Annotated in this window: 42 protein-coding genes (2 of these 42 only partly in view); 18 read left to right on the top strand and 24 right to left on the bottom strand. The window is 73.8% G+C overall.

Annotation, left to right across the window (positions count from 1 at the left end; genetic code table 11):
• Together ACZ6X9_RS29215 and ACZ6X9_RS29210 are read right to left on the bottom strand one after the other, a co-directional pair.
• Positions 1–6,868, bottom strand: the 5' portion of a protein-coding gene (locus tag ACZ6X9_RS29215) for an amino acid adenylation domain-containing protein (protein WP_469781011.1). 2,204 nt of this gene lie to the left of the window's left edge; the window shows 6,868 of its 9,072 coding nt (coding positions 1–6,868); it begins with the start codon at positions 6,866–6,868; its stop codon lies beyond the left edge, outside the window.
• Complete coding sequence (locus tag ACZ6X9_RS29210; RefSeq protein WP_469781010.1) at positions 6,865–10,950, bottom strand: non-ribosomal peptide synthetase; 4,086 nt, start codon at positions 10,948–10,950, stop codon at positions 6,865–6,867. The genes ACZ6X9_RS29215 and ACZ6X9_RS29210 overlap by 4 nt, the downstream gene beginning before the upstream one ends.
• Positions 10,951–11,824: 874 nt before the next feature.
• Between ACZ6X9_RS29210 and ACZ6X9_RS29205 the strand changes: the two genes are divergently transcribed.
• Together ACZ6X9_RS29205 and ACZ6X9_RS29200 are read left to right on the top strand one after the other, a co-directional pair.
• Positions 11,825–12,940 (top strand): WD40/YVTN/BNR-like repeat-containing protein, encoded by a 1,116-nt coding sequence (locus tag ACZ6X9_RS29205; RefSeq protein WP_469781029.1) that lies wholly within the window; start codon positions 11,825–11,827, stop codon positions 12,938–12,940.
• A gap of 118 nt (positions 12,941–13,058) precedes the next feature.
• Positions 13,059–14,117 carry a phosphotransferase family protein gene (locus tag ACZ6X9_RS29200; protein ID WP_469781009.1) on the top strand — a complete coding sequence of 353 codons (1,059 nt, stop codon included), beginning with the start codon at positions 13,059–13,061 and terminating at the stop codon, positions 14,115–14,117.
• A gap of 64 nt (positions 14,118–14,181) precedes the next feature.
• On the opposite strand, the gene ACZ6X9_RS29195 is transcribed toward ACZ6X9_RS29200, so the two are convergent.
• The 5 genes from ACZ6X9_RS29195 to ACZ6X9_RS29175 all read right to left on the bottom strand — a co-directional run bounded on the left by ACZ6X9_RS29195 (position 14,182) and on the right by ACZ6X9_RS29175 (position 18,298).
• Positions 14,182–14,874, bottom strand: a complete 693-nt coding sequence (locus ACZ6X9_RS29195) for a polysaccharide deacetylase family protein (RefSeq protein WP_469781008.1) — start codon at positions 14,872–14,874, stop codon at positions 14,182–14,184.
• Positions 14,875–14,973: 99 nt separating this feature from the next.
• A complete protein-coding gene (locus tag ACZ6X9_RS29190; RefSeq protein ID WP_469781007.1) occupies positions 14,974–15,534 on the bottom strand; it encodes a DUF4190 domain-containing protein in 561 nt (186 codons plus the stop codon).
• A gap of 12 nt (positions 15,535–15,546) precedes the next feature.
• Positions 15,547–15,705 (bottom strand): hypothetical protein, encoded by a 159-nt coding sequence (locus tag ACZ6X9_RS29185; RefSeq protein WP_469781006.1) that lies wholly within the window; start codon positions 15,703–15,705, stop codon positions 15,547–15,549.
• 273 nt (positions 15,706–15,978) lie between these two features.
• A complete protein-coding gene (locus ACZ6X9_RS29180) occupies positions 15,979–16,458 on the bottom strand; it encodes a hypothetical protein (protein ID WP_469781005.1) in 480 nt (159 codons plus the stop codon).
• 397 nt (positions 16,459–16,855) lie between these two features.
• On the bottom strand, positions 16,856–18,298 hold the full coding sequence (locus ACZ6X9_RS29175) for an amino acid permease (protein ID WP_469781028.1): 1,443 nt from the start codon (positions 18,296–18,298) through the stop codon (positions 16,856–16,858).
• 224 nt (positions 18,299–18,522) lie between these two features.
• Here ACZ6X9_RS29175 and ACZ6X9_RS29170 point away from each other — a divergent pair, with 224 nt between their 5' ends.
• Together ACZ6X9_RS29170 and ACZ6X9_RS29165 are read left to right on the top strand one after the other, a co-directional pair.
• On the top strand, positions 18,523–19,623 hold the full coding sequence (locus ACZ6X9_RS29170; RefSeq protein WP_469781004.1) for a calcium:cation antiporter: 1,101 nt from the start codon (positions 18,523–18,525) through the stop codon (positions 19,621–19,623).
• 230 nt (positions 19,624–19,853) lie between these two features.
• Positions 19,854–20,762, top strand: coding sequence for a universal stress protein (locus ACZ6X9_RS29165; RefSeq protein WP_469781003.1), 909 nt, complete (start codon positions 19,854–19,856; stop codon positions 20,760–20,762).
• A 122-nt stretch (positions 20,763–20,884) separates the two neighbouring features.
• On the opposite strand, the gene ACZ6X9_RS29160 is transcribed toward ACZ6X9_RS29165, so the two are convergent.
• The 7 genes from ACZ6X9_RS29160 to ACZ6X9_RS29130 form a co-directional block, all read right to left on the bottom strand.
• Positions 20,885–22,147, bottom strand: a complete 1,263-nt coding sequence (locus ACZ6X9_RS29160; protein WP_469781002.1) for a serine hydrolase domain-containing protein — start codon at positions 22,145–22,147, stop codon at positions 20,885–20,887.
• Between the two features lie 425 nt (positions 22,148–22,572).
• Positions 22,573–23,763 (bottom strand): Cmx/CmrA family chloramphenicol efflux MFS transporter, encoded by a 1,191-nt coding sequence (locus ACZ6X9_RS29155; protein ID WP_469781001.1) that lies wholly within the window; start codon positions 23,761–23,763, stop codon positions 22,573–22,575.
• A gap of 325 nt (positions 23,764–24,088) precedes the next feature.
• On the bottom strand, positions 24,089–24,664 hold the full coding sequence (locus ACZ6X9_RS29150) for a TetR/AcrR family transcriptional regulator (protein WP_469781000.1): 576 nt from the start codon (positions 24,662–24,664) through the stop codon (positions 24,089–24,091).
• A 73-nt stretch (positions 24,665–24,737) separates the two neighbouring features.
• Positions 24,738–25,199 (bottom strand): GNAT family N-acetyltransferase, encoded by a 462-nt coding sequence (locus ACZ6X9_RS29145; RefSeq protein ID WP_469780999.1) that lies wholly within the window; start codon positions 25,197–25,199, stop codon positions 24,738–24,740.
• A gap of 119 nt (positions 25,200–25,318) precedes the next feature.
• Positions 25,319–25,876: a cysteine hydrolase family protein gene (locus ACZ6X9_RS29140; protein ID WP_469780998.1), complete on the bottom strand. Its 558-nt coding sequence runs from the start codon at positions 25,874–25,876 to the stop codon at positions 25,319–25,321.
• A 278-nt stretch (positions 25,877–26,154) separates the two neighbouring features.
• Positions 26,155–26,730, bottom strand: a complete 576-nt coding sequence (locus ACZ6X9_RS29135; RefSeq protein WP_469780997.1) for a TerD family protein — start codon at positions 26,728–26,730, stop codon at positions 26,155–26,157.
• Positions 26,731–26,882: 152 nt separating this feature from the next.
• Entirely contained in the window at positions 26,883–27,470 is a 588-nt protein-coding gene (locus tag ACZ6X9_RS29130) for a hypothetical protein (protein WP_469780996.1), read from the bottom strand.
• A 301-nt stretch (positions 27,471–27,771) separates the two neighbouring features.
• Between ACZ6X9_RS29130 and ACZ6X9_RS29125 the strand changes: the two genes are divergently transcribed.
• From ACZ6X9_RS29125 to ACZ6X9_RS29110, 4 genes are all read left to right on the top strand, one after another.
• A complete protein-coding gene (locus ACZ6X9_RS29125) occupies positions 27,772–29,307 on the top strand; it encodes an LCP family protein (protein WP_469780995.1) in 1,536 nt (511 codons plus the stop codon).
• Positions 29,308–29,782: 475 nt separating this feature from the next.
• A complete protein-coding gene (locus tag ACZ6X9_RS29120) occupies positions 29,783–30,403 on the top strand; it encodes a class I SAM-dependent methyltransferase (RefSeq protein WP_469780994.1) in 621 nt (206 codons plus the stop codon).
• A 417-nt stretch (positions 30,404–30,820) separates the two neighbouring features.
• On the top strand, positions 30,821–31,042 hold the full coding sequence (locus ACZ6X9_RS29115) for a hypothetical protein (RefSeq protein ID WP_185943109.1): 222 nt from the start codon (positions 30,821–30,823) through the stop codon (positions 31,040–31,042).
• A 195-nt stretch (positions 31,043–31,237) separates the two neighbouring features.
• Positions 31,238–31,777 (top strand): hypothetical protein, encoded by a 540-nt coding sequence (locus ACZ6X9_RS29110; protein WP_469780993.1) that lies wholly within the window; start codon positions 31,238–31,240, stop codon positions 31,775–31,777.
• A gap of 29 nt (positions 31,778–31,806) precedes the next feature.
• On the opposite strand, the gene ACZ6X9_RS29105 is transcribed toward ACZ6X9_RS29110, so the two are convergent.
• Positions 31,807–32,157, bottom strand: coding sequence for a hypothetical protein (locus tag ACZ6X9_RS29105; RefSeq protein ID WP_469780992.1), 351 nt, complete (start codon positions 32,155–32,157; stop codon positions 31,807–31,809).
• 262 nt (positions 32,158–32,419) lie between these two features.
• Between ACZ6X9_RS29105 and ACZ6X9_RS29100 the strand changes: the two genes are divergently transcribed.
• Positions 32,420–32,800 carry a DUF5133 domain-containing protein gene (locus ACZ6X9_RS29100; RefSeq protein ID WP_469780991.1) on the top strand — a complete coding sequence of 127 codons (381 nt, stop codon included), beginning with the start codon at positions 32,420–32,422 and terminating at the stop codon, positions 32,798–32,800.
• Here the strand turns inward: ACZ6X9_RS29100 and ACZ6X9_RS29095 are convergent.
• Entirely contained in the window at positions 32,773–33,198 is a 426-nt protein-coding gene (locus tag ACZ6X9_RS29095; RefSeq protein WP_469780990.1) for a PRC-barrel domain-containing protein, read from the bottom strand. The genes ACZ6X9_RS29100 and ACZ6X9_RS29095 overlap by 28 nt on opposite strands.
• A complete protein-coding gene (locus tag ACZ6X9_RS29090) occupies positions 33,198–33,809 on the bottom strand; it encodes a PRC-barrel domain-containing protein (protein ID WP_469780989.1) in 612 nt (203 codons plus the stop codon). The genes ACZ6X9_RS29095 and ACZ6X9_RS29090 overlap by 1 nt, the downstream gene beginning before the upstream one ends.
• A 719-nt stretch (positions 33,810–34,528) precedes the next feature.
• Between ACZ6X9_RS29090 and ACZ6X9_RS29085 the strand changes: the two genes are divergently transcribed.
• Both ACZ6X9_RS29085 and ACZ6X9_RS29080 read left to right on the top strand, forming a co-directional pair.
• A complete protein-coding gene (locus tag ACZ6X9_RS29085; RefSeq protein ID WP_469780988.1) occupies positions 34,529–35,227 on the top strand; it encodes a transglycosylase SLT domain-containing protein in 699 nt (232 codons plus the stop codon).
• Between the two features lie 105 nt (positions 35,228–35,332).
• Complete coding sequence (locus ACZ6X9_RS29080; protein WP_469780987.1) at positions 35,333–36,826, top strand: phosphatase PAP2 family protein; 1,494 nt, start codon at positions 35,333–35,335, stop codon at positions 36,824–36,826.
• A gap of 38 nt (positions 36,827–36,864) precedes the next feature.
• Here ACZ6X9_RS29080 and ACZ6X9_RS29075 read toward each other — a convergent pair whose 3' ends face one another.
• A complete protein-coding gene (locus tag ACZ6X9_RS29075) occupies positions 36,865–37,212 on the bottom strand; it encodes an STAS domain-containing protein (protein WP_469780986.1) in 348 nt (115 codons plus the stop codon).
• Positions 37,213–37,410: 198 nt separating this feature from the next.
• Between ACZ6X9_RS29075 and ACZ6X9_RS29070 the strand changes: the two genes are divergently transcribed.
• Positions 37,411–37,806, top strand: coding sequence for a hypothetical protein (locus ACZ6X9_RS29070; protein ID WP_469780985.1), 396 nt, complete (start codon positions 37,411–37,413; stop codon positions 37,804–37,806).
• A gap of 72 nt (positions 37,807–37,878) precedes the next feature.
• Here the strand turns inward: ACZ6X9_RS29070 and ACZ6X9_RS29065 are convergent, their stop codons facing one another.
• Positions 37,879–39,093 carry an FAD-dependent monooxygenase gene (locus tag ACZ6X9_RS29065; RefSeq protein WP_469780984.1) on the bottom strand — a complete coding sequence of 405 codons (1,215 nt, stop codon included), beginning with the start codon at positions 39,091–39,093 and terminating at the stop codon, positions 37,879–37,881.
• A 207-nt stretch (positions 39,094–39,300) separates the two neighbouring features.
• Here ACZ6X9_RS29065 and ACZ6X9_RS29060 point away from each other — a divergent pair, with 207 nt between their 5' ends.
• Positions 39,301–40,263 carry a TetR/AcrR family transcriptional regulator C-terminal domain-containing protein gene (locus ACZ6X9_RS29060; protein ID WP_469780983.1) on the top strand — a complete coding sequence of 321 codons (963 nt, stop codon included), beginning with the start codon at positions 39,301–39,303 and terminating at the stop codon, positions 40,261–40,263.
• Positions 40,264–40,430: 167 nt separating this feature from the next.
• Positions 40,431–41,888, top strand: a complete 1,458-nt coding sequence (locus tag ACZ6X9_RS29055) for an FAD-dependent oxidoreductase (RefSeq protein WP_469780982.1) — start codon at positions 40,431–40,433, stop codon at positions 41,886–41,888.
• On the opposite strand, the gene ACZ6X9_RS29050 is transcribed toward ACZ6X9_RS29055, so the two are convergent.
• Positions 41,858–44,182: a collagenase gene (locus ACZ6X9_RS29050; RefSeq protein WP_469780981.1), complete on the bottom strand. Its 2,325-nt coding sequence runs from the start codon at positions 44,180–44,182 to the stop codon at positions 41,858–41,860. The genes ACZ6X9_RS29055 and ACZ6X9_RS29050 overlap by 31 nt on opposite strands.
• Before the next feature lie 222 nt (positions 44,183–44,404).
• Between ACZ6X9_RS29050 and ACZ6X9_RS29045 the strand changes: the two genes are divergently transcribed.
• The 3 genes from ACZ6X9_RS29045 to uriT all read left to right on the top strand — a co-directional run bounded on the left by ACZ6X9_RS29045 (position 44,405) and on the right by uriT (position 47,672).
• Positions 44,405–45,106 (top strand): molybdopterin-dependent oxidoreductase, encoded by a 702-nt coding sequence (locus ACZ6X9_RS29045; RefSeq protein WP_469780980.1) that lies wholly within the window; start codon positions 44,405–44,407, stop codon positions 45,104–45,106.
• A 267-nt stretch (positions 45,107–45,373) separates the two neighbouring features.
• Complete coding sequence (locus ACZ6X9_RS29040) at positions 45,374–45,898, top strand: TerD family protein (RefSeq protein WP_469780979.1); 525 nt, start codon at positions 45,374–45,376, stop codon at positions 45,896–45,898.
• A gap of 322 nt (positions 45,899–46,220) precedes the next feature.
• The gene (uriT, locus tag ACZ6X9_RS29035; protein ID WP_469780978.1) at positions 46,221–47,672 is read left to right on the top strand and encodes a uridine transporter UriT; all 1,452 of its coding nucleotides are present in this window, start codon (positions 46,221–46,223) and stop codon (positions 47,670–47,672) included.
• A 213-nt stretch (positions 47,673–47,885) separates the two neighbouring features.
• On the opposite strand, the gene ACZ6X9_RS29030 is transcribed toward uriT, so the two are convergent.
• Positions 47,886–48,551, bottom strand: a complete 666-nt coding sequence (locus tag ACZ6X9_RS29030; RefSeq protein ID WP_469780977.1) for a DUF4360 domain-containing protein — start codon at positions 48,549–48,551, stop codon at positions 47,886–47,888.
• Positions 48,552–48,618: 67 nt separating this feature from the next.
• Positions 48,619–49,263 (bottom strand): DUF4360 domain-containing protein, encoded by a 645-nt coding sequence (locus tag ACZ6X9_RS29025; protein ID WP_469780976.1) that lies wholly within the window; start codon positions 49,261–49,263, stop codon positions 48,619–48,621.
• Positions 49,264–49,589: 326 nt separating this feature from the next.
• Here ACZ6X9_RS29025 and ACZ6X9_RS29020 point away from each other — a divergent pair, with 326 nt between their 5' ends.
• Positions 49,590–49,886: a hypothetical protein gene (locus ACZ6X9_RS29020; RefSeq protein WP_469780975.1), complete on the top strand. Its 297-nt coding sequence runs from the start codon at positions 49,590–49,592 to the stop codon at positions 49,884–49,886.
• A gap of 258 nt (positions 49,887–50,144) precedes the next feature.
• Here the strand turns inward: ACZ6X9_RS29020 and ACZ6X9_RS29015 are convergent, their stop codons facing one another.
• Positions 50,145–57,566, bottom strand: coding sequence for an SDR family NAD(P)-dependent oxidoreductase (locus ACZ6X9_RS29015; RefSeq protein WP_469780974.1), 7,422 nt, complete (start codon positions 57,564–57,566; stop codon positions 50,145–50,147).
• A gap of 97 nt (positions 57,567–57,663) precedes the next feature.
• Positions 57,664–57,671: the 3' portion of a hypothetical protein gene (locus ACZ6X9_RS29010; protein WP_469780973.1), read on the bottom strand. 397 nt of this gene lie beyond the right edge of the window; only the last 8 of its 405 coding nucleotides appear in the window; the start codon falls outside the window, past its right edge; it ends in the stop codon at positions 57,664–57,666.

Genomic DNA, 57,671 nt, shown 5'->3' with positions numbered 1-57,671 from the left:
CCGTGCCCGTCCCGCCGTCGGCGAGCGCGTCGAACACCCGCCGCAGCGACGCCGGATCGGCCGGATCGGCCTCGTAGCGGTCCACTCCGACGCGGGCGAAGCCCGCCGCCGCCCGGACGTGCGCCACCCGCTCGTACGCCGCCTCGAACGCGCTCCGCGCGGCGGGCGGCAGAGGGCCGTCCGACAGGACGATCAGCGTGCCGGCGACGCGGGACGCCGGTTCCGCGGCCGCGTGGTGCCGCCGCACCCAGTGCGGCTGGCGCAGCCACTGGTCCTCCGGCAGCCGCTCGGGCCAGGAGGGCGCCGACTTCCGTGCGGGGACGGCCCGTTCGAAGTCGTAGCGGGCCAGGTCGAAGGCGGGCGGCGGGAAGTCCCACGGCGCCTGCGCCGGTCCTTCCGGCCGGGAGGCGTCCGTGCCGGCCGGCCAGGCGGCCACCGGCTCCCCGGCCCGGTCCCGGGCGTCGACGTCCGTGCCGTCCGCCGTCGCGGCCGTGCCGCCGGCCACCGTCCGCAGCCAGGCCACCGCCTCCGCCGCGTCGGCGCACACCGCCGCGGCCCGCCGCCTACCCGCCGGGCGCCCGGCCTGGAGGTGCCGCAGCACCTGTCCGTACGCCTCCGGACGCGCCTCCAGGTAGTCCGCGATCCGGGCCGCGTCGGCGCGCAGACCGGCCTCGCTGCCACTGGACAGCGGCAGGACGGGCGCGGGCGGCGGGACGGGCGCTGCCGGCTCGCCGGCCTCCAGCACCACGTGCGTGTTGGTGCCGCCGATGCCGAAACTGCTCACCGCGGCGACCCGGGGCCGGCCCGCGGGCCACGGCTCAGCCGCCGTCGGGATCCGGAACGGCAGTCGCTCGTCGGCGATCCGCGGGTTGAGCCGCCGGAAGTCGACGGTGGGCGGAATCACCCCGTGGTACACGGCCAGCGCCGCGCGTACCAGCCCCACGACGCCCGCGGCGGCTCCCAGATGCCCGAGCTGGCTCTTCACCGAGGACAGCGCGCACCGGCCCGGCTCCTCCAGGCCGTACGCCTGCCGCAGTGCGCCCACCTCGACGGGGTCGCCGAGCCGGGTGCCGGTGCCGTGCGCCTCGACGTAGCCGAGGTCGGCGGCGGTCCGGCCGCTGCGCCGCAGCGCGGCGCGGATCACCTCGCGCTGCCCGGCGACCGAGGGGGCGCTGTAACTCATCTTGTCCGAGCCGTCGTTGTTGACGGCCGAGCCGGTCAGCACGGCGTACACGGTGTCGCCGTCCCGCCGGGCCAGCCGCAGCGGCTTCAGGACCACCACGCCGACGCCGCTGGCGCCGACCGTCCCGGCGGCGTCGTCGCTGAACGGGCGGCAGTGCCCGTCGGGGGAGAAGATGTGCTGCGGCTGGTAGCGGTAGCCGTCGGTGAGCGTCGGATCGACGAGGACGCCGCCGGCCAGCATCACCTCCGCGTCGCCCTGGCGCAGCAGCCCGGCCGCGACGTGCACCGCGAGCAGCGAACTGGAGCACGCCGCCTGCACGGTGAACGCCGGTCCCGTCAGCCCCAGGTGGTAGGCGACCTTCGTGGTCAGGAAGTCCTTGTCGTGGTGCTGGGCCAGCCGGAACGCGTCCGGCAGTGCCGCCGGGTCGGCGTCGCGCAGCAGCGACTGGAAGTAGGTGTTCTCCCCGCAGCCGGCGACGATGCCGGTGCGCCGCGCCGCCGTGTCACCGGTGATCCCGGCGTGCGCCAGCGCCTGCACCGACGCCATCAGCAGGTGGCGCTGCTGCGGGTCCATCAGCCGCGCTTCCTGCCGGCTGATGCCGAAGTGCTCCGGGTCGAAGTCCAGCGGCCCGGAGAGCTGGCTGCGCGCGCCCACCAGGCCGTCGGCCGCCTCGAAGCGCTCGACGCCGCGCCGGCCCTCGCACACCAGGTCCCAGAAGGCGGCCAGGTCGTCAGCGCCGGGCAGCCGGACGGCCATGCCGACGACGGCGACCGGCTCGTCCGCGGCGGGGCGGTCCTCCATGACGGCCGGGGCGTCCGGGGACGTGCCGGCCGAAAGGAAGCGGGCCAGCCGCCGCACGGTGACGTGCTCGAACAGGTCGGGTATGGAGAACCGCAGGTCCGGCTCGCCCGTGCAGCGCAGATGGAACCGCATCAGGTCGAGGCTGGACGCCCCGGCGTCGAAGAAGCGCTCGTCGGGGCCGACGGGACGGCCCAGTACCTCCTCCAGCAGCGCCGCGAGCCGTGCCTCCAGCGGTGACAGCGCCGCCCCGGAAGCGTCCCTCGGCCGCAGGTCCGTACCGGCCGCCGCCAGGGCGCGGCGGCGGTCCAGCTTGCCGCTGGGTGTCAGCGGCAGCGCGTCCACGACGCGGAAGCGGTCCACCCGCACGTGTGACGGCAGCAGTCCGGCCAGGTGACCGGTCAGTTCCTCGGCGGCCGGGGGCTCGCCGTGGCACTGGAGACACGCCACCAGCCGCCCGCCGTCCTGCGCCACGACCGCGTTGACGACGGCCGGGTGACGCAGCAGCGCCGCCTCCACCTGGCCCAGTTCCAGCCGGTGGCCGCTCAGCTTGACCTGCTGGTCCTCGCGGCCCAGGTAGTGCAGCAGCCCCTGCCGGTCGAAGGACGCCCGGTCGCCGCTGCGGTAGAACAGCCCCTCCCCGGGCACCTCGGTGAACCGGGCGGCGTTCAGCTCCTCGTCGCCCAGGTAGCAGGGCGCGGCCATCGGGCCGCCGATCAGCAGGCTGCCCGGGCAGCCCGGCGGCACGGGTTCGCCTGCCGCGTCCACGACCCGCAGCACGGCGCCCGCCACCGGGCGGCCGATCGCCGGGCGGGTCGGCCAGCCGGCCGGATCGCCGTCCAGGCACAGGGCGCTGACGACGTGCGTCTCGGTCGGCCCGTAGTGGTTGAACAACCGGGCCCCGGGCAGCCCCGCGAACCATGCGCGGATGGCATCGGTGCACAGCAACTGCTCGCCCGCCGTGACGACTTCGCGCAGCCTGGACGGGAAGCGGCCCAGCCGTACCCCGTGCTCGGCGAGCAACTGGAGGGCCACGTACGGCAGGAAGAGGCGCTCGACGCCGGCCGTCTCCAACCGGTCGAGCAGGGCGGGTGCGTCATGCCGCCAGTCCGGCCGGACCAGGTGCAGCCGGCCGCCGCCGGTCAGCGTCGTGAAGATCTCCTGGAAGGACACGTCGAACGACAGCATCGAGAACTGCTGGGTGACGGCGGGCCCCGCGAGCCCCCCGTCCGTCTCCTGCCAGCGCAGCAGGTTGCACAGGGTCGCGTCGGGCACCCGGACGCCCTTGGGCCGGCCCGTGGAGCCGGAGGTGAACAGGGTGTACAGCGGACGGGTGCCCGGGTTCGCCGGCAGGTCCGTACCGTCCGGCGCCGCCGACAGCACCACCGGCAGGCGCGGCAGATCCGCGGGCGCGATGGCGTCGAGCGCGGGCGCGCCGCCCGGCGGGACCAGCACGCACAGGGGGGCCGCCTGGTCCAGCACCTGGCGCAGCAGCTCCGGGGGGTACGCCGGGTCCAGCGGGACGGCGGTCACGCCGAGCCGGGCCAGGGCGAGGAGCGCCACGACGTGCTCGACCGACGGCTCCAGGTACAGGGCGACGCTCGCCGGCCGGTCGGCGGGCGGCAGCGGGTGACGGTCCCGCAGCTCCAGCGCCAACCCGGCGGCGTACGACGCCAGTTCGGCGTAGCGCACCTCGTTGCCGTCCGGTGTCACCAGTGCCGTCGCGTCGGGGGTGCGGCGCGCCTGGCGGGCGAAGTCCTCGGCCACGGTGGTGAACGCCGCTTCGGCCGGCTTCCCCCGGCCGGGCTCGGGCAGGCCGCGCCGGTAACCGGCGACGAGCTCGGCCGGCGTGGTGTCGCCGCCCTCGGCGAGGGCGTCCAGGCCCCGCCGGAAGAGGTCGTCCGCCGCTGCGACCTCGTCGGCCGTGAAGTGGTCGGCGGCGTACTCCCAGAGGCAGTCCAGGCCGTCCCCGCGCTCCACGACCGAGAGCGTCAGCGGGCACTTGGCGTCCGCCGGGGCGGGCCACAGCGGGCGGGTGGTGACGCCCGGCAGGGAGAGGGCGGAGAAATCGGTGTTCTCCAGGACGAACAGATAGTCGAACGGAGGCCCGTCCGGCCGGGACGGCCGGTCGGCCAGGACGTCCGCGAACGCCACGTCCTGCCGCTCCAGTACCTCCCGCACCAGCTCGCCCTGGCGCAGCAACTGACCGCGCAGGCTCTCGCGCGGCGCCACCTCGACGGGCAGCGGCACCGTGTTCGCGAACATGCCGACACTGTCCGCGAACTCCCGCACCGGCCGGTTGGCCACCGGCCCCGCCAGCCGCGGCCGGGTCCGGCCCGTCACCCCGTACAGGCTCCACGCGTACACGCCCAGCAGCACCTGGAAACGGGTGAGGCCCAGGCCGGCGCAGAGCCGGTCGAGCACCGCCCGCCGCTCCGCGTCCAGCGTGGTGCACAGCAGCCGCCCGGGCTCCGCCGGCCGCGGCAGGGACGGCAGCGCGGGCTCGCCCTCGCCGACACCGTCCAGGCGCTCGCGCAGCGCGGCCCGCTGCGCGGCGTAGCCGGGCGTGGCGAACCACTCGGCCTGCCAGCCGGCGAAGTCCAGCGGCGTCGGCACGGCGGCCGGGGTGTCCGGCCCGGCGCCGGAGACCAGGGCCGCGTACGCCGAGGACACCTCCTCGAACAGCACGTTCAGCGACCAGCCGTCGATCGCGATGTGGTGCAGCCGCAGCAGCAGCGTCCCGCCGTCGCCCTCCGGGAGCCAGCGGGCGTGGCACATCTCGGGGCGGCCCAGGTCGAACGGTGCGGTGAGGAACCGGCGTTGGGCCTCGGCCCCGGTGTCCGTGCCGGTGACCCACGGGTCGTACGGCGCGCCGACCTCCTGCCGCAGCCCCTCGGCCGTGGGGACGAAGGCAGTGCGCAGCGCCGGATGGCGGACGACCAGCAGGCGCAGCGCCTCGCGGAGCGCGGCGGTGTCCACGGCGCCCTCCAGCCGGAAGGCCATGCCCACGAGGTAGGCGCGGGAGTCCGGGTCCTGCTGCTGGAGCAGCCACAGCCGCTGCTGCTCCGAGGTCGCGGGCGCCGACCGGGCGTCCGCCGGGGCGGGCACCGGCGGGTACGCCGCCGGCGCCCCGTCGCGCAGCGCGGCGAGGGCGTCGGCCAGGGACGCGAAGTCCCCGTCGACCACGGCCGTGCGCGGCGGTTCGCAGCCCCAGCGGCGGCGCGCCTCGAAGCGCAGCCGGAGCGCCTTGAGCGAGTCGCCGCCACTGGCGATCCAGCGGTCGCCCGGCCGGAGGCCGGTGACGCCCAGCACCTCCTCGGCCAGGTCCAGTACCTCGCGCTGCCAGGGCGTGACGCCGCCGGCGCCGGCCGCGCGTCCGGGACGCCACGGCTCCCCGGCGTGCGCCAGGAGCGCGGCCTCGTCGACCTTGCCGTTGGCGTTCCGCGGCAGGGCGGCGACCCGGTACAGATGGTGCGGACGCATGTACGGCGGCAGGGCGGCGGTCAGGTGGCGGTCGAACTCCTCGTGGGACAGCCCCTCGTCCGGCACCACGAACGCCAGCAGCTCCAGGACGCCGACCGCGTCGGGGCGGGCGCACACATGGGCCCGGCGGACGGCCGGATGGGCCGTGATCCGCTGCTCCAGCTCACCGGGCTCGATGCGGAAGCCCCGCACCTTCACCTGCCGGTCCGCGCGCCCGGCGTAGACGACGAGGCCGTCGTCGTCCACCCGGACGAGGTCGCCGCTGCGGTAGTACCGCTCCCGGCCGCCGTCGAGCCAGGGCAGGCGGACGAACGCGCGGGCGGTCTCCTCGGGCCGGTTGCGGTAGCCCGCCGCCAATCCCTCGCCCGAGAGCAGGAGTTCGGCCAGCTCGCCCGGGGCGGCCGGACGGTCCCCGGCCACCGCGAGCGCGCCGGTGCCCGGCAGGGGGCGCCCGATCGGCACCGCGTCCCCGTCGAAGTCGCGGGGGATCGGGTGGATCAGCGCGAACGTCGCGCACTCGGTGGGGCCGTACACGTTGTAGAGCGTGGTGGCGCTGTCCGGGTTGGCGCGGTACCAGTCGCGGATGACGCGGGCGGTCAGCTTCTCGCCGCCGATCAGCACCTCGGCCACCGAGGCGAAGCAGTCGGGGACGGCGTCGACCACGGCGTTGAACAGGGCCGTCGTCACGAACAGGGTGTCGATGCGGGCCTCGCGCAGCGTGGCGGCCAGCAGTTCGGGCGACTGTGCCGTGGCGTCGTCGACGACCACGCAGCAGCCGCCGGTCAGCAGCGGCACCCACACCTCGAAGCTGAGCGCGTCGAACGCCGGGTTGGCCAGCCAGCCGTGCCGCTTGGGGCCGCCCGGGCGCAGCCAGCCCTCCCGGGCCAGTCGCAGCACCCCGGCACCCGGCACCTCCACGCCCTTGGGGAGGCCGGTGGTGCCGGAGGTGTAGAAGATGAACGCCGTGTCGGACGGGACGGCCGCCGGCTCGTCCTCCGCCGTGGCGGCGCCGTTCTCCAGGGCCGCCGCCTCCAGCGGGACGACGCCCTCGCCGGCCCCGGCGGGCGGCGTCCCGTCGTGCACCACCGCGACGGCGCCCGAGTCGGTGAGGATGTGCCGCTGCCGCTCGGCGGGGCTCTGCACGTCGAGCGGGACGACCACCGCGCCCAGCCGCAGCACGCCGAGCATCACCCGGACCAGCCGCGCCGAGCGCGGCAGCGCCACGGCCACCGCCTGCCCCGGCCGAACGCCGTGCGCGCGCAGCGCCCGGGCGACGGCCGAGGAACCGGCGTCGAGCCCCGCGTAGTCGAGGATCCGGTCGCCGTCCACCACGGCGGGGGCGGACGGGGTGCGGCGGGCCCGGTCGAGGACGCTCTGGGCCAGACCGGAGGTGGTGCTCGTCATCGTGTCTCCTGCGCCGGGGTGGTACGGGGGGTGGGGACGGCGGCGGAGGACGCCGGGAAGCGGGACAGTTCGGCCTCGATCAGCGCGGCCACGCGGCCCACGCCGTGGCCCTCCAGCACGTCCCAGTGGCCGCAGGCCAGCGGCTCGACTATCAGACCGGCACCGGTGCGCCGGCTCCAGAACTCCCGCTGCCGGAGCAGTTGTCCGGGCTCCTCCCGCTCGTCGTCCGCGCCCTCGGCCTGGACCAGGACCGTCCGGGCGGCCGTCGGCGGCACCTCGTAGTCGCGCGCCGTCAGCCGGCTGTGGTTGTAGACGTGGAAGTAGCGCTCGATCTGCTCGTCCTCGATGCCGGGGTACATCCCGTTGAAGCGGACGAGCTTGTCGCGGAACTCGGCGAGCTCCACCGGCCCGATCGCGGACCGCTCGGCGGGGTCGTCGGTGCCGCGGGTGTCCAGCAGCACCACGCTCACGTCGGCGCGGCCGGCCGCCGCCAGCCCGCGGCCCATCTCGTGGGCGATCAGTCCGCCGTACGACAGTCCGGTGAGCACCAGCGGGCCCTCGGGCAGTGGCTCGATCAGCCGCAGATACTCCTCCGCCATCGCCTCGATGGTGGGGAGGAACGTTTCTCCTTCGTGGAGCCCCGGTGCCTGGATGCCGGTCACACCGACCTCGTCGGGCAGCAGCCCGGCGAGCGGCAGGTAGCAGAAGGCGGTGCCGCCGGCCGGGTGGACGCAGACCACCCGCGCTCCGCCGGTGCCCGGACGGAACTCGATCAGACTCCCGGGGCGGCGCTCCGTCGCGCCCTCGCGGAGCAGGCCCCCCAGCGCCTCGATCGTCGGGTGCAGCAGGACGTCGCGCACCTGGAGGGTGACGCCGAAGGCCTCGCGCACGGCGTGGGCCAGCTTGATGGCGGAGATCGACGTGCCGCCGAGGGCGAAGAAGTCGTCCCGGACGCCGATGTCCTGATGCAACAGCAGACTGCGCCATATCTGATAGAGCGTCAGTTCTATGTCGTCGCGTGGGCTGGCCTGGTTGACCGCGGCCGGCCCCCGGGCCGCGGCCCGCTCCAGGACCACCGCGCGGTCGAGCTTGCCGTTGGCCGTCAGCGGCAGGCGCGGGAACTCCACGAAGACCTGCGGGATCATGTAGTCCGGCAGCCGCCGGGCCAGCGCCGCGCGCCACTCCGCGGCCGGGCGCGGCTCCGGGGCGTCCCGTCCCACGGCCGCCACCAGGACCGGGCCATGGGGTGCCGTACGGTCCACCAGCACCGCCGCCTCGGCGACGCCCGGCTCGGCCCGCAGCGCGGCCTCCACCTCACCCGGCTCGATCCGGAAGCCGCGCAGCTTCACCTGGTCGTCCCGGCGCCCCGCGTACTCCAGTGCGCCGTCCGACAGCCACCGGGCCAGGTCGCCGGTCCGGTACATCCGCTCGCCCGGCACGAACGGGTCGGCCACGAACCGCCCGGCCGTCGCCCCCGGACGGCCCAGGTAGCCGCGGGCCAGACCCGCCCCCGCCACGTACACCTCACCGGGCACGCCCGGCGGCACCGGCCGCAGCCGCTCGTCCAGGACGTACACACGGGTGTTGGCGACCGGCCGGCCGATCGGGCTCTGCCGGTCCAGCGGCCGGGGCGTGAAGTACGCGGTGCTGTACACCGTCGTCTCCGTCGGCCCGTAGCCGTACAGGATCCGCAGACCCGGCACGGCCTCGGCGAAGCGGTGCAGCGCTCCCTCCGGCAGCGACTCCACGCCCGTCAGCAACTGCCGCAGCGCCAGCCCCTTCAGCCGCTCCTCCGGCGCCTCGTCGATCCAGCGGACGAAGGCCGGCGGCAGGAACGCCTGCGCCACCCGGTGCTCCCGCATCCAGTCCAGCAGCGCCGCCGGGTCGAGACGCACCTCGTCCGGCACCGGGTACAGCACGCCCCCGGTGGTCAGCGGCAGCAGCAGCTCCTGCTGGGCCACGTCGAAGCCCGTGCTCGCCCACTGCGACGCGGGCTCGCCGGGCAGCGCGCCGCACCGGGCCACCCAGTGGTCCAGCAGGTTGAGGACGGCGCGGTGCGGCACCGCCACGCCCTTGGGACGGCCGGTCGACCCGGAGGTGTAGATCACGTACGCCAGGTCGTCGGGGGACACGGCGAGGCCCGGCGCGTCCGTGCGCTCCGCCTCCGCCTCGACCGCGGCGAGCGGCGCCCAGCCCGCGGGCGGCGCCGGCTCACCGCTCAGCACCACGGTCGGACCGGCGTCCGCCACCATCCCCGCCAGCCGCTCCTCCGGCAGATCCGGGTCGAGCGGCAGACAGGCCGCACCGGCCTTGAGGACGCCCAGCGCGCCCACCGCCAGCTCCGCCGACCGCCGCACGTGCAGACCCACCACGTCACCGCGTCGCACACCCCGGGCGGTCAGGGCGTGGGCCAGGCGGTTGGCACGCCGGTCCAGCTCCGCGTAGCCGAGCCGTACGGCGCCGTCCACCACGGCCGGCGCGTCCGGACGCGTCCGAGCCTGCTCCTCGAAGCGCGCGACCAGGCCCGCCGGGTCACCCGGCAGGGCGGTGGCGTTCCACTCCTCCAGCACCCGGCGGCGCTCCGGCCCGTCGAGCAGCGACAGCTCCGCCACCGGGCGCTCCGGGCCGTCCGCCATCCACTCCAGCACCCGCCGCAGCCGGCCGACGTACCGCTCGGCCGTCACCTCGTCGAACAGCGCCTCGGCGTAGCGGAGACCACCGGTCAGCCGGCCGTCCTTCTCCGCCACCATCAGCGTCAGATCGAACGTGGCGCCGGGCGCCGGCAGCGGCAGCGGCGCCACCTCCGCACCCGCCAGCTCCAGCGAGCCGCCGTCCGTGTACTGCCACGCGACCATGTTCTGGAACAGCGGCGTGTGCGCCGGGCTGCGCACCGGCTTCACCAGCTCCACCACGTGCTCGAACGGCAGGTCCTGGCGGCGCAGCCCCGCCCGGGTCACCGCCCGCACCCGCTCCAGGGCCTCGGCCACCGTCGGCTCGCCGGACAGGTCCACGCGCAGCGCCAGGGTGTTGACGAAGAAACCCGCCACACTCTCGACGTCACCCCGGCGGCGGTTCGCCACCGGGATCCCGACCACGAGGTCACGTTGTCCGGACATCCGGGACAGCAGCAGGGACCAGCCGGTGAGCACGGTCATGAACGCACTGGCGCCGTACCGCTCGCCGAGCGACTTCACCGCCGCCGTCAGTTCCGTGTCGAAAGCGAACCGCACTTCGGCGCCGCGGTAATCCTGTTCCGCCGGACGCGGCCGGTCGGTGGGGAGTTCCAGCAACGGCGGTGCCCCCGCGAGGGATTCCGTCCAATAAGCGGCCTGCTCCGCGAACGTTCCGTCCTCCCACTCCCGCTTCTGCCGCACGGCGTATTCCGCGTATCCGGAAGTGAGCGGCGGCAGCGGGTCGGGTTCTCCGCGCAGGAACGCCGCGTACAGCGCGCCGAGTTCCCGCATCAACAGGACTTCCGTCCAGCCGTCGTACATCGTGTGGTGGAACGTCAGCAGCAGATGGTGCCGGTCCTCGCCCAGGACGACCAGCCGGCCGCGCGCGAGCGGACCGCGGGCCAGGTCGAAGGGGGCGGCGGCCTCGTCGCGCCGGAGCCGTTCCAGACGCTCCTCGAGGGCGCGCCCGGCCCCGGCGCGGACGGTCCGTGACAGGTCGTCCACGCACAGCGCGAACCCGGTGTCCGCCGGGTCCACCTGCTGGTACACCTCGCCGTCCACCGCCAACAGGCGGGTGCGCAGCGCCTCGTGGCGCGCGGTCAGGGCATCCAGCGCGCGGGCCAGCGCGGTGCGGTCCAGGGGGCCGCGCACCTCGAAGGCGAGCGGCACGTGGTACGCCTCGCTCGCCCCCGGGAGCTGCGCCAGGAACCACAGCCGTCGTTGGGCGAACGACGCGGGAACGCGGTTCCGTACGGCGGCCGTCGGCGCGGCGGCCGCGCCGGGGACGGGGGCCGGGGAACCCGGGGCGGTGGGCGGCGCGATGGGGGCCGGCGTTCCGCCGGCCGGCTCCTCGCGTGCCGGGTACGGCTCGTCGGGGAGGTGGTCGCTGGGCGTCTGCTGCGCGGGCAAGGCTGCTTCTTCTCCTCAAGGGGAGGGTGGTTCTGGGCGGACTCCGGTCACCCCGCCGGCCGGGATCGCCGGACGGAAGGGGGGAGCCCGTCCCGGCACGGCGCCACCTGTGCGGGGCCGGCGGGGCACGGAGGGAACGGCAGGGAAGGGCGGAAGGGCGGCGTCGCCCGGTCCGGGCGGAGCGGGGGCGCGCGGGGAGTGTGGGGAAGATCCGGTTGCTGCACCGGTAACGACCAGCCGTCATGAGCGACTTCATGAGGCGTCGTCAGGGCATGGCAAACCTCCGGGCCGCACTGCTCGCCTCGGTGTCAACGCACGCGGGACGGCAGCCGCCGTGTATCGGTGTCTGGACTGTACGGCGATGATTGATCACCTAATGCGGTGTGTCAATGGGTGATCGAGGGAATGTGATCCTGCTCCCGTATCGCCCTGCGGGGACGATAGATGGGCAGGGCAAAGACCGCTTGCGGCACGGCCGGGGTGTTGTGAAACGCGAAGGGTAAGCGCAGGTCGGGACCGCCGCGAATACCGATCGGTAATAAGACGGGTAACAAGATCGAAAATTGCCCGGGGGCCGGTGGTGTGGCCGGGAGATCGCGCCCACTAAAGCGGTATAGGTGCTTCCAGCCGGCCCGTGCGATCGCCCGGCGCGCCGGTGGGCCGAGGGGTACGGAGCGGTGGCCGGCGGATGAACGGCGACGGGCGGAACGGTGACGAAACGGCCGCCCGCAGACCGGAAACCTTACGTCAAGATCCTTTCTGGACAGGAAGATTGGCGCTCAAGCGTGTTCTGCTCCGAAGCTCCGCCCCGATAGAACCTGATCGTCAACAACACCTCGTGTCTGTGCCCCACAAGGGAGAGATCGTGAAGCGGATGGGATGGGCCGTCACCGCGGCCGTCACCACCATCGTCTTGGCCCAGTCGTCCCTCGCCGCCCAGGCGGCGGACTCCACCTCCGGGTGGCGGGCCCCCTCGTGCACCAAGGTCGTGGGTGACGGTGCCGTCACCTTCACCGCCGACGACGGTGCCACCCTCACCCCCACGACGGGCACCCTGAAGTCCGTCAGCTACACCCACGGCCTGGTCGCCCTGGACACCCCCAACACCCTCCTGGCCACGCACAACGACGAGCTCCAGCGCTCCACCGACGCCGGCTGCACCTGGACCCGCGTCGCCACGCTCGGCAGCGGCTCCACCTGGTTGACCGCGGCCACCGGCGGGCGGGCCTTCGCCTGGGAGAAGAACGGCGGCTACCTCGCCCGCGTCGACGGCCGGACCGTCACCAAGCTCTCCTCGCCCACCTCCGACATCGTCGGCGTGGGTACCGACAAGGCGCGCCGCGACCACGTCCGCGTCGCCGGCAGTGACGGGCAGTTGTACGACTCGACGGACGCCGGCGCCACCTGGAAGCCGGTCGGCACGCTCGCCTTCGGTGCGGGGGCCAACCTCTACACCGTGTCCTTCGACCCCGCCGACCTCGACCACGCCGTCGCCGGCGGCATGACGACCGGCGGCGCGGTGACCACCGACGGCGGCGCCACCTGGACCGTCGCCACCGGCCTGTCCGCCACGCCCGGCGGCAAGGCGAACCTCTTCGCCGCGGCCGTCTCCCCGGCCGACCGCTCCGTCGTCTACGCCCTGGGCATCGACCTCGTCGAGGCCGCCCCGAGCTCGGGCGCCGAGGGCCGGCACCTCTACCGGTCCACCGACGGTGGCAAGACGTACACCCGCATCGTCGACGACACCCCGGACACGGAGCTCACCAACAGCACCCTGCTGGCGCCCAGCCCGGTCGACGCCAACGTCCTCTACTTCGAGTACGGCACCTACTTCCAGAGCTACGGCACCGACCTGTACCGCTACGACGCGCGGACGGGCAAGGTCGGCAGGACGCACAACGCCCACGACGGCATCTCGTCCATCGCCTTCAACCCGGCGCGGCCGTCGGTGATGTACCTGGGCCTGGAAGAGGTGCAGATCGACCACTGAGCCCGGGCTTTCCATCCGTCCGGGGAGCGAGCCGGTCCGCGCGCACGTGGAGGTCGTGCGGACCGGCGGCCCGTCAATTCGGTGGATCTCCGGCGGACGCCGCGCTAGCGTCACCGCCGTGACCGCTGCGAACACAGAGAACGCCGAGAACGCCGAGAACACAGAAGTCGCTCAGAACGCAGAGAACGCAGAGAACGTGGAAAACCGGGTCGAAGCAGGGGACTTGGAGGCGGCTGACCCGGCCGGAACCACCCGCCGCATCGCCGAGGAAATCCTACGCCGGCACGGTACCGGTCTGACGGACGCGCTCCGGGGCCGGGGCTGGACCAACGCGACCTGGCTGACCGACGACCTGGTCGTCCGCGTCGCCACCGCGCCCGGCCGGACCGATCTGCTGCGCGAGGAACGGCTGGCCCGGCTGCTCCCGGCCGAGGTCGGCTACCCCGAGATCGTCGACTCGGGCGTCCGCCACGGCCACGAGTGGGTGCTGACCCGCCGGGTGCCCGGGGAGAACCTGGAAGAGGTCTGGCCGTCGCTGGACCCCGAGGCCCAGGCGCGCGCCCTGGAGCAGATGTGGCGACGCGTCCGGCACGTCCACCGCGTCGACACGGCCGCCGCGGCCCCGCACGCCCGTGTCCGCTCGCCCTTCTTCCCCGAGGACGCGGCCGGCGCGGCGGCCGTCCTCGACCGGCTCGTCCGCGCCCGGCAGCTCACCGGTGGCCAGGCCCGCGGGCTCGGCCGCGTCCTCGACCGGTTCTGGTCCGCGCTGCCCGCCGCCCCGCGAGCGCTCAACCACGGCGACTTCTGCGCCCCCAACGCACTCTGGCACGACGGTGAGGTCGTGGCCCTGCTCGACTTCGAGTTCGCCGTCGTCGCCCCCGTCGCGGTCGACCTCAACGAGGCGGTGAAGACGGCCTTCGGCCCGGAGGGCGCGGAGGGTGGACACGCGCCACTGCGGGACGCGATCCGGCGGATCACCGCGGAGACCCTCGACGAGGCCGGCGGACCCGACGTCCTCCTGGGGCACGCCGTCCTGCTGGAGATGTGGGTGCTGGAGAACGAACTGGCCGAGGAGGAGCCCGACGAGGACGACCGCGCCCACGCCACCGCCATGCTCGCGGCCTTCGCGGAAGGCGACGGCGGCTTCTACGGACCGCTGCTCGCCGACGTGCGGTGAGAACCGCCCGGAGCACCGCGGCGCGGGTGGGCGGGGCGAGCGACCGGAGCCGCACGCCCTCCCGCTACCGCGTGTACGCCCTCAACGGAGCGGGGACGAGCCCGGCGTCCCGCGCCGCGGTGAGGGCGCGGCCTAGATCGGCGGCCAGGGTGGGGGTGAAGTGCAGCAGGACGATGTCCCCGCGCCGCAGTCGTGGCACCGGCGGGGGCGTGTCGCCCCAGGTCGTGAAGTCGTGTGTCCAGGTGACCAGGGCCCGGACGCCGCACTCGCGCGCCGCGGCCCGGGTGGTGTCGTCGTAGCGGCCGAAAGGCGGTCGCAGCAGGTCGGGCGCGCGCCCGAACGCGGCGTTCAGCCGGTCGCGGGCCGCGCAGATCTCCTTTCGCCGGCCCGCGGGGTCGAGAGTGGTGAGGTCGGGGTGACCGACGGTGTGGTTCCCCACGGCGGCCCCGCGCCGGCCCGCCAACTCCCGGAAGTAGCCGGGGTCCTGGCTCACGGCGTCGGGGAGCGGGAACAGGGTGACCGGCACCTTCCGGTCCCGGATCAGGGCGGCGGCGGCCGGGTCGCGGAACCAGCCGTCGTCGATCGTGAGGAAGACGACGGGGTCGTGCGTGGGAATGCGCGAGAGCACCGGTGGCAGGTGGTGCCCTCCGGTGCTCCGCGCGGCGGCGGAGCCGGCCGGCCCCGCGAGAACGGTGAGGCCCGTGAGGAACATGAGGGCGAGAAGGAACGGGAGGAGTGCGCGACAGCGTCCTGGCATGACCGCATCATTGGTTCAGACCAAACTGCTGTCAACGCTCCGGGGGCGCGGTTGAACGGCTCCGCGGATCCGCTCGCGGGCGCCCCCCCCCGGTTCCCCTCAGAAATGCCAGCTCGGCGTTCCGTCCGCCGCCGAGAGCGCGAAGAACAGCACGAGTCCGACGACGCCCAGCACCATGCCGAGCCGCGCCCGGAAGCGCCGGGCGGTGCCCTTCGCCAGGGCGGTCGCGCCGAGCGCGATGGCGCACGGGCAGAAGACGAGATTGGCGATCAACAGGCCGAGCAGGCCGGTCACGAACGACGTCACCGCCATGAAATCGGCGTTCCTGCGCCGCCGTTCGGCCGCGCCGGCCCGGCCCGCCCGGAAGCGTCGGCCCGCGGGGCGTGCGTGGATGTCCTGATTCGGACCCTGATGGCGGTTCCTGTCGGGATTGTTGGCCTGATGGCGGCCTCCGGGGGCGATGTCGGCCGGATGGCGCGCGTGATCGGGGTGCCCGGCGTCGGGCCTGACGGAACTCGTGGAGCGCTCGTCGGCGCGTTCGTGCGTCTCGGTGGCGTCACGGCCGTCGTCGGGGCGCCGCCTGCCGACGGCCTCGTCGTCGCGGGCGGGCCCGTACGGCCCGACGGGCCTCCGGGTGTCGACTGAAGAGAAGGGGTTCACGGGGGCTCCTCCTTAACGGTCCCGCCGGTGCGCCCGGCGTTCCCGTACCGCGAAGGCGGCCAGCCAGGCGAGGATCGCCGCCGCGGAGACGAGCGTCACGGGCAGTGGCACGTGCGCGGCCGTCCCGGTCAGGACGCCGAGCAGAAAGAGGGCGAGGACAAGGAAGAACATGTCCGTCCTTTCTCTCGAGCTGTCGAAGGATGGCCCGCGGGCGACGACGCGCGGGTGGCGCGGTACTGACGATCCGTCAGCTCCGGTTGTCCGTGTCGTCGCGTGTCGATCTCTTGGATGACGGCTGCCCCCGGGGGAGCCCACTATTCCTGTGACGCCCCCTACTCCGGCTCCGCACGGCGTCGTTGGAACGCGAACCGCCCGGGCGCCGGCCGGCACGTGTGGCCGGCGGCGCCCGGGCGAGGCGGGGAGGGCGGAGGGGAGGAGAGGGGATCAGCTCAGGTCGAAGCTGACGGAGCTGGCCTTGTCGTTCATGCCGTCGCCGACATAGGCGTTGTAGCCGTGGTACGTCTGGTGCGCGCCGCGGAAGTCGCTGTGCTCCCAGAGGGTGATCGGGCAGGCCAGCCCCTGGGCGGAGCTCACCCGGTCGTTCCAGTCGGCGCCCAGGGACGCGAACTCCGGGTACCGCCAGCCGCAGCCCTGGCTGCCGCGGAAGGTGAGCTGGTTGCCGCCCGAGTTGGCGTCGGACCAGATTCTGCCGAGGTCCTTGTAGGCCGCCGCCTCGGCCCCGAAGGCCGCGGCGGCCTTCGACTCACTGGAGAAGCAGCCGGACTGTCCCGTGTCGACGATGTAGGTGCAGAACTTCGCGGGCTTGACGGGGGCGCGGTCGGCCGCGCCGGCCGGAGTCGCCAGGGCGGCGGTGCAGGCGAGGGCGGCGGCGCTCAGGGCGAAGGCGGTGTGCAGGCGTTTCACGGTGACTCCTCGGGCGGTCGGTGGCGCGCTGGGGTGTGGATCCGTGCGGTGGCCGTGCGGGTGTGCCGTGCGCAAGTTCGTACAACGTTCTACTGTGCGAGCGTGCGAGCCGAGTCAACAGGCCCGGGGGAGCGGGGGCGAGGGCGAGAACTTGCCATGGGCAGATGACCGTGTCATTTCGGCCAAGAGGGGGGCGGGGCCCGGTGAGCGAGTGTTCGCACCCGGCCCACGCACCCCGCACCCCACACCCCGCGCACCCCCGCGCACTCCACACCCCCGTACCCACGCCGAAAAGGCCGCTCCCCGAACGTTCGGGGAGCGGCCTCTTCGCCGTGGGGTGCGCGGGCCCAGTGTGCGCGGACCCAGGGTGGGCGGCCGGCCCTGTGGCGGCAGCCGGTCAGTGCCTCCCGGTGCGCTGACGCAGGCGTCCGACCAGGGCCAGGGTCAGTGCCAGGCCCCCCGTGAAGTACACCTGGACGCGCGTGTCCGCGTCGAGCGTCATCAGCACCAGGATCCCGGCCACCCCGGCCAGTGTCACCCACGTCAGATACGGGAAGCCCCACATGCGGACCACCAGCCTGCCGGGCGCCTCGCGCTCCAGCCGGCGGCGCAGAAGCAGTTGGGAGACGGCGATGAAGCCCCACACGACCAGCACGACGCCGCCGACCATGTTGAGCAGCCAGGCGAAGACCGTGGTCGGCCACCAGAACGACAGCAGGACGGCGAAGAAGCCGAACCCGGACGAGGCGAGCACCGCGCGGCGCGGAATCCCGCCGGACACCCTGCCCAGGAACGCAGGGCCCTGGCCCCGCGCGACCAGCGAGTAGGCCATGCGCGACGAACCGTAGATGTTGGCGTTCATCGCCGAGAGCAGCGCGATCAGCACGACCGCGTTCATGATCTGGCCGCCGGCCGGCACGCCCAGCCGGTCCAGCACGGCCGCGTACGGGCCCTGCTCCGTGACGGCCTTGTCGTGCCACGGGAGCAAGGTGACGATCACCAGCATCGAGCCGACGTAGACGACACCGATCCGCCACATCGTCGTCCGGACGGCCTTGGCCACGCCGCGCACGGGGCTCTCGGACTCGGCGGCGGCGATGGTGACCGTCTCCAGGCCGCCGTAGGCGGCGACCGAGGCCAGCAGGCCGATCAGCAGCCCGCTCGCTCCGTTGGGCAGGAACCCGCCGTCGTGCAGGAGGTGCGCGGTGCCGGGGGAGTCGCTGCCGGGCAGGACGCCGAGGACGGCCAGCACTCCGAGGCCCAGGAAGAGGGCGATGGCCCCGATCTTGAGGGCGGCGAACCAGAACTCGAACTCGCCGAAGTGCGCGACGGAGCCCAGGTTGGTGCCGCAGAACAGCGCCATCAGGATCAGCACCCACATCCAGGACGGAGTGCCGGGGAACCACCCCTGGAGGATGTGAGCGGCACCGATCGCCTCGATCGCCACACCCACCACCAGCAGGGTCCAGAACATCCAGCCGGCGGTGAAACCGGCCCACCGGCCGATCGCCCGGTCCGCGTGCACGGAGAACGAGCCGGACGCCGGGTTGGCGGCGGACATCTCGCCGAGCATCCGCATCACGAACATCACGAGCAGACCGGACGCGGCGTAGGCGAGCACGATGGAGGGCCCGGCGGCGGCGATGCCGGCGCCCGAGCCGACGAACAGACCTGCCCCGATGACCCCGCCGAGCGCGATCATCGACAGGTGGCGCTGCTTGAGGCCGTTCGACAGCGAGTCCGAGGGCGAGGGGGCCACGGGGGAGGTGCCACCGGCGGGCGCGTCGGTTGCGGGCCCGCCGCCCGGGGGCGGCGGAGAGGGCGTCAGTGTCCGGCTCATGGTCATGCCTGTCCAATATGCGAGATCGGGAGGTCTCGATTATGGGCAAACGGGTGAGGCGGTGCGGGGCGCGTCCGATATTCGGACGATCGCATCACGCGCTGTGATCGTCGAGCGGCGGGGACGTGGGGGAGGGGGAGGTGGAGAGGTAAGGAGGGTGGACCGGGAACAGCGGGTGAAGACGGAAAACATGCGCGAATCGGGCGATCTGCGAAGATCGGCTCATGAGCGCTCGGTTTCGCTCCCTCCTGGCGCACTGGCCGGCGGGCGCGCCCGCCCTCGCCGCCGTCGTCCTCGCGCTGACCTGGGGGCGGTCGCTGTCCCCGGGGCTGGTCGCCCTGGTGAGCTGCTGCCTGGCCGGCGCGGTGCTCGCCGCGGTGCACCACGCCGAAGTGGTCGCGCACCGGGTCGGCGAACCCTTCGGCTCCCTTGTACTGGCCCTGGCGGTGACCGTCATCGAGGTGGCCCTCATCGTCACGCTGATGGCCGACGGCGGTGACAAGAGCAGCTCGCTCGCCCGGGACACCGTCTTCGCCGCCGTAATGATCACCTGCAATGGCATCGTCGGCCTGTCCCTACTGGTGGGAGCGGTACGGCGGCGGGTGGCGGTCTTCAACGCCGAGGGCACGGCGGCGGCCTTCGGCACCGTGGCGACCCTGGCGGGTCTCAGCCTGGCCCTGCCGACGTTCACCACCAGCACCCCCGGCTCGCGGTTCTCCCCCGCCCAGCTCGTCTTCGCCGCCCTGGCCGCCCTGTTCCTCTACGGCCTGTTCGTGGCGACCCAGACCGTGCGGCACCGGGACTACTTCCTGCCCGTGACGTCCGCCGGCGAGGTCATCGACACCGACGACCACGCCGACCCGCCGTCCGCCCGGACCGCGCTGACCAGCCTCGGGCTGATGGGCGTCGCCCTGATCGCGGTGGTCGGCCTGGCCAAGGGCGTCTCGCCGGTCATCGAGTCCGGCGTGGCCGCCGCCGGTCTCCCGGCGTCCGTCGTCGGCGTCGTCATCGCCCTCCTGGTACTGCTGCCCGAGACCATCGCCGCCGTGCGCGCCGCCCGCCGCGACCGCGTCCAGACCAGCCTCAACCTCGGTCTCGGCTCGGCCATGGCCAGCATCGGTCTGACCATCCCCGCCGTCGCCGCGGCCTCGGTCTGGCTGGAGGGCCCGCTCGTCCTCGGCCTCGGGGCCACCCACATGGTCCTGCTCGCCCTCACCGTCGCCGTCGGCACCCTCACGGTGATCCCGGGCCGGGCCACCCCCCTCCAGGGCGGCGTGCACCTGTCGCTGCTGGCGGCGTACGTGGTGCTGGCGGTCAGCCCCTGAGCGGCGCCTGACCGGCCCGACGGAAAGACGCGCGGCGTCCCCGATCCCGCCGGAGGGCGGGCCGGAAGGACCCGACCGGGCCCGGCGCAGGGCCCTCCGGCCCCTGGCCAGGAAGCCCCGCCGAGGCCACGGTGGAGGCGACGGGCGACCCGCCCGACACACCGCGTACCGCGCACCACCGCCTCACACCACCGCGTGCCCACGCTCCCGCGCACCCAGGAGGGTCCCCCATGCCCGGCACCATCGCCGTCGGAGTCGACGGAACCGAGCACAGCAGCGCCGCGGTCGACTGGGCGGCGGCCGAAGCCGCGCGGCGTGGCATGGAACTGTGCCTGGTGCACGCTTCCATACGGCGCCCCCGCACCGTGATGCCCGCCGAGGCCGCCGCGGCGCGGGAGCGCTGGGCGACCGAAGCCCTGCACGACGCGGGAGAGCGGGCGGCCAAGGACTTCCCCCGGCTCACCGTCACCACCAGGCGGCTCGCCGCCGACCCCGTCCCCGCCCTCATCGCCGAGGCGGCCGGGGCCGGCCTGCTGGTCCTCGGCTCTCGCGGCCACGGCACCGTCATCGGCCACCTGCTCGGCTCCGTCGGCCTGCACGTACTGCGCCAGGCCACCGGCCCCGTCGTGGTCGTCCGAGGCCCGCGGGACGACGGCGGGTGGGGGAGCCGGCGGTACGAGGACGGGCCGGCGGGCGAACCGGTCGCCGGCGAGGTCGTCGTGGGGGTGCAGGACCTGGCGGAACGCGCCGCTCCCGTCCTGGACTTCGCGTTCGCCGCGGCGGAACGCCTGGGTGTGCGGCTCCGGGCCGTCCGGGCCTGGGCGGTGCCGCCGGTCTTCGCCTGGAGCCCCGGATCCCTGTGGCTCGCCGAGGAGGACGAGGGCATGGGCGAACGCGAACGCCGCGGCCTGGAAGAGGCTTTGCGCCCGTGGCGCGCACGCCATCCGGAGGTCGACGTGGCCGTCCACGCCGAGACGGGCAGCGCGGCGCAGGTCCTGCTCGCCCATGGTGCCGGGGCCGCCCTCGTGGTCGTCGGACGCCGGCTGCCCGGTCGGCACGGCGTCCACCGCCTGGGCCCGGTCGCCCTGGCGGCTCTGCACCACGCGCCCGGCCCGGTCGCGGTGGTCCCGCACCCCTGAGACGCGGGCGCCTCGGGCCGGGCGCCCGCCCCGCCGACGCGACGTGGGCGCCGCGTCGGCGGGACGGGTCGGGGTCACGTCCCGCGCGGAGTGGACCGGAGCGACGGCCCCGGCAGCCGGGATCAGCGCAGTGCGGTCAGCCGCCGGAGCGCCTGGTGGCCGGGCCGCTGCGCGGAGGTGTCCGGCGACGGTTCGGCGGTGCCGCAGTACGCGGCGTCGACGAGGGCGGCCAGGTCGCCGCCCCAGTCGCCGTTGAGGTTGAACGCGGCGGTGTGCCGTCCGTCGGGCGACGAGACGGCCAGGGTCGTGGAGCCGTGGATGCCGCCGGTGTGCAGCCAGACCTCCTTGCCGCACGTGGTGACGGCGTGGGATATGCCCAGCCCGTACCCGGTCTCGCCGGGCTGGCCCTTGCTGGGCACGGTGGTCAGCAGCTCGCGCTGCTGCCGTTCGGGCAGGAGCCGGCCGCCGAGGAGGGCGCTGTAGAAGCGGTTGACGTCGCCCGTGGTGGAGATGATCTCGCCCGCGGCCCACGCCCAGGACGGGTTCTGCTCGGTGGTGTCATGGATTGTCGAGGACGCGCTGTCGTGGAGCTTGCTGTAGCCGCGGCCGTGCGGGCCCGGGATGCCCGCCCTGGTGCCCGGCAGGGACGTGGCGCGCAGCCCGAGGGGCTTCAGGACGCGGCGTTCGATCTCGGCGGCGTAGGAGCGGCCGGTCAGCTTCTCGATGAGCATCCCGGCGACGATGTAGTTGGTGTTGGAGTAGTTCCATTCGGTGCCCGGGGCGAAGTCCGGCCGGTGGGCGAGGGCGGTCCGCACGAGGTCGGCCGGTTTCCTGGTCTCGTAGCGGTGCTTGAAGAAGTCGGTGCCGAGGGACTTCGCCATGGCCGCGTCATTGGTGTAGTTGAAGAGGCCGCTGGTGTGATTGAGCACCTGACGGACGGTGATGCGGCTGCCGTCGTTGCCGTTGCCCTGGATGAGACCGGGAAGTCTGCGCTCCAAGGTGTCGTCGAGGCCGACCTTGCCCTCCGCCTCCAGTTGGAGGAGGACGACCGAGCTGAACACCTTGCTGACGCTTCCGATGCGGAAACGGTCCTGCGGCAGCCGTTCGCGGTGCGTCCGGAGGTCCGCGACGCCCGCCGAGCCGCTCCACCGCCCCTCCTCGTCCCGCACTTCCCCCAGCACCCCGGGAAGGCCGGCCCGTACCTGCGCTTCCATCGCGGCCTGCGTCGCCTGGTGGCGCGGCGAGTGCCCGCCGGTCGTCGGGGCCTGGGACGCCGGGGGCGCCTGGGCCGCCGGGGCGGCCACGGCCGAGGTGACGGCGGTCGCGGCCACCGTCACGGCCGCCACCACGGCGACGAGGGCCCGGTGCACCGTTCTTCCGCTCATACGCGGTCTCCGTTCGGGTCGTGAGGGGGTGAGTGGTGGTGCGTACGGGAGACAGGACTCCCTTGCCGCGGCCACCCGTTGAGCGGAATTCCGCCGAGGAGGGCCACAAGGGAAGGAACCGGCCACTCACGGTCGCGCCACACTCGGCGACCGAACGGGACGAGTGGCGGTGGTCTGCCAGGAAGGGGCCGCTCCACCGATCCGGCTTCCATGCCGCCCGCCGCTGCGGGAAGTTGGCGGGAAGTCCCCCGTACCGGACACCCGTGTGCCGGTGCGGAGCCCAGCGGGTCGCCGCGGCTCCGACCGGCCGGCGGATGACTGGCCGGCGGACGAATGACCGGAGGACGAACAGCCGGTGACTGAGAGGAGCACCGGCGGGCGAGAGGGAAGGGGCGGCGTCGGGGCTCCCGCGGACGCGGGCGGCTTCACCGGACCGCCTCGTCGCTCCTCCCCGCACCCGCGAACACCCCGCGGAAGGGCAGCGCGACGGACAGGGCCGCCGCGACGAAGAGCCCGCCGGCCCACAGTGGTCCGACGGGCCCGAGCCCGGTGCCGAGAGCGGCGGCGGCGACGAGTGGTCCGACGGCGGCACCGGCGTTGAGAGCGGCGGTCGCGTACGCGCCCGCCATGGTGGGGGCACCCGACGCCTCGTAGAGGACCCGGGTGATCAACGTGCCGCCCAGCGCGAACGACAGGGTGCCCTGCGCGAACACGAGGACGAGCAGGGCGGCGGGCCATTCGGCCAGCAGAGCCGACGCCGGCCAGCCGGCGAGCAGCAGGGGGCCGCCGACCGCGACCACCAGCCCGGGGCGCCGGTCAGCGAGCCGTCCGGCGAGCGTGACGCCGGTGAAGGAACCGACGCCGAAGAGCATCAGGACGGCCGGGACCCACAACCTGTCCAGCCCGGCGACGTCGGTCACCACCGGGGCGAGGAACGTGAAGCACCCGAAGGTCGCCGCGTTCACCAGCGCGCCGAGCAGCATGACCAGGACCAGCCGCGGACTCCTCAGCCGCGCCAACTCCGAACGGAGGGCCGGCCTGGCGGCCGCGTCCTCGCACCGGGGACGCGCGGGCAGTCCCGCGAGGATGCCGACGGCCGTGGGCAGGCAGAGCGCGGCCACTGCCCAGAAGGTGGCCCGCCAGCCGAGCAGCGCGCCGAGCAGGGCGCCCGCCGGGACCCCGGCGATCGTGGCGAGCGTCGTTCCCGAGAGCAGCACGGCGAGCGCCCGCCCCTTCTCGTGGCGGGGCACCAGCCCGGCGGCGGTCGTCAGCGCCACGGCGAGGAAACCCGCGTACGCGAGCGCGGCGACGACCCGGGTGGCGAACAGGACCGGGAAGCTCGTCGTGACCGCACCCACGACATGCGCCGCCGCGAAGCCGAGGACGAACAGCAGCAGAGCGCTTCGCCCCGGCCTGCCGCGCGCGAGCCCGGCCGCGAGCGGGGCGCCGACGGCCGCCCCGACCGCGAAGCCGGGCGTGAGCGCGCCTGCCGTCCCGAGCGATACGCCGAGGTCGCGAGCCATGTCCGGCACCAGACCGGCCGCCATGAATTCGGAAGTGCCCATGGCGAAGACCGCCATGGCGAGTAGGTACAGGGGAATGCGAGGGAAGAGCATCGAGTGGCTCCGAGCGGGGTGAGGAGAGGCGTGGGAAAGCTCGTCTCGTCACCGCGGTCAGCGTTCTCGGGCGCACGAGCGCACGGCGAGGCCGCCGCACGTCCGACGGGTGACCGTCGCACGCCCGGCAGGGCCGTGGAACTCAGTGACGCAGGGGGCTGACGGCGTGACCGGCAGCCCCCACCCTGGATGCTTCGGGGCTCGACATGGCCGGCACGCTACCCGGTGGTGACCGCGGAAGCATCCGTATGTTTCTCGCCCGTTTTTCTCGCCCGACCGCGGCCCCGGGTCCCTCTCGTCCGGCCGCGCCCACCACGCGCTCGTCCTACTCCGCCACGATGCGCTCCACCGCGGCCTTCACCAGCTCCTCGCGCTCCTCCTCCGTGAAGACGTCGGGCAGGGTGAGCTGTTCGACGATCAGCCAGTTCAACGCCGCGATGAGCAGCTTGACGGCCAGGGCGTCGCCGGGGAGGCCGGAGGCTTCGTGGTAGGCGAGGTTGGCGTCGATGTCGGCCCGGACCCGCTCGGTGAGGATCCTGCGCAACTCGGGGCGGCGGGTGGCCTCCAGGCGCAGTTCGAGCAGCGCCAGGTAGCCGGTGCGGAAGGAGGCCACGCGGCCGACGACTTCCCGCATGAGTTCCGTGTAGGTCTCCCGGTCACGGCCTGCCGTCCGCTGACGGGCGATCGTAGCCTCGTCGGGCCGGAGCCGCTCGTAAACACGGGCGCCGGCCTGGGTGAGCAGGTCGTCCCGGTTGGCGAAGTAGTTGGACGCGGTGCCGGCGGGCACGGCCGCCTCGACGTCGACGGCCCGGAATGTCAGTCCCCGCGCCCCCTCCCGGGCCAGCACTTCGATCGCGGCGTCGACGAGGGCGGCGCGGCGCTGGTCGTTACGGCGTGCCATGAGACGCTCCGGTTGCAGTGCTGGGAATGGACCACTCCGGTCAGAGTACTACGCCTGGAATCACTGCCCTGAGTCACCGGTTCCGCAGTTGGAAGCAGGCGACGCGCAGCCCTGGCACCGGTTCCCGAGCGGCGACGCAGGCGAAGCCGAGCCGGCGGTAGAGCGCGATGGCCGGGTGGTTGTCCGCACCCGTACTCACCAGCACGTCGCGGCCCGGTACCCGTTCCGTCAGCAGATGACGGAGCAGGCGCGACGCCAGTCCACGGCGGAACCAGGCGGGATCGACGCACACACGGTCGATGTCGACGGCCGCTTCCCCGCCCGGCTCCCGCCAGGCGACGAACGCGGCGACCCGGCCGTCGTCGGCGACCGCGCCGAGCCACCGCAGAGGTCGCGCCCGCATCTCCTCCAGGCTCTCCCGCAACGCGGGAATGTCCTCGAAGCCGATCAGCTCGGCTTCGACCGCGTAGGCGCGGAGACCGACGCGACGGACCTCCGACGCCGTGGCCGCGTCCCTCATGTGCAATTCGCTCACGACGAAAGGGGTGGCGTCGTGTTCCGCGTACCGCTCGAGCGGCCTTGTGCCCGGCATGCGAGGAGGGCTGCGCAACTGCTGTCGGAGCGGCGGTTCGGCCGCGTCGCGATCCGCTGCCGTCACGACGCGATCCCCTTCAGCCAGTCGTCGACGGTGACGACGTCCGCCCACTGCGGGAACAGCCGCTCGACGAGGACCCGGTGCAGCTCCGGATCGAGGTCCGCGCAGGCGTCGGAGAGGACGGTGAGGCCGAAGTCCATGTCGTTCGCCTGGCACAGCGTCGACAGCACCACGGCGCTGGTGGCTATGCCGGCGAGGACGAGACCGTCGATCCCGCGCGCTCTCAGCAGCACCTCCAGGTCGCTGCCCGAGAACGCGCTCGCCCGTCTCTTCGTGACCACCACGTCGCCGGGCCGGGGCGCGATCTCCGGGTGGACCTCGGTGCCCGGGGCGCCCTCCACGAAGAGGCCGGCCTCGGCGATGGCGGCGAGGGGCCTGTTGCGCGTACCGACCTCCGGGAAGCCGGGGCGCAGCGCGATGACCACGTAGATCACGGGAATGCCCGCCGCCCGGGCGCCGTCGATCGCCCGGCGCACGCGGGGCAGGTAACCGGGGTCGTCGACGGCCATGTCCACGATGGCCCGTTGGACGTCCATCACGAGAAGGGCGGTGGTCATGGCGTCTCCAGGGGCGAAGTGGGTCGGTCGGTGCGCACGGCTGCTCCTTGGGTGCGGCGTCGGCGATGCCATGGCGGCACGACCGACTCTGCCGCACCCGGGGGCCCGTGCCTATCCGTGATCACCCTGACCGGAACCCTGGTTCGTCCCTGATGCGCGGGTCCCGCATCTCCCCGCACCCGCCCCGCCGGCGGTGACCGGCAGTCTCCTGACCAGGTTTCGGCAGTCTCGTGATTAGGTCCCGGCCGGCTCGTGGCCAGGTCCCGGCGGCCTCGCGATCAGACCTTGACGCCGTAATCCTGGGCGATGCCCGCGAGCCCCGAGGCGTAGCCCTGTCCGATCGCGCGGAACTTCCACTCCGGGCCGTGGCGGTAGAGCTCACCGAACACCATGGCGGTTTCGGTGGAGGCGTCCTCCGTCAGGTCGTACCGGGCGAGTTCGCGGCCGTCGGCCCGGTTCACCACGCGGATGAAGGCGTTGCGGACCTGGCCGAAGCTCTGGCCACGCTGAGCGGCGTCGTAGATGGAGACGGGGAAGACTATCTTCTCGACCTCCGCCGGGACCGAGGCCAGGTCGACCTCGACCTGCTCGTCGTCGCCGTCCCCGCCGCCGGTCAGGTTGTCGCCGGAGTGGACGACCGAACCCTCGGGGCTGCGCAGGTTGTTGAAGAATACGAAGTGCCGGTCCGACGGCACCTTGCCGCCGGCGTCACACAGCAGGGCGGAGGCGTCCAGGTCGTAGTCGGCACCGGTCGTGGTGCGGACGTCCCAGCCGAGTCCGACGGTGACGGCGGTCAGGCCCGGCGCCTCCTTGGTCAGCGAGACGTTGCCGCCCTTGGCCAGGGTCACTGCCATGAACTTCCTCCAGGTGGGTGGTGATCGGCCGGGTTGCCGGCCGGCCGGGCCGGCGTTGAGGGCAACCCCGGATCGGACCCTATAGTTTCGCAATTGCGCAAGCAAGAAATCGACGAGGCGCGGATGGTGCGCGAGCGGGAAGCCGGACTCTGTCACTCCGGCCGGCCCGCCTCCTCGATCTGATGGCGGAGGAACGGCAGGACCCCGCGCTCCAGTAGGGCCCGTTGCCAGGCGGCCCGGGCCTCCGCCACGCGTTCGCCGCCCGAAGACGCCGGGCGCGCCGTGCGGTGGCGCACGGCGGTCACGAGCACCCCGACGATCCCGATGAGGACCGCCGCCGCTGCGACCGCCATCGCCAGCCAGCCGGCGGCCTGCAGTCCGCGCGCGAGCCGCGCCTGGACGCCCAGGAGGCGGAAGCCGTACCCCAGGACGAGGAAGGCCCCCGCCGCGGTGGCCGCGAGGGCCGGGACGAGAACGGCCAGCGCGCCGAGCCCGTTCCCGAGTCGCGACGGTGTCGTCCGGTGCCGTGCCGAGCGCAGTTCGAGGTACGTGCGGTACTCGGGGATCGCGGCGGCGGCGATGGCCGCGCGCGACTCCAGGGCCCAGGCGCGGAGTTGGTCGCTGGTGACGGTGTTCGCGGCCCGGAGCGCCTCGGCGATCCGGGGGGAGTCGAGGCCCTGCTCGAGGACCTGCTCGAAGTCGGCTCGGTCTTCGGTCCGCGTGGGGTCGGTGCTCGGCATGCGCGGTCCTCGTCGTCGCGGCGGGTGGTGGGCAAGGGGGCGGCGCATCGCGGGCGGTGGGGGACGGAAGCGGCCGGCGGTCCGTCCCGGAATGTCCTGTGCGGGCCGCTCGGAGGCTTCTCTTCCGGAACACGGCCCGGTGAGCGGCCCGCCCGGGAAATGCCTACCCATCAGGCCGCCCGGCGAAGTCCCGCGCCCGTGCCGTGCGGAGGCGCGCCGGTCGCCCGGGCGCCGCCCGATCGCGCCGCCTCACACACTTGCTATATTGCGCAACCATGAAATTGTGGATGAAGGCGCACACATGACGCGCACCCCCGGTGCCGGGCGTCATGGCGCCCGGCGGAGCACACGGTTGAAGCGGCGGCGGCGCGGCCGGATACGCGTCCTGTCGGTCACGGCCGGAGTCTGCGTGCTCCTGCTGCTCGCGGGAGGCGTGTGGTTCTACTGCCGCCTGGACGGAAACATCGACAGCTTCGACGCCGGAGGACTGTCCAAGAACCGCCCCGCCGGAGGGCAGGGCGGCCGCAACGTGCTCGTCATCGGATCGGATTCACGGTCCGGGGCCAACAGCGCGCTCGGCGGGGGAGAGGGGGACGTCGGGCGCTCCGACACCGCGTTCCTCCTGCACGTGTACGCCGACCGGAGACACGCCGTCGCGGTGTCGATCCCGCGGGACACCCTGGTCGACATCCCGCCCTGCCGGCTGCCGGACGGGACGTGGACCGAAGCGAAGTCCGGCGCCATGTTCAACTCCGCCTTCTCCGTGGGGCTGACGGCCAAGGGCAACCCCGCCTGCACCCAGAACACGGTGGAGAAGCTCACCGGTCTCCGCGTCGACCACACCGTCGTCGTCGACTTCGCGGGGTTCGCCGCCATGACCTCCGCCGTCGGCGGAGTGCGGGTGTGCCTGCCCGGCGACGTCTACGAGGGGGACCTCGACCCCCACCGCGGATCACGCGGCGCGCGCATCTTCGCCAAGGGGCCGCAGACCGTGTCGGGGCGGAAGGCCCTGGACTACGTACGGCTCCGCCACGGCCTGGGCGACGGCTCCGACATCGGGCGGATCCGGCGTCAACAGGCCTTCGTCGCCGCCCTCATCAAGAAGGTCAAGGGCGAGGGCTTCGACCCCACCACACTGCTGCCGCTGGCCGATGCCGCCACCCGCTCCCTGACCGTCGACCCGGGCCTCGACTCGGCGCGGAAGCTGCTCTCCTTCGCCATGTCGCTCAAAGACGTGGATCTGCACGACACCAAGTTCGTGACACTGCCCTGGCGTTACCAGGGCAACCGGGTGGCGGTCGTCCAGCCGGACGCCGACGCCCTGTGGGACGCGCTCCGGCACGACCGCACCCTCGACGGCAAGGCGACCGACGGCGGGAGCCCGCCCGCCGGTGCCTCCCGGCACCCGGAACCCTCCTCGTCGCCCTCCCCGGGCGCAGGGATCAGCGTGAGCGTCCACAACGGAACGGCCGTGCCGGGCTTGGCCGCCCAGGCCGCCGGCGCGCTGCGCGCCGCGGGCTTCACGGTCAGCGGCACCGGCGACGCCCCGCCCCGCGAACGGACGGCGGCCGACGCCGGGCGGACGACCGTCGTCACCTACGGCCCGGGCCTGCGCGACCGCGCGCGGACCGTCGCCGACCGCTTCCCGGGCGCGGAACTGCGGCCCTCGTCCGTCCCCGGAATCGATGTCGTCCTGGGCACCTCCTACGCCTCCTCCCGCACCGCGCGACCCGCCCCCTCGCCGTCCGCGTCGACGCCCGCCGCGGTGCCCTCACGGGTGGCCGAAGAGGCCCGCTCCGCCGACGACGACATCTGCTCCCGCATCTCCTACGGCTGACAGACCGGGACGACCGACTCAACGCCCGGTACCGCCAGGTCATTTGACCGCCGCGTCCGGCCGACCGCTTCCCCTCCGGCCGTGCGACGGTGCGGACGGGTACGCGGTCCGGGGCCGCCCGCGTCCCACGGCGCCCCGAGGGACGGGGAAGCGCGGCGGCCACGTGACGACGCCGGTAGCCGGCGGATGGGTGCCGGACGTCGGTGACGGCGGCGTACGCGCAGGAGCGCGGCGCGCGGTCCGGCCCCGCCGACGCACGCCGGACCACGTGTACGACTTCGTCACCCACGACCTGTCCGGGAGCCTGCCGTCGGGACCGCTCACCGCGGTGAGCGGCCCCGACGGCCCCGACGGCCCCGACGGCCCGGAAGGCGCGAGAAGCGCCGGCCGCCCACCGCCGACGCCGGCGAAACCGGACGGGGGGGCGGAGCGTGAGCCGCCGCCCGTGTCCCGCCTCATCCTCTAGAGTGCGGCTGTGCATCACGAGACGCCCCCCGGACCCCTCCCCGTGCCCGGCGCCGCCGGTTACGGCGAAGCAGCGGAAACGCTCGCCGCGCAGTACGAGGGCGTGGAATTCGCCGAGGTACACCGCGAGGTGCTGCACCTGTTCCCCCAACTCCCGGGAACGGTACTCGACATCGGGGCGGGCAGCGGACGGGACGCCGCCGCGCTGGCCGGGTTCGGGCACCGCGTCGTCGCCGTGGAGCCCACGGCCGGATTCCGCGCGGTGGGCCGGCGCCTGCACGCGGACCGGGAGATCGAGTGGGTGGACGACGCGCTGCCCGAGCTGCGGTCCCTGCGAGAACGGCGGTTCGACCTGGTCCTGCTGACCGCCGTGTGGATGCACCTGGACGAGGCCGAACGCTCGGCGGCCATGCCGGCCGTCGGCCGACTCGTCGTACCCGGCGGCCGGGTCGCCCTCTCCCTCCGGCACGGGCCCGTCCCGGAGGGCCGGCGCATGTTCCCCGTCACGGCCGACGAGACGGCCGCCCTGGCACGCCGGTGCGGACTCGCCACCGTCCACCGCGCACGGAACACGGATCCGCTCGGGCGGACGGAAGTGACCTGGAGCCACCTGGTCTTCGAGCGGCTCTGACCCGGCGCCGACACCGGCCGGCACCGCGGAGCGCGCTCCGAGACCGTGCCGGTCCCGGCCCCCGGCTGGGCCGCCGGGCCGGCCCGGCACCGCTGCCGCTTCCGTCCGGTGGCCCCGGCCCGCTGGGCGTACCGCTGTGGCTGTCCGACGGTGGCCGACGGCGTGCTGGACGTGTACCGCTTGCCGGAAGGAAGATCGGAACAGTGTAAAGATCGGCGTAAGTTTGATTTAACTTTCATACGGGATTGCTGCCGTATTGTTCAGAAACCGTGCAATACGAGCTGTTGTCGGCGGTTCCCTCGGCGTGTCGCCGTGTGCCGCGCAAGGGGCTCCGCCCCGCCCGAGATGCGGCCCTGAGGGTGGGCGTGCACGCTGGAACGACGATCTCGACGTCCCCCGACGAAAGGGTGAAGGAGCATGATCGTCCAGAAACTGCACGAAGCCGGCCTGCGGAGCGAGCACGCCTACTGCATGGCCTTCGGCTCCATCGCGCTGACGGTGGTGGCCTGGGCCGGGTCGCTGAAGGCGGAGAGCGCCGGCACCGCCCGAGCCGACCGCTGGGGCATCTTCGTCGGCGAGTGGGCGCCGACGTTCTTCACCCTCGGTCTGGCACTGGCCCGTTACGAGGACCGCGACTGATCACGAGGACCGCGACCGACGACCGAGACGACTCCGGCACGGCCGCGGCCGTCGGGAACCGTCCGCTGCCACGGACGGTTCCCGCACGTCGGCCGGAACCCGGACGCGGGTCCCGGAACCGGCGGTTCGGGCCCCTGGTCCGGGTGAAGGGACCCCGGTCGCCGGGACCCGACGGGGCGTCGCCACTATGTGGGCATGACCCACGACTACCCGGCCGACAAGACAGGTGAGCACGCCTTCCCCTGCCCCCACTGCGCGACGGGGGACAACGCGCCCGTGGCGGAGGCGCGGGCGGGCAAACGCTCGTTCCGTGACGACCTGAACCGCAGACTCGCGACCGAGCCCGCCCTCGAAGGCAGCGGTTGCTGGGACTCCGTCGAAGGGACGGTGCTGGCGGCGGTGGCCGGTGTCGCCGGGTTCTCCTTCGCCGACAAGTGGGGCTGGCCGAGGCCCGAAGTCATCGGCGCGGTCGTCGCGGCACTCGTCATCGCGGGCCTGATCGTCTTCATCCGCGCCCAGAACCGCGACCTCCGCCGGGTTCGGGCCGGCGCCGCCCGGGCCGCCGAACTCGTCGGAGACGCGCGCTACTGCTACACCTGCGGAGGCGTCTTCCACCCCACCGGCACACCGTGGCCGAGCCTCGTGACACCGGACGCGTTCCGCCGGTACGTCTGGACCGGCGCGGGCTACGGCGACCTGCTCGACGCGAAGGCGCGGGCGGCCAAGATGCCGTGACGGCGGAGCGGTGCGCCGCGGGCGGAGCGTCAGGGGCAGTCGTCGCTGATGCCGCACACCCAGGCCAGCGCGTCGTGCGCGCCCTGGGTGAACAGGGCGGCGCCGGGCGGCAGGGCGGGATCGTCGAGCTGCACCACGGCCGCGTCCACTTCGGCCATGAGCGTCTCCATGTCGACGCCGCCGACGAGCGTGGCGCCGGTGACGGGCGCCCCGCCGGGCGCGCCCAGCGCCCACCGGTACCCGGCCGCGGCACCGCGGGCGTACGGCCCGTCCCGTCCCGGCCCGTCACCCGCCCGGATCCGCCGGTAGGCGCGGGCCACCTGGCGGCGCGTACGCGCCCCCGTCAACAGTTCTTCCACGGCTGCGAGTTCCCCGGTCATACCGGTGCGTGTATCCGCGCGGGCGGAACTGATGCCCGTCACCACCCTCGACGGTCGCGCATCTCGCTCCTCCACGGGGCGTACGGGAACGCGGAGCGAAGAACGCGCCGGGGAGGCGGAAGAGACTCCCGGGACGGCGGCGGGAAAACCGGACCCGGGGGGAAGCGGAGGGCACCGGCGAACCGAAACGGAATGAGTGGCGTAATCCGGGGCAGGCGCGTGCTGGTCGGTACGCCTGCTCACGCTCTTCCGGGAGGAATCCATGCTGCTCGCCCACCCCGCCGTTCTCCGCGACCTCGTCGAGCGCCACACGGCGCTGCAGCGTTCCGCGACCGCACGTCCGGCGGACCCGGCGATCCGGCGGCAGCTCGCGGACGTGACCTACACCCTGTGCGTGTCCACCGGTACCCGCGACATCGCCGACGCCCTGCGGGCGGCCCGCCGCCGGCTGGCCGACGCCCCCGACCCCGTGGCGGGCGCCGGGGCTTCCGTCGACGCCGTCCTGCCCCGCCAGGCGGTCCCGGTGACCTCGCCGGTCCCGTCCGTCACGCCGGTGGGCCGACCGGTACGCCGGACGGCGGACCGGGCCGCCCGGCTCGAAAGCCGGCCGGCCGGTCACTCCGCGCGGATCACCAGCGCGTAGTCGCCCAGCCCGAGCAGCCGGTGCCCGGACACGTTCCCCTGAGTGGTGTGCACGGTCCCGATGCGCCCGGTCGCGGGGTCGAAGGCGACGTCCTTGACGGTGCCGTGCTCGTCCCCCCGGTCGGTGAGGACCCGGCTGCCGAGGAGCTCGTGGTGGTCGGGTTCCTGTGACACCACCGGTTCCGCGGCCGAGCGGACGATCACCGCGTCCGGACCCACCGCCCGCACCAGACTCCACGGCAGCCAGGCCCGGCCCCTGCGGGCCGGGCCGCCGGACAGCCGCAGATGCCCGATCAGCCCCAGCGGCGCCTCGACGGCCAGCGCCTCGACCGTCCCGAGCTCAGCGGCCTCGTCCGCCGTCACGACGGGCAGCCCCTTCGTCCCGCTGAACAGCATCATCACAGGTGCTCCTTCCCTTCCGCCGCGGCGTCCGCCCGCGGCCCGGCGGTCGCCGCCCTGGCGGCGAAGATCTCGACCTGCGTGGTGAAACTGGGCAGGTCGTCCGCCACGAAGTGGGACGCGTCGGAGGGCACCACCAGCGCCCGCCCCGACACCGCGAGCGCCTCCCCCCGGGGCACGAAGACGCTGTTCCGCCCGTGCTCCCGGTGGACGAACGCCTCGGTGGCGGAGATCCGGAACCCGACCACCCGGCCATCCGGAGCCACCACCACGTCCAGCACGCTCCCGGCCTCGACACCCTCGTCCGTCAGCACCTTCGCCCCCGGCACCGCGCCGTGCGCCGCCTCGCCCGAGGCCACGACGGCCGCCGGCTCGGCCAGCGCCTCCCGCCCCGGGATCATCACGGCGTGCCGGCCCAAAGCGTGCACCGAGGACCACGGCAAACTCTGCTTGAGCGGCCCGGCCAGCAGGCCGCGCCCGTTCAGCGTGAATCCGGTGATCTGTCCCGCCGTGCCGTCGAAGACCGTGTCCTTGATCTCCGCGACGGCCTCTCCACCCAGGGTCACCACCGGCCGCTTGGCCAGCTCGGAGGCGAGCATCAGCGATTCCACCGCGTGCCTCCCCTGCCCGCCCGCTGCCCACGCCGGACCACGATCACCGTTCCGGACCGCCTCCGCGCCTGCACGCCCACCAGGGCGCCGGCCACGATGAGCAGGCCCACGGCCGCAATGATCAGCCAGCCCCACCAGAGCATCGTTCACCTCCCGGTTTCACAACCGTCCATGCCGTCCGTGCCGTTGATGCCCATCGCTGCCGGCTCCGTGCCGCCGGTGGGCACCGGACCGCATGCCCGCTCCGCTCCGGCCGATGCGCCGCAACCGGCGCGACGAAGCGGCGAGTTGGCGCACGGGCCAGGAACGCGCCGTCGTGTGGCACCGCACGCGGGCGGACGTGAACGGGGTCACGCGGGGTGGGAGGACCCTCGGAGCCGACGGCCGTGGCTCCGCCACCCGCGCCGCGTATGCGCACCCTCGCCCAGCGTGAGACGCGGGGGCTCGGCGTGTGAGGCCGGGCATAGGGCCCCGATCACATACGAAGCCCTTTAGTGCTGTGGGGTGCGCATTTCCCGCGGGATGTGCGGGGGTTTGGCGGGTGGTGAACGAGGTGGGGGAGTAGGTCACAGTGCTTGGCAGGGGTTTTCCGGGCCGCTATCAATGGGTGAGTCGCAGGGCGCCGTGCTGGGAACGGCGCTTCTTTTCGCGCCGGGTTCGGTTTCGTTTCGGGTTTCGGTGTGCTGCGGCTTTCGCGAGAGAAAGAGGTTCGGTTCGATATGCGCTCCACTCACTCCGGCTATACCCGTCTGTCGAAGGTCCACAAGTTCTCCGCCGCCGGTCTCGGTGCCGCGGGTGCCGCCGCGGTCGCGTTCGCGGTGGTCTCCGGTGGTACGGCCGTCGCGGACACGCAGTCGGTGTCCGTGAAGCCGGTGGCGTTCGAGGCCACGGCGTTCGCGGGTCAGGGCCAGGGCGAGGCGGCGCACACGTCGGACGAGGCGGCCGCGCGGGCGAAGGCCGAGGCGGCGGCGAAGGCGAAGGCCGGCACCGAGGCGAAGGCGAAGGCGGAGAAGGAGCGTGCCGGGAAGCAGGCGGCGAACCGTTCCACCACCCGCGAGCCCGTCCGCAAGCCCGCCGCCGCGGCGCCGAAGGCGTACGCGGACGACCTGGAGGGCTGGATCTCGCAGGCGCTGGACATCATGAAGGCCAAGGGCATCCCGGCCTCGTATGACGGTGTGAAGCGCAACATCATGCGGGAGTCGACCGGTAACCCGCGTGCGATCAACGACTGGGATGTCAACGCGGTGAACGGTGTGCCGTCGAAGGGTCTGCTGCAGATCATCGACCCGACGTTCAAGGCGTATCACGTGGAGGGCACGTCCTGGGACATCTGGGACCCGGTCGCCAACATCGTCGCGTCCTGCAATTACGCGGCCGACAAGTACGGCTCGATGGACAACGTCAATTCCGCCTACTGACGGAGAAGACGGAAAACCACGCCGGAGGGCGGCGGCACCGCGAAAGGGTGCCGCCGCCCTCCGGCGTGTCCGCATCATCGTCTTCCGCCGGGGTAGTCGTGGCGCATGCGCAAAGCGGTGAGCTCATGGGACGAAGCGGCCTTCCGCGCGGTGGCGACCCGGCACTGGCCCGGCGCCGACCGTGTACTGCCCCGGTTGTCGCGCAGCGCCGACCGGGGCCTGCTGTGGTTCGGCCTCGCGGCCGGCGCCGTGGTGCTGGGCGGCAGGCCGGCCCGCCGGGCGGCCCTGCGGGGCGCCGCGTCGCTCGCCGTGGCCTCGGCCACGGTGAACACGCTCGGCAAACGGTCGGTACGCCGCGCACGGCCCCTGATGGACGTCGTCCCCCTCGTCCGACGGCTGGCCCACCAGCCGATCACCACGTCCTTCCCCTCCGGCCACTCGGCCTCCGCCGCGGCCTTCGCCACGGGCGTCGCCCTGGAGAACCCCGGCTGGGGCCTCGCCCTGGCGCCGCTCGCGGCGTCCGTCTGCTTCTCCCGCGTCTACACGGGCGTGCACTACCCGGGTGACGTGCTGGTCGGCGCCGCGCTCGGCGCGGGTGCCGCCTTCGCCGTGCGCGGCCTGGTCCCCACGCGACAGCAGCTCGCGCCGCCCGCCCGGCCGCAGGCGGACGCCCCCGCCCTCCCGGAGGGCGCGGGCCTGGTCGTGGTGGCGAACCCCGGATCGGGCCAGCGGCTGACCGAACGGCCGGACGTCGCCGACCCCCTGCGCTCCGTGCTGCCGCGCGCCGAGTTCGTGACCGTCCGCACCGGCCCCGACGGGCCCGGCCCCTCGCTAGGGGAGGCCCTGGAGAAAGGGGCGGAACGGGCCCGGGAGCTCGGGGGTGCGCTCGGCATCCTGGGCGGCGACGGCACCGTCAACGCCGCCGCGGCCGTCGCCCGGCGGCACGGGCTGCCGCTGGCCGTCCTGCCCGGCGGCACGCACAACCACTTCGCCTACGACCTGGGCATCGAGACCCTCGGCGACGCCTGCCGGGCCGTCGAGTGCGGGGAGGCGGTCGCCGTCGACATGGTGCGGATCCGGGGTGGCATGGAACGCGACGAACGGTGGTTCCTGAACACGTTCAGCGTCGGCGCCTATCCGGAGCTCGTCCGGATCCGGGAACGGTGGGCCTCCCGCATCGGCGCCTGGCCCGCCGGGATCCTCGCCGCCGTGCACGTCCTGCGGACCGGCCGGCCCGTCACCGTGGAGATCAACGGCCGGCGGCAGCGGGTGTGGACGGTCTTCGCCGGCAACTGCACCTACCGCGGCCTCGGCGCGGCCCCGGTGCGCCGGCACGACCTCGCCGACGGTGTGCTGGACGTCCGTATCGTCTCCGCCGGCCGGCTGGCCCGCACCCGCCTGCTGGCGGCGGCCCTGACGGGCGGCATCCGCAGCACCCCCGTCCTCGGCACGGCCCGCCTGCGGCGGCTGCGCATCGGCGGGCTGGATTCGGGCGCGCACTTCGCGTACGACGGCGAGACCGCCCCGGTGCCGGGCGGGCTGACGCTGGAGAAGGAGAACGAGGCGCTGGTGGTCTACCGGGTGCCCACCGGCCCGTAGGCGCGCGGCCGGGCGGGGGCCGGCGGAGCCGTCCCCGCTCAGGCGGCCGGCGGGGCACCGAGCAGCCCGCCGGTGCCGGTCACCGAGAGGAGGCGGGCGACGCCCCGCTGGAGGGGCCCCCGCACCACCAGCTCGGTCCCGGCGTCCGCGGCCTCCAGCCGCGCCCACAGCAGGGCGTTCAGTCCGGTGCAGTCGCAGAAGCTCACTTCGGCGAAGTGCAGATCCAGGGCGCACGGGTGGTGCTGCCCGAGGCAGGCACCGATGGCGCGGCGCAGTCCGGGCGCGGTGCCGAGGTCCACCTCGCCCGTGAGGCGGATGGCGGCGCGAGAGCCGTGGAGGTCCACGCGGGTGCGCAGGCGCCGTGCCGATGGGTCGGGGTTCGTCATGTGCCGCTCCCATGGAGAGCCGGTAGGCGGGCAGGAGCCGGGCTCCTCCCTCCATTGTCATCATCCGTGGGCGGTTTCATCTTTCGGGTGGGTCGACGCGGTGGTCCGTTCCTCGTATGAACCGTGCGCCGTTGGTCGTACGGATCCGCCACCCGGCGGAGCGTAGTGGGATCAAACGACCTCATGACGGAGTGATGAATGATGCGTGCTCTGGCCCGGACCGGCGTCGCGACGGGCGCGATGGCCGCCGCCCTGCTCACCCTCGCGGGCCCGGCGTCGGCGGACGACGGCGGCCGGCACGGCGGCCGGAACGTGGTGGGTGCGTCGGGTGTGGCGAGTGGGGTGGCGAGCGCGCAGGCGGACGACTCGTCCAACAACTGCCGGGACCTCGTCGGAGTGCTGTCTTCCCACGACTGCCGCAACGACAGCGTCCGCGGCCATGCCCCCACGCACAACACCGACACCTTCACCGGCGTCCTGGCCGGCATCCTCTCCGGCACCGCCGTCGACCACAGCAACAACTGCGGCAGCCTCGTCGCCGTCCTGTCGGAAACCCACTGCGTCATCATCGAACGCCCGGCGCGCCACCGCTAGAACACCCCCACCCGGCCGGACCCACCGGCCGGGCCCCGCGACGAAGCCCGCGCACGCTGCCCGCCCGACACGTCACCGTGCCGCGGCGAGTGGGTACTCGGGCAGGACGATGTCCCCCGCCTTGGCGAACTGGGCGGCGAGCAGGGTCCGTAGCGGCCTGCGGTTCATCTGCCGCATCGAGAAGTTCCGCAGCCGGATGCCCAGCGCGCTCGACGGCGCGTACCCCGCCGCACCGCCCGGTGGCAGTTCCTGGGCCCGGTCGACGTAGGGCCGCATCACCCGGTCGTAGCGGGGGAACGCCACCCGGTGGTCGCCGTCGGCCGCGGCCAGCTCGCCCGCCAGCACGTACGCCCCGACGAGCGCCAGGCTGGTGCCCAGGCCGGTGAGCGGCGTCGGGCAGTACCCGGCGTCGCCGAGCAGCACCACCCGGCCCCTGGACCACCGGTCCAGGCGTATCAGGCCCATCGAGTCGAAGAAGAAGTCGGGTGCCTCCCGAGCCGCCCCCACCAGGTACGCAGCCTCCCAGCCGACCCCCGTGAAGCGTTCGGCCAGCAGCCGCTGTTGGGCGGCGGTGTCCCGTCGGCCGACCGCGAGCGGCGGCGAGCGGAAGCTCAGGCCGGCCTTGATCTCGCCAGGGAGCCGGCCGGGCCGGGCGGAGACGACCCGTCCGCCGGGCGCGTTGTGCATCATGAACCAGCCGTCGAGGTCCGGGCCGCCCATGGCGGTGAACCACGCCGTGTACAGGCCCAGGGGCCGGACGAACGCGTGCTCCGGCCCGAACGCGAGCGCGCGCACCGCCGAGTGGGGGCCGTCCGCCCCGACGACGAGCCCGAACCGGCGGGTGCCCGCGGACCGGAACGAGACCGTCACCCCGGTCTCGTCCTGGGCGAGCTCCGTGACGGTGTCGTCGAAGAGGTACTCGGTGTCCCGGCCGGGGCCGGTGGCCTCGTACAGGAGGCGCGCGAGATCACCGCGGAGGATCTCGATCTCGGAGATGATCCCCTCGCCACCGAAGCTGTCCGCCGTCATCCGCGCGGAGATCCGGCCGGAGGCGTCCACGTACGCGAAACCGCGCTGGTCGAGGCCGAGTGCCCGCGCCTCCTCCATGAGCCCCATCCGCTCCACGACGGTGCGGCCGGCCCCGCGGAGGTCCACGGCCTGGCCGCCGGGACGCGGGGCGGGAGCCCTTTCGACGACGGTGACGGAGAATCCCGCCCTGCGTAGCCAGTACGCGAGTGCGGGTCCGGCGATGCCGCCGCCGGAAACGAGGATGTCGGTGTTCTGCATAGGGGGCAATGTACGGCGTACGCACTGGAGGCGGCAAGCCGGGTTGGCCCGTAAAAGCCCGCGTATACAGTGGAGTTGGGGTTGGACGTGCACTAGTGCGGTGGGATTGCGGGCGGCCTCGCGGGCCGGGCCGTTGGCGCATCGCCCGGCACGCGCCGCTACGGTGATGCCCTCCAAGGTGCACTAGTGCGGGAAGAGAGAGGGATCGTGGATCGGCGTACGGGCTCGCGCTCCGGCCGGATCGTCGAGGAGATCCGGAGGCGCGTGGAAACGGGCGAACTGACCCCGGGGGATCGCGTCCCCTCGACGCGCGAGATCACCCGGCAGTGGGGCGTCGCCATGGCGACCGCGACCAAGGTGCTCACCGAGCTCCGGCACGAGGGGCTGGTCCGAGTGGTTCCGGGCGTCGGCACCGTCGTCGCCGCGCCGCCCCGGCGTGCGGAGCGCGAGGCCCGTCGGCCGGCCGCGCCGGCGACCGCCTCGGCCCGGCGGGGGAGCGGTGCGGACCAGGGCCTCACGCTCGACCGGATCGTCGGGACCGCCGTGGCGGTCGCCGACGCCGAGGGGCTCTCCGCCGTCTCGATGCGGCGGGTCGCCACCGGCCTCGGGGTGGCGACGATGTCGCTCTACCGGCACGTGTCCGACAAGGACGCCCTGCTGGTGCGGATGATGGAGGCCGCCTTCGCCCGGACTCCGTTCCCCGATGTCCCGCCGGACGACTGGCGGGAGCGGCTGACCGTCGCGGCCCGGTTGCTGTGGCGGGTGTTCCGCCGCCATCCGTGGCTGGCCCCCGCCCTCTCGGTGACCCGCCCCCAACTCGTGCCCAGCGCCCTGCCCTTCACCGAATGGGTGCTCGGTGCTTTGGACGGCCGTGGGCTGGACGCCGCGACGGTCTTCTCCACCCACCTGAGTCTGATCAACTACATCCGTGGCACCGCTGTCAACATCGAGGCCGAGGAAGAGGCCGTGGAAGTCACCGGTATGGACACCGACGGCTGGATGGACGCCCAGGAGCCCGCCCTGCGGCAGGTGCTGGCCGGCGGCCGTTTCCCGACGATGGCACGGCTCACCGCCGTCCCCTACGACTTCGATCTCGACGACCTCTTCGAGTTCGGCCTGCGGCGCTTCCTGGACGGCGTGGCCGCTCTCTTGGAGGAGGCGCAGGGCTGAGCCGGGCGTACACGCGCGTCCTCGGGCCGGCGGTCCCGGACACCGCGCTCCCGTTCCCCCGGTAACCACCCCCGAGCCGCCCGCCGTTCGGTAGCGTGGGCGCGCTCGGGGGACAGGGAGGTGTACCGCCGCGCGAGCCGGGGCGGTCGGAGTCCGGGGTGGGTGACATGGCGGGGACGGCGGGAGTTCGGCGGGTGGCAGGGCAGGGTGAGCGGCGTGCGGTGGTCGTCGGAGGGAGTCTGAGCGGGCTGCTCGCCGCGTATGTGCTGGCCGATCACGCCGACACGGTGACCGTCGTGGAACGCGACCGGTTCCCCGACGGACCGGAGCACCGGTCCGGCCTGCCGCAGGACCGGCACACCCATGTGCTGCTGGAGAGTGGCCGGCAGGCGCTGGAACGGCTTCTGCCCGGTGTCGTGGACGAACTGCGCGCGCACGGCGCTCCGGCGGTCGGCATGCCCGACGATTTGCTGCACTGGCAGGCGGGCCGGTGGTACCGGCGCACCCCCGCCACCATCCGCTTCCTCAGTGCCTCCCGCCCTCTCGTCGACTGGGTGGTACGCCGCCGGGTCCTGGCCCACCCCCGGATCCGGCTCGTCGAGGGGAGGGAGGTCACCGGGCTGACGGGTGACGCCACCCGGGTGCGCGGCGTCCGGCTGCGCGCCCGGGGTGCCGGACGGGTGGGGGAGGGGCCCGGCACGATCCCGGCCGACCTGGTCCTGGACGCCTCGGGGCGTTCCTCCAAGGCCCCCGGCTGGCTGACGGACCTCGGCGCCGAACCGCCCCACGAGGAGCGCATCGACACCGGGCTCGCCTACGCCACCCGGTTCTACCGGGCGGGCGGCAACGCGGACGCGCCGTTCCGGGGGATCTACATCGTCCCGGACGCCACCCAGCCGTACGGCGGGCTCATCCTGCCGATGGAGGGCGACCGCTGGACCGTCCTGCTCTCCGGGCTCCGGGGCTGTGAACCGCCCACCGACGACGCCGGGTTCAGGGCCTTCGCCGACCGTCTCCCGCATCGCGTCTTCGGCGAGTGGATCGACAAGGCCGAACCGCTCGCCCCGGCCCACGGCCACCGGGCCACCGCCAACGTCCGCCGCCGCTACGACCGGCCGGGCCGGCGCCCGGCGGGCTTCCTCGCCGTCGGGGAGGCGCTGTGCGCCTTCAATCCCGTCTACGGCCAGGGCATGGCGGTGGCCGCGCTGAACGCCCTGGCCCTGCGCGCCGCCCTGGACGACACCCGCCGGGTGCCGGCCACCCGGCGGGTGCGGCGGGCGCTGTCCGCGTCCGTCCGCCCGGCGTGGAGCGTCTCCGCCGGTGGTGACCGGCTGCTGCCGTGCGCCGTCGGGAACGCGGCGCGGGCCCGGGCCGCCGACCGGCCGGGCGCGTGGTACATGTCCCGCGTCGCCCGGCGGGCCACCGGCGACCCGCTGGTCGGGGCCACCTTCCGGGCGGTGACGGGGCTCGTCCTCCCGCCCTCCGCCCTGTTCGCGCCGGCCGTCGCCCGGGCCGTATTGCTGCGCCCCGAGCCCCACGCCCCCGCCGACCCGCCGATGGAGCGGGAGCCCGGGGCGGCCGGTCGGACCGGCGCTCAGGTGCGCAGCGGGCCCTCGCAGGAGTAGTCGGCGGTCCCGGCCCGGCCGTCGGACCAGACGTCCACCGGGCCGAAGGAGCAGTTCATCTCCGCCAGGTTGGTGGAGGCGGGCCGGGCCCGCTCCAGGAGGAAGTAGTCGACCGTGTCCGACATGTCGCGGAAGACGCGGTCGGGGTCGGCGGCGTCGCCGAGGTTCGCGGTGATGCGGCCGGTGCACACGAAGCGCCGCACCGACGGGTCGGGGCCGGCGGCGCAGGCCGGTGTCAGCGAGGTGGCCGAGGCCAGGGACGCGCGCACGGCCTCGGGGGAGGAGTCCCGCAGCCGGTCGTTCGGGGTGACGTCCGTACTGGGCACGTACAGCCGGTCCACCTCGGCGATCCGCCGGTCGAGGAAGGCGTCGTACGCGCGCTGGATCCCCGCGTCCTTGCCGGTCCGGTCGCGCCACGCGTCGAACCCGGCCGGGTCGTCCGCCCGCAGCAGGCCGTACATCTCCCGCAGCAGCGACGGCCGTTCGGTCCAGAGGAACTCGAAGAAAGTGCCCGCGTAGTCGTAGAAGCGGAAGCCGTCGCCGTCGTACGTCGCATGCAGCAACCGGTCGACGCTCATCCGCGGGCCGCCGTTCGCCGTGTCCTTGATGACGCCCCGGACCAGCGACTTGCGCACCTTGACGCCCTCACCGCGGGTGGCGCCGGCGAAGAACTCCGCCGTCCCCTCGTCCATCGCGGTGGTCCGGTCGCCCTCGTACCAGCGGCCCTCGCCGAACAGGCCGGGCACCGCCCACCGTCCGTTGAGGTAGTGGGTGTACTCGTGCCGGAAGAGCTCCTCCAGGGTCAGGGAGGAGTCCTGCGGGACGCGGCGCTGGTACGTGTAGAAGGTCGCGCCCTGCTCGATGTACATGCCGCCGTTGGCCGTGCTCAGCCCGGTGAGCAGCGGCTGGAAGTCCTCATACTGGGCCCGTGAGGCGTACAGCACGATGTGCAGGGTGGCGTTGTCGTCCCCGGCCAGTGGTTTCTCGCTGCCCAGCACCCGGTGGAACTGCGCCTTCACCTGCTTGCTCGCGTAATACAGCCTGTCCACGGTGGCCCGGTCCAGGGCGGTGCGCACCGTGATGCCGCCCCCGTCGTAGGAGTAGGCGGCGGGGAAGAGGCGCCGCTCGACGTCCGGCTTGCAGACGCGGTACGCGGCGCACGCCTGGTAGTGGACCAGCCAGCCGACCGCCTTGGCCCACGGCGAGCTCAGCGCGCCGAAGTTCCGCTCGGCCACCGGAAGCAGCGCGCCGAGGCCGGACACCGTCTCCTTCCTCAGCGCGTCGACCTCACCGAAGCGGCCGTACTCGCCGATCGCGTCCCGGGCCACCCACGCGTTGGGCGTGTCCTTCAGGTGCCGGTAGCCGGCGAACCTGCGGAACGCCTCGCGGTAGGCGGGGTTGGCGGACACCACCGTGCGGAACGCGGTGTCCTTGTTCCCCGGGTACAGGCCCAGGTAGTTGACGGACAGGCCGGCGAGGGCGGCGCCGCCCCAGGACGGGTCCTTGTACGTGGTGGTGTGGTACGGGTCCATGGTCGCCAACACCTTGCGGATCAGGCCGGGTTGCGACTGGCGCAGGCCGGGCCCGCTGCCCGCGTACAGGGCCTCGCGCAGGCTCTCCGCGTTGGAACGCGTCACGTCGAAGCTGTGCGCCGCCCCGCCGAAGGCGCTGATCGCGCGGCGCATGGCCTCGGTGGTCGGCGGGTCCGTGACGTCGATCTCCGTACGCGAGAAGTCGTGGTACACGACGGCGTGGAGGTAGGTCAGCATCTCCAGCAGGTGACCGCCGTTCCGGCCGTCGTGCCGTGGCGCGAGGGCGGATATCCGGCGGGAGACGGCCTGGACGTGCGCGTCGGACATGACGGGGGCGAGCCGGGCGTCCCAGGTCCAGAGGAGAGTGCGGAGGCAGCCGTCCGCGGTGACGGCCGGATCGGCGAGGAAGTCGGCGAACGCCTCGGGTTTCAGGCCGGTCACGCCGTCGAGCGTGCAGGGGGCGAGCGAGGGCCTGGGGATGCCGTCCGGCCGGGGCGCGGGGGTACGGGCGCCGGGCACCCGGCCCTCGGGCAGCCCGCCGGGAGCCGGCAGGACGTGGGCCGCCGGGCGGGGAGCCCGGGCCAGCCGGTCGGCCCGGTCGTGCCCGGGGTCCGGGCCGGCCGCCGGCACCGGCCGGGCGGTGGCGCCCGCCGGCGGGGGGACGGCGGCCGACGCGAGGGCCGGGGCCGTGACCGCCCCCGTCAGGGCGGCGGCGAGGGCGCCGGCGAGCAGGGAACGGCGGACGGGTCTGGGTCGGGACACCGTTGTCTCCAGAGTGGGGGGAAGTGTGGGGAGGCCGAACCGCCCGAACCGCGGGGCGCGTTGTGGTCCGGCCGCTGAGCGCTGTGTGATGCGTAACGTAGTAATGTGACATTGCATTGACAAGACGTCCGCACCGAAGTCGCCGGGAGCGGAGGCCGCGGCCGGAACGCGGGGCGTACCGTTCGCGCGGCGCGGCCCGGCCGCCGGTGGCAGCCTGGATCCATGGACCGCACAGAGCCGGCGCTCGCCGGAGACGACGAGGTACGGGCATCGGGGCGGCCGCTGCCGCCGGGCCAGCACGTCGCCCCCCATGAACGCTTCGGCCCGCCGCAGTTCGCCCACCGCCACGTCGCCGTCCCCGACCGGCCGGTGCTGGTGGTCGGCGGCGACGTGGCCCGCCCGGCCCAGTTCGACCTCGCCGAACTTCTGCGCGCGGCCGGCCCACGCCGCATCCGCCGGGGCGACCTGCACTGCGTCTCGACCTGGACGGCGCGCGACCTCACCTGGGAGGGCGTCCCCTTCCACGCCGTGGAGCGGCTGATCGCCGAGACCGTACAACCCCACCCGCGCGCCCGCTGGCTGCTGGTCACCGGCCTGGACGGCTACCGCGACTGCCGGCCGCTCGCCGCGGCCCGGGACGACGGGGTCCTGCTGGCGGACCGCCTCGACGGCGGACCCCTGCCCGCCGAGCACGGCGCCCCCGTCCGGCTGGTGGCCCCCGAGGAGTACGGCTACAAGAGCGTCAAGCACGTGGTCGCCCTGGAGTACCGCCGCCGCTACGCCGCGCCCTCCACGCGGCTGCTCCAGCACCCGCACGGGCGGGTCGCGCGGGAGGAACGCAGCCGGTTCCTTCCCGGGCCGGTGTGGCGGCGGCTGTGGGCCCTGGCGCTGCCGTGGATGCGGCGGCGGTACCGGAAGGCGTGAGCACGGACGGCCGCCCCCACGCCGTGGCCGGCACGGCGTAAGGCCCGCGAGATCGGCCGGACCGGGCGTCCGCCGGCCGCCCCCTTCCGGTGGTGCGTCACCACGCGACACCCCTCAGAGGAGCGGGCGCACGGCCGAGCGGGCCACGGGCGCCGCGGGCCCCCGCGTCCCCCCGCCGTGGGGTGCCGCCGGATTGCCCTTCCGGCGCCACCCCGGTCCACGCCATCATGTGGGGGACCAGGCACCGGACCGCGGGGAGGGCGACGCGTGAGCGTTTTCGGCAAGGGCATCGAGAAGGCGGAGGTGCGGCTGAAGTGGGACCCCGCGCCTTACGGCGCCGACCCGCACGACCTGGATCTCGTCATCGCCGTCTTCCGGGCCGACGACCCGCACGGCGCCCCGTCCCAGTTGGTGCACTTCGGCCGCCGCTCGCCCGACGGCACCGTCACCCTCAACCGCGACAGCCGCAACGGCAAGGGCTTCGGCTGGGACGAGGTGATGACCGTCGAGCTGTTCCGGATGGCCGAGGCCAACGGGCGGGTCGTCGTCGGCGTGGCCGCCCAGCAGACCGACGGCCGGCTGACCTTCGCGGACGTGGCCGGGCCCCGGGTGCAGATCGTGGCCGGTTACGAGGTGCTGACCGAGGAGGACTTCGCGTCCGTCGGCGGGTCCACGGCGGCCACGGTCGGCGAGTTCGTCCGGGACGCCGCCGGGCTGTGGACCTTCCGCCCGCTCGTCCGGGGCTTCGACACCGACCCGGAGGCCTTCGCGGAGACGATGGGCTCCGTCTGACGGGGGCGGCCGGACGGCCCGACGGGAGGCGGCCGAGGCGACCGGCCGCCGTAGCGGAGGGTGACGGCGCGGGCGTCAGGGGGTGACGCGGGGGAGCTGTCCGGCCCGAGAGCGGAACGGTTGACTCCGGTCAGCCGTCCGGAACAGGTACCTTTGGCCACGGACTGGGCGTACGGGTGGTTCGTGACCAGGTTCGTTCCGGCCCACGGAACGGCCACGCCGCGAACGGCGGACACGGTGCCGCACCTCCCGGAATCCGTTCCGCCACTGTCCCGCCGGACAGCGGGTCCTTCCGTCGCACCCCCCACGAAGACGTCGAGGCATGAACGTTTCTCACACCGGCCCTCGCGGCGCCGATGCCACCACCGGCGCCCCGGCCGGCCGCACCACCCGGGTGGCCGTCCTGGTCACCGCCCTCCTCACGGCCTGCATCGCCTTCCAGCTCAACGCGAGCATGCTCAGCCCCGCGCTGAAGAGCATCGAGGACAGCCTCGGCGCCACCTCCGCGGAGATCGGTCTCACCCAGACCGCGTTCTTCACCTCGGCGGCCCTGTTCTCCCTGTTCCTCCCGCGCCTCGGCGACATCCTCGGCCGCCGCAAGGTACTGGTCGGGATGCTCGCCCTGATGGCCGTGGGCTGCGTCGTCGCCGCGCTGGCGCACAGCGTCCCCGTCCTCTTCCTGGGCCGCGTCATCCAGGGCGCGTCCGGCCCGACCGTGCCCCTCTGCCTGATCATGCTGCGGGTCGAGGTGCCCGAGCCCAAGCGCTACGGCACCCTGCTCGGCGTGATCACGGCCGTCAACGGCGGCATCGCGGGCATCGACTCCCTCGGCGGCGGCTACCTCGCCGACCACCACGGCTTCCAGTCGGTCTTCTGGGCGATGGCCGTCGTCGCCCTCGTCGCCACCGTCATGGTCGCCACGATGACCCCCGAGACCAAGGTGCCGTCGGCCCGCCGGATGGACTGGCCCGGCGTCGGCCTGCTCGTCGTCTCCGTCGGCTCGCTGCTCGTCGCCCTCAACGAGGCCGGCAAGCTGGGCGCCGCGAACTGGACGCTCGTCGCCGGCCTCGTCGTGGTGGCCGCGGTCGCCTTCGCCCTCTTCTGGCGCACCGAGGACCGCTCCCCGCACCCGCTGGTCGCCACCCGGCACCTGAAGCAGCGCTCCACCTGGGCCACCCTGCTGACCACCGTGCTCACCATGACCGGCGTGTTCGCCGTCATGAACGGCCTGATCCCGGCCTTCGCGCAGGACGCCCAGGCGGGCCTCGGCATGAGCGCGAGCGAGTCCGCGTGGTGGACCCTGACCCCGTACGCGCTCGCCGGACTCGCCATGGGCCCGGTGGCCGGACGGCTCGCCGCCACCTACGGCTACGGCCGGGTGCTGCGTCTGGGCCTGGCCGGCGCGGTGGCCTCGGTCGTCCTGATGATCGTGACCGTGCCGGCCGACTCACGGGTCCTGCTGCTGGTCACCTCGCTCCTGGTGGGCGTCACCTACGCGGGCGTGGCCAACATCGTCCTCAACGGGCTGGGCATCGTCCTGTCGCCCAAGGAGAACCCCGGGTTCCTGCCCGGCCTCAACGCGGGCGCCTTCAACCTCGGCGCCGGCCTCAGCTTCGCCGCGCTCTACGCGGTGAAGACGGCCACGGCACCCTCCGACGCGTCCTCGCCCACCGGCTACGTCGCCGGCATGATCGCCGGGCTGGTGATCCTGGCCGCCGCGATCGGGGCCTCGTTCCTGATCCCGAAGCCGGTGGAGGCCGAGGCGCACGACTGAGGCGCCGACCCGGCCTCGGCATCCCGCACCGGCCCGCCCGGCGACGTCATTCCGTCGCCGGGCGGGCCGGTCCGCGTCCGGGCGCCTGTCCCGCGCCTCGCGGGATACGGCTCACCTCGCGGGGTGCCGCCGCTCACGTCGCGGCGCTACCGCTCCGTTTCCTGCGCTACCGCTCCCTTCCCGGTGCTACCGCTCACGTCCCCGGGCTACCGCTCACGTCCCGGGGCACTGCTTCCAGGCGAAGTGGTAGAGGGTGCTGATGTTGCCGTCCGTCGAGTCCATCATCAGGAAGCTGGTGGTCTTGGCGGTGTCCGAGGTGCCGGCGTCCACGCGCAGCTCCGTGTTGATGTTGAAGTAGCGCATCGCCCCACAGGGCGCGTAGACCAAGGCGTCGATGTCCGTGGTGTCGGACGTCTGCCAGTTGTCGTTGAGCGGACCGGTGAAGTGGTGGTTGACGAACGAGGTCTGCTGCATCCCCTGGAAGTAGTAGTTCGCCCGCTCCAGCCCCGAGGCCCCCTTCTCCAGATGCGCGAACCCGCGGTAGTCCGCTCGCGCGACCGCGTAGGTGAAGCCCTGCGGAACGTGGACGTTCAGGCTGAGCTGGCAGTTCCTGCGGAAGTCCGTGGGCTTGGAGCCGACGCCCACCTGGGCCGTGTAGTTGCTGTACGACACGGTGAAGGCCGTGTTGTCCGGCGACACCGCCACGTTCGCGGTCCCCGCCGGGCACCCCGACCCGTTGACGGTCACCACGTCGATCACGACCTTGTCCGGCGGCGGCACCCCGAAGGGAGTGGCGCCCGCCGGCGGAGCCGCGACGGTCAGCAGGGCCGCCACGGCGCCGCCGAGCACGGCCGGTCTGAGCTTGGTGCGTCCGCGCATGAAGACCCCTCCCACTGCGCCGCGCCCGCGGGCGCGCATGAAGCACGGATCAGGAACACCGCGCGGGTCAGGAACACTGCTTCCATTCGAAGTGGTAGAGGGTGTTGACGCTGCCGTCGGCCGAGTCCATCGCCATGAAGCTGGTGGTCGACGCCGGGTCGGAGGAGCCGGCGCTCACCCGCAGCTCGGTGTTGACGTTGAGGATCCGCTGGGCGCCGCAGGGCGCGTAGACCAGCGCGTCGACGTCCGTCACGTCGGTGGTCTGCCAGTCGTCGCTGAACGGGCCCGCGAACCGGTGGTTCGCCGAGGTCGTCTGCTGCATGCCCTGGAAGTAGTAGCTCGCCTTCTCCAGGCCCGTCGCCCCGCTCTGCAGGTGGGCGAACCCCCGGTAGTCCGCCTTGGCGATGGCGTAGGTGTAGCCCTGCGGGACGTGGACGTTCAGGCCGAGCTGGCAGTTCTTGCGGAAGTCGGTGGGCTTGGAGCCCAGGCCCACCTGGGCCAGATAGTTGCTGTAGGAGACGGTGAAGGCCGTGTTGTCCCCCGCCACCGCGACCGCCGCGGTCCCGGCCGGGCAGCCGGACCCGTTGACGGAGACCACGTCGATCTGAATCCTGCCCGGCGGCGGCGCGCCTTCGGCCGCCGTGGCCTGGGGAGAGAAGACGGTGGCGACGAGCGCCACGGCCGCGGTGCCGATCAGTGCCGGTTTCCACATGGGGATGCCTCCAACTGCTCCGCCGAGTGACTGCGCGAGACATGCCACCACCGCCGTAGGGTCATGTACAGGTCAGGTTGAGCCGAGGTGTGGCGGGACGTGGCCGGTCCTCGCCGTCCGGGCCGCTTCCGTCTCCCCGGCGGTACCTTCCTTCCCGGAAGCCCCTTCCGCCCCGGCGGTACCTTCCGTTCCGGGTGGTCACCTCATTCCCGGGCACCCCTTGCCTCGCCGACGACCCCAGAGGGACGGTGGAAGGGACGTCCCGCGCTTCCACCGGCGCGGAACCCGAGCACCGGGCGCGGCACGCCGTCGCGAAGGAGAGGGCCATGCGTACTCTGCTCAGGGCCCGACTGGACACCCAGACGGCCAACGAGACGGTCAGGAACGGCACCATGGCCGACACCATGCGGGACATCCTGGAGCGGCTCCACCCGGAAGCCGCCTACTTCACGTGCATGGACGGCGGACGCACTTGCTTCCTGGTCTTCGACATGCAGGAGTCCTCCCAGATGCCCGCGCTGCTGGAGCGCTTCTTCCTCGACATGGAGGCCGAGGTCGAGCTGCTCCCCGTGATGAACGCCGACGACCTGCGGGAGGGGCTCGGCGCCCTGCCCAAGGCGTGACCGGATCCGCGGGCCGCCTCAGGGGGCTTGTAGGAAATCTTGTCGAAACCCAGTGGCGGGGAGTCGTGTAGGGACGAAGAGTGCGGCCTTGGCCTGCGCGAGTAGGTCGAGACGATCAGTGCGAGCCGGGATGGCACGCCATCCTCGGCCGCTGCTGCGCATGTGCGTGCCGACCTGGCGGTCCGGGTGCCGGGGCGGGGCTGCGAGACGTGCGGTGATGACGGCCGGGAGGCTGTAGCGGCGGTGTGCGCGATGTGTTCATGGTTCGACGATGGCTTGCCCGGTGTTCTTTCCCGTGCTCAGGCCCTGTAGTGCTTGGTAGGCGTTTTCGATGTGGTGGGTGACGGTGACAGGGCAGGTCAGCGCCCGGGTGGTGAGCCATCGGGTCATGACGGCGGAGAAGTCGGGGTAGCGGGCGGTGTAGTCGAAGACTTCCACGCCGGTGATGCGGAGAGCTTTGCCGATGACCAAGGGGAGGTTGTCGGGCCAGTGGAGGTGTTCTCGGGCGTACTGGGAGTGCAGGCCGCACAGCAGGATGCGGCCGCGGGGGCGCAGGGCGTCGAGGGCTGCCGCGAGGTGGTCGCCGCCGACGTTGTCGAAGTAGACGTCGATGCCGTCGGGGGCCGCGGCGCGGAGCCGGCCGGCGATGTCACCCTGCGTGTAGTCGATGACCGCGTCGAAGCCGAGGGTGTCGGTGAGGAGGCGGGCCTTGTCCGGGGTGCCGGTGCTGCCGATGACGCGGGTGGCGCCTAGGAGACGGGCGATCTGGCCGGCGAGGCAGCCGACCGCGCCGGCCGCGGCGGAGACGAAGACGGTGTCGCCTTCGGTGAGATGGCCGCCGTCCATGAGGGCGCCGTAGGCGGCGAGGCCGTTGAGGCCGAGCGGGCCGAGGTGGGCGGTCGGGTCCAGGCCGGTGTCGGGGAGTTTCTCCACGGCGGTGGCGTCGGCGACGGCGTGGGTGCGCCAGCCCAGGCGGTGGCGGACCAGGTCGCCGGGGGCGATGGCGTCGGTGCGGGAGGCGAGGACCTCGCCGACCGCGGGTCCCGTCATGGCCTCTCCGACCGCGTAGGGGATCCAGGCAGCGGTGGGGTTGAGGGGACCACGCACGTCGCAGTACTGGGCGAGAGGGGTGGGCAGCATCTGGCCGAGCATGAAGGTGTGCACCGACATGTGGGTGTTCCTGATCAGCACCTGCCCTTCGCCGAGGGGCGGCAGGGGGCGCTGTTCCAGGTGGACGTGTTCGTCGCCGGCCAGGTGTACGGGGCGGTGGCTGAGGATCCACGCGCTGGTGTGGGTCGGCAGGCCGGCCGACGGCTCACCGTGGGAGCGGACGGCGCGAGGTGTCGCGGAGCCGGTGCCGTCCTGCGACGGCGGTGTCTGTGCCCGGTGCTGTTCGGGCTCGCCCGGCTGCCGGGTGGGGGCTGGTGTGGCGGCCGGCGTGGGCTCGATGCCCACGGGTGGAGAGCCTTCGAGCACCTCTGCGGTGGGGCCGGTTGTGGTGCGTGGCAGGTGGTCGGTGAGGTAGTCGGCCAGCGTGGTGATGGTCGTCTGGGCGCTCAGGAGCGTACGGGGCAGGGGGATGCCCAGAGTCTGCTGGAGGCGGCTGCGGAGCCGGACGGTGATGAGGGAGTCGATGCCCAGCCCGGCCAGTGGGGTGTCGGCGTCGATGCGCTCGGGTGGACAGTCCAGCAGCGCGGCGGTCTGCCGGGTGAGGAGTTCCCTCACCAGGCGCCCTCGTTGGCCGGGGTCTGCCCGACGCAGGGTTTCGAGCGGCATCCCCTGGTCGCTGTCGCCGGCCGTGCGGGCTGGGGGCGCGGTGGGCAGGAGGGGAGCGAGGAAGGGCGCTGTCGCGGCGGCCGGGTAGGGCTCCAGCCAGCGGTCGAGGTCGAGGGCGGCGAAGCCGGCGCTGGTGCGGGCGTGGGTGAGGAGCAGTTCGAGGCCGGCCAGGGCGTCGTCGACGGGGATGGTGGTGAAGCCTTGTTCGCCGAGGGTGCGGGCGCCGAGGCCGATGTCGGCCCAGGCTCCCCAGTTGATCCCGGTGACGGGCAGTCGGTGGGCCGCGCGGTGGGCGACGAGGGCGTCGAGCCAGGCGGAGGCGGCGGCGTAGGCGGTCTGCCCCGGTGAGCCCAGGAGGGGGACGAAGGAGGAGAAGGCCACCCACCAGTCGAGGCGGTATCCGGTACTGGCCTGGTGCAGGAGCCAGGCGCCGCGGGCTTTGGGCCGCCAGACCCGTTCCAGCAGGCCGGGGGTGATCCGGGCGACGGTGGCGTCCTCGACGACGGCCGCGGCGTGGATGATGCCGCGCAGAGTGCGGCCGTGGCGTTCGGCGGTGCGCAGCAGGTGTTCGGCGGTGCCGGCCTCGGCCAGGTCGGCGGTCACGACCTCGATGCGCGTACCTTCCCCGCGCAGCGCGTCGATGGCTTCTTGGGCCTGAGGGGTGGGCTGGGAGCGGCTGTTGAGGACGATGGTGCCCGCGTCTTTGTCGGCCAGCCACCGGCAGAGGACCATGCCGAGTCCGCCGAGCCCGCCGCTGATCACATACGCGCCTCCGGCGCGGACGACGGGGACCTGCTCGGGCGGGAGGTAGGCGGTGACCGTGCCCGTGGGCCATTGGTGGGCCAGTGGCCGGTCGGTGTCCTGCCGGCGGCCCAGAGCGCTCAGCGGCAACCGGGTGGCGGGAAGCGGGGGCAGTGTGCCGTCGGCCAGGCCGCCCGCGATGCGCGACAGCAGGTCCGTGACCGTTGCCGGGGCGGTCGCCGTCAGTGCGCCGGTGTCCACGGTGTACGTCCCCGTGTTGGCGACGGCGTCCTCCGCCGGGGCGGGGTGGGCCGTGGTGGTGAGGAGCCGTCCGGCCGGTGCGAGGAGACGGCCGAGACGGGGGTCGGGGTCCGCGGTGGTGTCGACGATGGCGTCCCAGGAACCGCCGCGCCTGATGGCGGACCCGGCCGAAGCGGCCGTGCGCGGACGGGCCCCGGCGGCGGACGCCGTGTGCCGGAGCGCCTTGTCGAGTGACCCCGTGCCGATGATGAGGACGCGTTCGCCGGGGCGGATACGGGCGAGGTGGTGCAGGGCGTGGTGGGCGGTCAGGTAGGGCAGGAGCGAGCACGCCACCGCGGCGGCGTCCAGGTGACCGGGGACGGGCACGCACCAGCCCGCGTCGGTGCGGACGGGGTTGGACAGGTCCTCGCCCCTCACCAAAGCGGCGACTCGCTGTCCGGCGGCCGGCGCGCGGCCGGGTGAGGTGCGCACGGTGCCGGCGCAGGCGTGGAGGGGCGCTCCGGTGGTGCGCAGGCCGGGCCGGCAGGTGGTGTGCACGGCGAGAACCACCTCCCGTCCTCCGGGCCGGCCCGGGGGCTCGGTGACGGTGTAGGCGAGGGAGGGGCCGCTGCCGGTGACCCGTACGGGGTCCTCGCCGAGGGTGACGCGGGTGGTGTGCCGCTCGGTGGGGGTCAGCGGGGCCGGGGCCAGCCGGGCGACGTACCGCTGTCCCTTTCGCCAGGCCACCTCGTCCTCGGGGTCTTCGGCCAGCAACTCGACGGCGATGGTTTCGGCCGGGGTGGAGGTGTCGGTGTCGTACAGGGTGGGACGCAGCTCGGGGTGTTCGTAGGTGAGGGTGCGCAGGACTCCGCGCAGTCCGGCGTGCCCCAGGGCGATCGTGCGTCCGTCGCCGGGAACGGCCTGGCCGTGGTGGCTGAGCAGACGCAGGCGGGCGGTGAGGCCGTCGGCGGTCAGGGCCTGGACGGTGTCGATCAGACGGGCGGTGCGCCGTTCGGCCCGCTCCACGGAGCTGATGTCCGGTCGCCTGCCGGTGTCGGGTTCCAGGAGCAGCAGGACGTCGGTGACGGGGTGTGAATCGCCGCGGAGTGCCTCGGTCAGGCGTGGGCCGGCGGACGTTCGGTCGTCCAGGGCCAGGGTGAGCCGTTCGACGCGGGCGTGGGACCGGCTGAGAGCGGCCAGCAGGTCGCGGTGCCACGGGTGCGGGCTCGCCGACTCCGTGAGGACCAGCCACACGCCGGGGGACGGGCGGGACGGGGCGGTCAGTGGCCGGGGTTCCCAGCGGTGTCGGATGAGGTGGCTCTGCAAGCGGTCGGCGCGCGTGGAGCGGGGGGTGTGGACGAAGCGGACGTCAGCGGCGTAGGCGACCGGCGTCCCGTCGGCGTCCAGCAGCCGGATGTCGCCGGTGATCGTGTGCTCGTCGAGCAGGTGGGCGCGCGCGTGGCAGTAGACGCCGGTGGTGGTGTCGCCGCACACGCGCACTTCGCCGATGCCCAGCGGGTGGGCGTTTCCTTCGGGCAGGTCCACGGCGGTCGTCCACACCGCGACGAGGGTCTGCAGGCATCCGTCCAGCAGTGCCGGGTGCCAGTGGTAGGCGCCGGTGCCCGCGCGGGCCGGATCGGGGATGCTTACGCGGGCCAGAGCGGCGTGGCGGCCGTCCGCGTCGGAGAGCCGCAGGGAGCGGACGGCGTGGAAGGCCGGCCCGTAGCCGATGCCGCAGGTGGTGGCCCACCGGTCGCGGAGGGCCGGGAAGTCCGCTTCCCTCGGGCAGGAGCGCAGCAGCTCCTCCACGGAGACGGGCGCCGGCGCCGGCGCCTTGCCCGCGCGGATGAGCGTGGCACCCGCGAGCCGCTCGGGCCGTTCGCCGTCGGCCGTCTGTACCCGCCACGCGCACCTCTCGCCGTCCCGGAGCGTGGCGGAGGAGGTCAGGTGGAGACCGGCCCGGTCCAGGGCGAGGAAGGAGTCGAAGGACACGTCCAGCACGCCCACCTCGTCGACCGGCGCGTCGAAGGCCTGCGTGGCGGCGGCCAGCGCCATCTCGCACCAGGCCGCGCCGGGCATCACCGCCGCCCCGGCGGCGTGATGGTCCTTGAGCCAGTTCGCCGGCTCCGCGCCGAGGGTGGCGTGCCACAGGTGACGGTGCGGGTGGACGGGATCGGTGAGGTGGGTGCCCAGCAGCGGATGACCCGGCGCCCCACCACCGGCGGCCGCGTGGCCCCGGGTCAGTTCCGATGGTTCGATCCAGTGGTGTTGCAGGTCCCACGCGGTGCCCGGGACGTCCGCCAACCGGCCCCGGTTGTAGGTCCGCTCCCACGGCACGGGCAGGCCGGCGCAGTGCAGGGCGGCCAGGTGGGTGGCGACGTCCAGCGCTTCGTCGTGGTCACGCCGCAGGGTGGGGACGACGGCCGCGTCGTGGACGCTGCTCGCCTCCAGGGTCGCGGTCACGGCCGCGGCCAGCAGCGGATGGGCGTTCACCTCGAGGAAGGTGCGGTGGCCGTCGGTGGCCGCGGCCTCGACCGCCGAGGCGAACCGCACCACGTTGCGCAGGTTGTCCGCCCAGTAGGCGCCATCCGGCATCCTGGGGGAGCGCGGGTCCTGGGTGACGGTGCTGTAGAACGTGCGGGACGCTGTCCGCGGCCGGAGGCCGGCGAGCTGTTCGCGCAGCGTGCCGAGGATGGGATCCATGTGGGCGCAGTGAGAGGCCACCTCCACCGCCACGCGGGCCGCCTCGACGTCGCCGCGCTCCTCCCAGCCGCGCAGCAGGGCGTCGACCCGGGCCGCGTCACCGGAGATCACGGTGGTGTCCGGGGAGGCGATGACCGCGACGCCCACCCCGTCGCAGCCCGAGGACTCAAGGACCCGGGCGACCTGGTCGGCCGGCAGCCGCACCACGGCCATCGCCCCGCCGCTGACACGGCCGAGCAGACGTGAGCGGCGGCAGATGACCTTCACCCCGTCCTCGACGCTCAAAGCCCCGGCGGCGACGGCGGCGGCGACTTCGCCCATCGAGTGGCCGATGACCGCGGCCGGCTCCACTCCCCGCGCTCGCCACATGGCCGTCAGCGCCACCTGGAGGGCGAACAGGGTCGGCTGCACGCGCTCCATGCCCGACACCGCCGCCCCGGCCGTCAGGGCCTCTCGCACGCTGAAGCCCCCATCCGCCCGCACCAACGGCTCCACCTCGTCCAAGGCGGCGGTGAACGCCTCGTCCCGGCCGATGAGCCGCCGTCCCATCCCGGCCCACTGCGAGCCATGGCCCGAGTAGACGAACACCACCTCGCCCGTCCGCGGGCGGGCCCGGTCCTGTGCGACCCCCTCGCTCCGCTCGCCGTCCGCCAACCGCCGCAGTCGCGCGGCCAGTTCCTGCCCGCCGCAGGCCACCACACCGGCCCGGTACGCGCCGTGCGAGCGCCGCACCGCCAGCGTGTAGGCGACGTCCCGTAGCGGCACCGCGGCCCCCTCGCCCTCGATCCATCCGGCCAGGCGCACGGCGGCCTGCCGCAACGCGGCCGGCGAACCGGCGCTCAGCAGAAAGACGTCCTCGGTGGTCCCGGCCGGACGGCCTTGGGAAGCGGTCTTGGACACGCGGCGTCCGACAGGTGCCTCCTCGACGATCACATGGGCGTTCGTGCCGCCCACGCCGTAGGAGGAGACCCCGGCGAGGCGGGGACGACCGGACACGGGCCAGTCCACCATCTCGGTCGGAACGAACAACCGGCAACCGCCGGAGTCGATCCGCGGACCGAACCGGGTGAAGTGCAAGCTTGCCGGCACCCGGCCCTGCCGCAGGCTCACGATGGCCTTCAGCAGCCCGACCATCCCCGAGGCGGGCTCGGTGTGCCCGATGTTCGTCTTGACCGACCCGATCGCACACCGCTCTCGCCCCGACCCGTAGACCTCCTTGAGGGCGGCGAACTCCCGCGGATCGCCGACCGGGGTGCCCGTACCGTGTGCCTCCACCATCCCCACCCGCGACGCCTCCACACCCGCACGCCGCAGCGCCATGGCGAATACGGTTGCCTGGGCCCGCGAGGACGGCACGGTCAACTGATCCGAGTGGCCGTCCTGGTTGACCGCCGAGCCCCGTAGCACCGCCAGCACCCGGTCGCCGTCGCGCTCGGCGTCGGCCAGGAGCTTGAGGACCACCACGCCGCATCCTTCGGCGCGCAGATATCCGTCGGCGCCCTCATCGAAGGCCCTGCAGCGCCCGGTGGGCGAGAACATCTCCCAGCGGGCCGACGAGGCACTGACCTCCGGCCCCAGCGCGGCCGAGACACCGGCCGCCACCGCCAGCGGGCACTCGCCCGCCCGCAGAGCCTGGCACGCCAGGTGCACGGCGACCAGCGACGACGAACACCCGGTGTCCACGGCCAGACTGGGACCGCGCAGGTCCAGCAGGTACGACAGCCGGCCCGCTCCCACCCCGTGCATGGCGCCGGAGAACCAGTACGGGTCCGCCTCCTCGGGCCGACGATGGCCCCTCAGCAAGTTGTCCACCGAGTACAGGCCCGCGAACACACCCGTCTGTGAGCCCCGCAGCTCCTCCATCGGAATTCCGGCGTTCTCCAGCGCTTCCCAGGCCACCATCAGCAACAGGCGGTGCTGCGGGTCCAGCCACGCCGCCTCCCGCCCCGACATCCCGAACGCCTGCGGATCGAACGCGCCGATGTCCCCGGCGAGCCAGCCGCCGAACCGCATCGGAGCCGCCACACCCTCCGGCAACACCCGCCCCAGCCCCCGCGCATCCCACCGGTCCGCCGGCACCGGCCCGACCGTTTCCCGCTTCTCCTCCAGCAGCCGCCACAGCGCGGCCAGGGACTCCACACCCCCCGGCAAACGGCATCCCGCACCGATCACCGCGACCGGCTCCGCCTCCCGGCCCCCGGCAGAAGAAATGGCAGTCATGATCCGAACTCCGCTCCAGACCAATGCTCGGGAGTCCGGGGCGGCTGCCGGCACACGGCCGATGCCGCCCCGGACAAGCAGCGGTGGTGAAAACCCGTCAGAACC

The sequence above is a fragment of the Streptomyces sp. NPDC052910 genome, from assembly GCF_055585605.1.
The sequence above is the reverse complement of the archived record's forward strand: the minus strand, read 5'-3'. Positions and strand labels throughout refer to the sequence as shown.

What these genes read in the sequence shown, in the direction of transcription:
- ACZ6X9_RS29205 (WP_469781029.1), top strand. Translation starts at nt 11,825, where the DNA reads ATGGGATGGGCCGTCACCGCGGCCGTCACCACCATCGTCTTGGCCCAG.
- ACZ6X9_RS29195 (WP_469781008.1), bottom strand. Translation starts at nt 14,874, where the DNA reads ATGCCAGGACGCTGTCGCGCACTCCTCCCGTTCCTTCTCGCCCTCATG.
- ACZ6X9_RS29185 (WP_469781006.1), bottom strand. Translation starts at nt 15,705, where the DNA reads ATGTTCTTCCTTGTCCTCGCCCTCTTTCTGCTCGGCGTCCTGACCGGG.
- ACZ6X9_RS29175 (WP_469781028.1), bottom strand. Translation starts at nt 18,298, where the DNA reads ATGAGCCGGACACTGACGCCCTCTCCGCCGCCCCCGGGCGGCGGGCCC.
- ACZ6X9_RS29170 (WP_469781004.1), top strand. Translation starts at nt 18,523, where the DNA reads ATGAGCGCTCGGTTTCGCTCCCTCCTGGCGCACTGGCCGGCGGGCGCG.
- ACZ6X9_RS29165 (WP_469781003.1), top strand. Translation starts at nt 19,854, where the DNA reads ATGCCCGGCACCATCGCCGTCGGAGTCGACGGAACCGAGCACAGCAGC.
- ACZ6X9_RS29160 (WP_469781002.1), bottom strand. Translation starts at nt 22,147, where the DNA reads ATGAGCGGAAGAACGGTGCACCGGGCCCTCGTCGCCGTGGTGGCGGCC.
- ACZ6X9_RS29155 (WP_469781001.1), bottom strand. Translation starts at nt 23,763, where the DNA reads ATGCTCTTCCCTCGCATTCCCCTGTACCTACTCGCCATGGCGGTCTTC.
- ACZ6X9_RS29150 (WP_469781000.1), bottom strand. Translation starts at nt 24,664, where the DNA reads ATGGCACGCCGTAACGACCAGCGCCGCGCCGCCCTCGTCGACGCCGCG.
- ACZ6X9_RS29140 (WP_469780998.1), bottom strand. Translation starts at nt 25,876, where the DNA reads ATGACCACCGCCCTTCTCGTGATGGACGTCCAACGGGCCATCGTGGAC.
- ACZ6X9_RS29135 (WP_469780997.1), bottom strand. Translation starts at nt 26,730, where the DNA reads ATGGCAGTGACCCTGGCCAAGGGCGGCAACGTCTCGCTGACCAAGGAG.
- ACZ6X9_RS29130 (WP_469780996.1), bottom strand. Translation starts at nt 27,470, where the DNA reads ATGCCGAGCACCGACCCCACGCGGACCGAAGACCGAGCCGACTTCGAG.
- ACZ6X9_RS29125 (WP_469780995.1), top strand. Translation starts at nt 27,772, where the DNA reads ATGACGCGCACCCCCGGTGCCGGGCGTCATGGCGCCCGGCGGAGCACA.
- ACZ6X9_RS29115 (WP_185943109.1), top strand. Translation starts at nt 30,821, where the DNA reads ATGATCGTCCAGAAACTGCACGAAGCCGGCCTGCGGAGCGAGCACGCC.
- ACZ6X9_RS29110 (WP_469780993.1), top strand. Translation starts at nt 31,238, where the DNA reads ATGACCCACGACTACCCGGCCGACAAGACAGGTGAGCACGCCTTCCCC.
- ACZ6X9_RS29105 (WP_469780992.1), bottom strand. Translation starts at nt 32,157, where the DNA reads ATGACCGGGGAACTCGCAGCCGTGGAAGAACTGTTGACGGGGGCGCGT.
- ACZ6X9_RS29100 (WP_469780991.1), top strand. Translation starts at nt 32,420, where the DNA reads ATGCTGCTCGCCCACCCCGCCGTTCTCCGCGACCTCGTCGAGCGCCAC.
- ACZ6X9_RS29095 (WP_469780990.1), bottom strand. Translation starts at nt 33,198, where the DNA reads ATGATGCTGTTCAGCGGGACGAAGGGGCTGCCCGTCGTGACGGCGGAC.
- ACZ6X9_RS29085 (WP_469780988.1), top strand. Translation starts at nt 34,529, where the DNA reads ATGCGCTCCACTCACTCCGGCTATACCCGTCTGTCGAAGGTCCACAAG.
- ACZ6X9_RS29080 (WP_469780987.1), top strand. Translation starts at nt 35,333, where the DNA reads ATGCGCAAAGCGGTGAGCTCATGGGACGAAGCGGCCTTCCGCGCGGTG.
- ACZ6X9_RS29075 (WP_469780986.1), bottom strand. Translation starts at nt 37,212, where the DNA reads ATGACGAACCCCGACCCATCGGCACGGCGCCTGCGCACCCGCGTGGAC.
- ACZ6X9_RS29070 (WP_469780985.1), top strand. Translation starts at nt 37,411, where the DNA reads ATGATGCGTGCTCTGGCCCGGACCGGCGTCGCGACGGGCGCGATGGCC.
- ACZ6X9_RS29065 (WP_469780984.1), bottom strand. Translation starts at nt 39,093, where the DNA reads ATGCAGAACACCGACATCCTCGTTTCCGGCGGCGGCATCGCCGGACCC.
- ACZ6X9_RS29055 (WP_469780982.1), top strand. Translation starts at nt 40,431, where the DNA reads ATGGCGGGGACGGCGGGAGTTCGGCGGGTGGCAGGGCAGGGTGAGCGG.
- ACZ6X9_RS29045 (WP_469780980.1), top strand. Translation starts at nt 44,405, where the DNA reads ATGGACCGCACAGAGCCGGCGCTCGCCGGAGACGACGAGGTACGGGCA.
- uriT (WP_469780978.1), top strand. Translation starts at nt 46,221, where the DNA reads ATGAACGTTTCTCACACCGGCCCTCGCGGCGCCGATGCCACCACCGGC.
- ACZ6X9_RS29030 (WP_469780977.1), bottom strand. Translation starts at nt 48,551, where the DNA reads ATGCGCGGACGCACCAAGCTCAGACCGGCCGTGCTCGGCGGCGCCGTG.
- ACZ6X9_RS29025 (WP_469780976.1), bottom strand. Translation starts at nt 49,263, where the DNA reads ATGTGGAAACCGGCACTGATCGGCACCGCGGCCGTGGCGCTCGTCGCC.
- ACZ6X9_RS29020 (WP_469780975.1), top strand. Translation starts at nt 49,590, where the DNA reads ATGCGTACTCTGCTCAGGGCCCGACTGGACACCCAGACGGCCAACGAG.
- ACZ6X9_RS29015 (WP_469780974.1), bottom strand. Translation starts at nt 57,566, where the DNA reads ATGACTGCCATTTCTTCTGCCGGGGGCCGGGAGGCGGAGCCGGTCGCG.